Origin of the sequence: Saccharothrix sp. ALI-22-I, assembly GCF_001984175.1 — a bacterium.
In the GTDB taxonomy this organism is placed as follows: Bacteria; Actinomycetota; Actinomycetes; order Mycobacteriales; family Pseudonocardiaceae; genus Actinosynnema.
Window position 1 is genome coordinate 1 of the sequence record NZ_MTQP01000049.1, and the last position, 57671, is coordinate 57671.

Consider the following 57671-nt stretch of genomic DNA (forward strand, 5'->3'; position numbering starts at 1 on the left):
TCACGGCTCGGCATGGTCGGCAAGGCGGGCGAGGTCCTGTACTCCGCTGCCAAGGGCGGCCTCATCATGCTCGCCAAGGGCGCGGCGATCGAATGGGCCTCGCGCGGCACCCGCGTCAACGTCGTCGCCCCCGGCCTGACCGTCACCCCGGTCATCGAGGCGTCGTTCCAGCGCAGTGCCGACCCCGAGGCCTACCGCCGCGAACGCGAGAGCCAGATCCCGCTCCAGCGCCTCGCCACCCCGGAAGAGATCGCCGACGCGGTCCTGTTCCTCGCGTCGTCGGAGTCGACCTACATCACCGGAGCGGTCCTACCCGTCGACGGCGGATACACCGCGTTCTGAGCATGGCCTCACGCCTGCCGGGGATGAACCTCCGCCTTGCCGCTGAGCCCCGTCTGGAAGTGGGCGGCCAGCTCTTCGCGGAACTCCTCGATGGAGCCCTCCAGCGCGACCGCGGCCAGCCTCTCGTGCTCGACGGCCAGATCGCGCGGGTCGCTGTAGGTCTGGTGATCGACGCTGAGGTAGAGACGCAGCTTGGTCTCCCAGCCGTTCCACAGGTTCTGCAGAGCGCCGCTGCCGGAGAGGTCGTAGAAGAGCCGGTGGAAGCCGAGGTGCGCGTCGACACTGGCAGGGATGTCGTTCTTCGCCAAGGCCTGGTGGAGGTCCTCGGCGGTCTGCAGCAACCTCGACCGCTCGGAACCGCGCAGCGCCTCGGCCGAGAGCTCGGCGGCGTACGGCTCGACGAGCAGGCGGATCGCGTCGATCTCGGCGACGTCCTGAGCGCTCACCTCCGCGACGAACGCCCCGCGGTAGGGGATCTTGACGATGAGCCCCTCTTCCTCCAGCTTGGTCAGCGCTTCGCGCAGCGGGGACCGGCTGATGCCGAGATCCGCGGCGATGTGCGCCTCACGCAGCTGCCCGCCAGGAGGCACGGTGCCGTCGAGAATGGCGGCACGCAGCACGCGGTAGACGCCGTCCGGCGTCGTCGTCCGGTCTTCGAGCCACTTGAACTTGCGGTCCATCCCCCGCCGCCTCCCTCGGTCGTTTGTCGACTATACCGGCGCCCTGTTGAGCTGGCCGTCGCCGGCCACCGCCGGACATGGGAATGAGGCCGCCAAGGGGACGGCCTCATTCCCATGACCACCTGACGGCCGCGAAGTGCTCACCGTCCCCCTCAGGGGCGCGGCAGACCGAACAGGACGGGCAGGTCGGCGATGTCGGTGATCCGCTCGTAGCCCAGCCAGTGCTCGTCGTGCTCGAAGCCGCGGTCCATGTACACCTTGTTCCTGATGCCCAGGTTGGTGGCAGAGCGGAGGTCGTACTTCGGGCTCGCCGAGACCCACACGATCTCGTCGGGCGTCACGCCGAGCTTGTCCAGCGCGTACTCGAACGCCTGCAGCCGCGGCTTGTAGACGCCCATCTGCTCCGAGGTGATCACGACCTCGAACGGGGCCTGGAGGTTCTCCACGAGGCTCGGCGCGTGCACGTCGTCGGTGTTCGTCACGATCACCAGCGGGTACTCCTCGGCCAGCCGGCGCAGGGCCGCGGTGACACCGGGGTACGGGGTGAACGTGGGGATCTCCTCGTACACCGCCTGAGCGTCGCCGTCGCGGTACTCCAGGCCGAACCAGCGCATGGTCCGTTCCAGCGAGCGGGCCACGATCTGGTGGAACGGCTTCCAGTCACCCGTGGTTTCGTCGAACCGGAACTGGTTGCCCGTCCGCAGGAACTCGTCGGCGATCTCGGCGGGAAGCCGGTCACCCAGGACCCGGCGGATCACCTCGTTGATGCGGAAGTGGATCAGCGTCCCGTTCATGTCGAACGTGACGAACTTCGGCTTGTTCTCGAACACCACGGCTTCCTCCAGCCACTCGGTTGTCGCTTGTCGATTGTCGACTATCTGCGGGTGCCTGTCAACTGCGGGCCACTCCGGCCGCCTCGGCTGCCGGGGTCAACGCGATCGCCGTGGCGTTCCGCGAACCCCCTCATATGCGCTGGCCAACGACGCTGGTGGCGGTGTTCGCCATCCAGCCAGCGCAGCTCGGGTGCGAGTGAAGGCATGGTCGACATCACCGTGAGGGCCCTCGCGGAGCGCCGCGCGGCTCGCCGAGTGGGGCGGCGAGCACTGCGCCGGGTCGGCAAAGAGTGGTTTGTTTCAAGTTGAAACTGGAACTAAAGGTGATAGAGTCCCAGTCGCAGCAGCGAGCAACTCCGACGGAACAAGGCTGAGGTGTGCCTGCAGATGACTTCGACACTGAGCCGAGCAATCGCCAACTACCCCAACCGGTTCGACCCAGGGGTGCTGAGCGAGCTCCCTGAACGCCTCCAGGAGACCATCCGACGCCGCAACAAAGTGCTGGGTCCTGGTTACACACTCATCTACAAGGAGCCGGTCGAGTTCGTCTCCGGTCACGGGGCCCACCTGATCGACCGCGACGGCAACGACTACCTCGACGCCTACAACAACGTTCCGTGCGTCGGGCACGCGCACCCTCATGTGGCCGAGGCCGTCACCCGCCAGATGGCGGCGGTCAACACCAACACGCGCTACGTCCAGGACTCGCTGGTCGACTACGCGGAACGGCTCCTCGCCACCTTCCCCGAAGAGCTGTCGAAGCTGAGCCTCGCGTGCAGCGGGTCGGAGGCCAACGACCTCGCGATGCGGGTGGCGAGGTTCCACACGGGCGGTGAGGGAATCATCGTGACTCGCTGGGCCTACCACGGCCTCACCCGTGAGGTGGCGAGCTTCTCGCCGACTCTGGGCGCCGGATCACCGCTGGGACCGAACGTCCGGCTCATCGATCCTCCTGACCCGCGCCTCGTCGCGCCCGGATCCACGCTCGCCGAGCACATGCGCGCCCAGGTGCGCGGCGCGATCGGCGACCTGGAGCGCCACGGCTACCGGCTCGCGGCGCTGATCACCGACTGCGCCTACTCCAGCGACGGGATCTTCACGGACCCGGTCGGCTACCTGAAGGCCATGGTGGAGGAGGTGCACGCGGCCGGCGGTGTCTACATCGCCGACGAGGTGCAGTCGGGGTTCGCCCGGCTCGGGGATTCGATGTGGGGCTTCAGCCGCCACGGTGCGCTGCCGGACATCGTCACCATGGGCAAGCCGATGGGCAACGGGTTGCCGATCTCCGGTGTGGCTTTCCGCCCCGAGGTCTCCGACGAGTTCGGACAGAACGTCCGCTACTTCAACACCTTCGGCGGCAGCTCGATCCCGGTGGCCGCCGCCACCGCGGTGCTGGACGTCTTCGAGACCGAGAACGTGCAGCAGCGCGTGCTCGAGAACGGCAACGCTCTGCGCGCAGGACTCCAGGAGATCACGAAGGATTCCCCTTACGTCGCCGAGGTGCGCGGCAGCGGTCTCTACGTCGGCGTGGAGCTCGTCAAGGACCGGGAGACGCTCGAGCCTGACCGCGCACTCGCCGAAGACGTCATCAACGACCTGCGCGATCGCCGAGTCCTCATCAGCGGCACCGGCGAAGCGGCGAACGTTCTGAAGATCCGACCACCGCTGGCCTTCACCTCCGCTGATGTGACCCGATTCCTGGAGACCTTCGCCGAGATCGCGAAGAACCGTCTGCAGCACGCCGGCTGAAGGAACTGACCATGAACACCTCACCGGCGATCAGCCTCGCTCAACGCCTCTTCGAGGAGAGCGGCCTGGCGTCGTCTCACGAACCCGTCGACGTCATGCTGGTGAGCGCCCTCCTTGAGAGGCATTACCACGTCGGCGGACGCCTCGGGCGACTGGCGACGGAGAAGGATGACACGTTCAGGCTCAGGACCGACTCGAACGACTACCTCGTGAAGGTCTCATCCCCTGACGAGGCAGAGGTGGTTGTCGCTCTGCAGACCGCCGTGATGCGTTTCCTCCAAGGCGTCGCCCCTGAATTGCCGGTCCAGCGGGTGAAGCTGACCATCGGCGGAGACGACCGCGTGGTCGTCAAGTCGAACGACGGCAGGACTCGAGTCCTGCGGGTGTTCGACTTCGTCGAAGGTCCGGTCCTGGCACGAACGAATCCAGACGCGGAACAGCTCGCCAAGGTGGGCGAGATGCTGGGACGCGTCGACGTGGCGCTGAAAGCGTTTGAGCACCCTGCGGACCGACGGGGGTTGGTGTGGGACCTTCGGCATTTCCATCAGCTGACCGGACTTGTCGATCACACGTCGAACACCGAGCACCGTCAGTTGGCTCAGGAGGTCTTCCGGCTTTTCGGCGGAGCCATCGTCCCGAGGCTGAGTGATCTCGAAACGCAAGTGATCCACGGTGACTACAGCCCCTACAACGTGGTCGTGGATCCGCAGAGCGACGAATTCGTCACCGGCGTCATCGACTTCGGTGACACCATGCGCAGTGCCGTGATCTTCGACCCTGCCGTCTCCCTCGCGAACCTGCTCGGCCGGGCGCCGGATCACCCCTGGCTGGATGCCTGCGCCTTCGTCGCCGGCTACGAGCGGGCGCGGCCGATCAGGGACTGGGAACTTCCGCTGCTGCCGATTGCCGCACTGGCACGGCTCACGCTGCGCGCGCTGATCACGAACTGGCGTGCGGAGCGCGTAGCGGAACGCCGCGACTACCTCCTCAGCCACGCCAAGGACGACTGGATCAACGTCGAGCGGGCAATGGCCGTACCTCTGGACGACGTCATCGCGCAACTCCGGAAAGGGTGTCATGGCCACGGCTGAACCAGGTGAATCGATCACCGCAGGTTCCCAGGAGAACCTGGATCACGGCGTTCACGAACAACCCGACTGTCGTGCGCAAGCGGCGGCGGCGCTCCGCCCGACCTGGGCGTACTGACGTCGTACCCCTCTCCTGCCCATGCGAGCCCTACCCGCTGCGCCCATTGCCTCGACGACATCCTTGAAAGGGAGGATCCCTCATGCGAGAAATCGTCACCTTCGACGCCTACGGCACCTTGGTCGACTTCCGCCTCAATGGCCCCGCAGTGGAGCTGCTGAAGGACCGTATCGCCGAGGTCGGCGTCGACACCCAGGAGTTCCTCGACACCTTCAACGTCATGCGCTTCCAGGCGGTGCTGGAGGACTACCGCCCCTATGACGAGGTGCTGCGCTCCAGCATGGAGAAGTCCATGCGCCGGCACGGACTGCGCTACCAGGACTCCGACGGTGACGCCGTCGTCGCCCTCATCCCGACGTTCGGCCCTTTCCCGGAAGTGCCCGACGCGCTGCGCCGCCTGAAGAACCGCTACGAGATCGCCATCATCTCCAACACCCAGGACCACCTGATCAAGAAGAACATCGAACTGATCGGCGTCGAGTTCGACCACGTCATCACCGCCGAGCAGGCCCGCGCCTACAAGCCCTCCCGGGAGGCCTTCGAGTACGCGTTCAAGAAGATCGACGCCGCCCCGGCACAGGTCATCCATGTCGCCCAGGGCTGGGAGTACGACATCATCCCAGGTCACGACCTGGGTCTGAAGCGCCTGGTTTGGATCAACCGACGGGGGCTGCCGGGGTCCCCCGCCTACCAGTACGAAGAGCTCCCCGACATGACCAAGCTGCCCGAACTGCTGGGCTGCTGACCTGCCGAGGAGCGGGCACCCACCCAGTGCCCGCCCCTCCAGCGACTTCCAACCCTTCAGTACACGTGGGGTGTTCGGCCGGCCGCGACTGGACAAAACCCCGATGCCGTCGTCGTGGCGGACGGCTTCAGCTGCGCCACCCAGGCCGACCACCTCGCGGGCGGTCGAAGCGTCCGCGCCGTGCACTTGGCAGAGCTGCTCGACCCAGGAGGTAACCCATGATCGACGTTCCCAAGCAGTTGTTCATCGGCGGCACGTGGGTGGACGCCGCGGACGGCGCAATGATGCCCGTCGACAACCCGGCGACCGGCGAGATCGTCTGCCACGTCGCCGACGCGGGAGCCAAGGACGCGCAGCTCGCCGTGGACGCCGCGGTGGCGGTCCAGGAGGAATGGGCCGCCACCGCGCCGAGGGCGCGCAGCGAAATCCTCCGCCGTGCCTACGACATCATCATCTCGCGCACCGACGAACTCGCGCTGCTGATGACCACGGAGATGGGCAAGCCGCTGGCCGAGGCCAAGGGCGAGGTCGCGTACGCGGCGGAGTTCTTCCGCTGGTTCTCCGAGGAGGCCGTGCGGATCGAAGGCGGTTTCGGCACCCTGCCCGACGGCCGCAACCGGATGCTGCTGATGCGCCGTCCGGTCGGCCCGTGCCTGCTGATCACCCCGTGGAACTTCCCGCTGGCCATGGGCACCCGCAAGATCGGCCCAGCGGTCGCGGCCGGCTGCACGATGGTGCTCAAGCCCGCCCCGCAGACCCCGTTGTCCAGCCTCGTGCTCACCGAGATCCTGCGTGAGGCCGGACTCCCGGACGGCGTGCTGAACGTCGTCACGACGTCCAAGCCGGGCGAGGTCGTCGAACCGCTGCTGCGCGGCGGGCGCATCCGCAAGCTGTCCTTCACCGGGTCCACGGGTGTCGGCAAGCTGCTGCTTGAGCAGGCCGCCGAGCAGGTCGTGCGCACGTCGATGGAGCTGGGCGGCAACGCGCCGTTCATCGTGTTCGACGACGCCGACCTGGACAAGGCGGTCGACGGCGCGATGGTCGCCAAGATGCGCAACATGGGGGAGGCCTGCACCGCGGCCAACAGGTTCTTCGTGCACCGCGACGTGGCGGAGGAGTTCGGCGTGCGGCTCGCCGCGCGCATGAGCGCGCTCAACGTCGGTCCGGGCACGGAACCGGGGGTCGACGTCGGGCCGTTGATCGACCGGAACGGACGTCGCAAGGTCGAGCGCCTGGTCGAGGACGCGGTTCAGCGTGGTGCACGAGTCCTCGCGGGCGGCCGGACGCCGGACGGCCCCGGCAGCTTCTACCCGCCGACCGTGCTGAGCCGGGTGTCACCGGACAGCGACCTGATGGGCACGGAGATCTTCGGCCCGGTCGCGGCGATCCTGACGTTCGACGACGAGGACGAGGTCGTGCGCCAGGCCAACGACACAGAGTGGGGTCTCGTGGGCTACGTCTTCACGGAGTCGCTCGACCGGGCGCTGCGCGTCAGCGAACGGCTGGAGGCCGGCATGGTCGGCCTGAACACCGGCCTCGTCTCCAACCCCGCGGCCCCGTTCGGCGGCGTGAAGCAGTCCGGCCTGGGCCGGGAAGGCGGCCGCGTCGGCATCGACGAGTTCCTCGACTACAAGTACATCGCCGTGCCGGTCCGCTGACCACACCGGCACCGGCAGTTCCTGAGACCCCAGCGCTGGGCGGCGATCTCGCCACACCGACCATGTGCACGACGGTCACGGCACGCGGGCCCACGAGATCACTACGACGAGCACTGAAACCGCCCGACGCGCCTTCACGCGGCGCCTGAGGTACCCGGTCCAGGGCTGGCCTCTGGGGCTGCTGGTCGTGATCGCTGGAGCGGTACGCGTGCCGTCTCGCTCACCTGGCGAGTGCGGTACCAGCTGAAATCGGTGACGCCGTACGAGGTTTCTCGTACGGCGTCACCGTCATCGGCCTCAGGTGGTGACGCCGCTGAGTTCGTTCGGCTTCTGGGACAACGACGCCGTCGCGGTGATCTTGCCCTCGGCGAGGTCGATCCGGTGCAGCTGCTGCTTGTCGGGGTCCGTCACGTAGGCGGTGCCGCCCTGACGAAGTTGGCCGGCCTGGGCTGCTACCACTCCAGGGGTTCCTGCCAGCTGTCCGTGACCGGGATGGTGCGGGTGACCTCGGCTTTGACGGGTCGATCACGTGGATCTTGCCGTCGGTGCCGAGCACCAGCGCTTCACCCTGCGGACCGCGGGCGAGCGAGCGGAAGGTGTAGCTGGCGCCGATGTCGACGAGCTTGAGGGTGCCGGTGGTGGTGTCGATCAGCGAGATCTGCGTGGGGCGTTCGAGTTCGGCATCGGCGTCCTGCTTGTAGTCGCCGAGGACGATCGGGGAGTGGTCGCTGCCGGCCTGGTTGCCGATGCGGCCGTACTCCGTGGGGCTCTTCACCTTGGTGATGGCTCCGTTGCGGTAGATCAGCACGCCGTTCTGGCAGCCGATGACGACGACCTCGTCCTTGGCGGTCGCCTCGCCGTGGACGCCGGGGCAGTCCTCGTTGCGGTTCTTCTCCAGTACCTGGATGCCGACGCGCTTGTCCTTGTTGCCCAGGGTGGAGACCAGTTCGCCGTTGGCCAGCTCGATCGCCACACCGTGGTGCGGTTCGGGAGCCTTGTAGGTCTCGACCTTGCGCTCCGCACTGGCCAATGTGGACTTGTCGAGGATGCGGACCTCGCCGGTTCCGTCGGTGAACAGCACGGTGCGCCCCGGCGTGCCGGACGACGTGGCCAGGTTCGGCGACCGCGCCGCAGCGGTGTGTGCCGCTCGAAAAGTCATCGTCGCTGGTAGAGCCACGCTGCCGGCCAGTTGGGGGCAAGTCCGGGTGATCGTGTCCCTCGTCGTCTACCGCGCACTACGCACCGACGCCATCAGCCCTCGACCAACCTCCCCTTGACAGAGGAGCGATTCACAGTCCCCCTTCGAGGCAGCAGACCACGCGGGGCCGGACATCGTCGGGCTGTTCACCGAGCGCGCCTCCGAGTACCACGCCACGGTGGTCCGTGTTCGGGCGGCCGGTGTCTCGGCCGCCGTCGGGCGCGCGCTGGCCCGCACCGGGGCGCGGTCCGTGGTCGTGCCGCCCAGACTTCCCGAGGACCTCGTCCCCGACGGGCACTGGTCCCGGCTGGAGGACGTCCCGCCGCTGACGGTCGGCGGGCTCGACGGGGCGGACGCCGTGGTCACCACCGCCGCACCACCGCCGTCACCGGGGCCGTGGCCCTCGACCACGGCCCCGGCGCAGGGTTCTGCCCCAGCGCTGTACTGCTGAATGGCTGTCTCGTCCAGCGGCGTCAGGAGACGGTGAACATCTGATGGTCGGCGCCGTCGAGCGGGCGTTGCTCCAACTGGTCGCCCTGGGCGTTGCCCGCGGTGAGGTAGAGACCGCTGTGGCGGTTGAGGAGCCGGATACGGCCGTTGCCCGCGTCCTCCGCCAGCCATTCGTCGTTGGTGTTCGCGCTGGCTTCGTAGGGGTACTGGATGACCTTCGCGCCCGCGTCACGGGACGCGTACCGGGTGACGACGTCCTTGCCACTGGCCTGGTTGACGATCCGCGTGTATCCGTCGCCGAGGGGCACGAACGCGAAGCGCTGGTTGGTGCCGCCGGTGCTGGGCCAGCGGATGATCGCGGCGTCGTTCGCGAGGCTTGCGCTCTTCACGTCGAGTACGTGGCTGCTGCCGGCGATGGTCACGGTGCGGTTCCCGGTCGGGACGACCGGGACCCTGGTCAGCCTGACCGCATGGCCGCCGTTGGCGACCGCCGGGATGCTCAGCGTGTCACCGGCCTGGATGACCTTGCTGGTGCGGGTCAGGCCGTCGGAGCCGTCGGTGGTGATCTCCGCGTGCCAGGTACCGGAGCCGAGGAACGTGGTCGGGTAGCCGATGGTGGTGGCGCCGCCGCGCCTGAGCGCGCCGACGAACCACCGGTCGCCGTTGCGGCGCGCGATGACCCCTCCGGTGAGTGGGTCGCCCGAGACGTACTTCGTCTCGTCCCACACGGTCGGCAGCATGCGCAGCCACCGTTGTGCCTCGGGCCGGGCCTGGTAGTCCGGGATGCGGCTGCCGGGCAGCATGATGCCGCTGTCCAGGAGTACGCCGAGGGCGAGTTCGGCGGCGTCGCTGTTCGGGTTGCCCTGCTGGAAGCTCATCGGCGAGTAGTCGGCAGGGCCCAGTGCGCCGCGGGTGAACGGGAGCGCGGCCACGTGCCCGATGTTGCGGCCGCTGGGGTATTCCTCGCCCCGGACGGCCTCGTTGGTCAGCACGTGCGGCCAGGTGCGGTGGACGCCGACGGACAGGCGCGAGCCGTGCAGGTCGACCATCAGCTTGTAGCGGGCGGTGTCGGCCAGGGCCGCGTCGTACCACTGCTGACGGGCCCGGGTCTCGGAACCCATGAAGTCCATCTTGACGCCGACGACTCCCCACCCGGTGATCTTGGTGAACTCGGCGTCCCGCTCCGCGGCGGTGTCCAGGTCCTGCCAGTGGTACCAGAGCATGATCCGCACGCCGCGATCCCGGGCGTAGGTCACGAGCTCGGGAATGATCGCCTGGTTGGCCTTCCACCCGTCGTCCACGAGAAGGTAGGGCCAGCCCTGCGAGGAGGCGTAGTCGGCCCACTGCTTGAGCTTGGTCAGGTCGCGCTGGGTGTCGAACATGCCGTCCAGCCACGGCCACGCGGCGACACCCGGCTCGATCCACGAGGTGTCGGAGACCTTCGACGCGGGCGCGACGTCGTCGACCAGCGTGGACTCCACGATCGTCGCCGTGCTGCCGATGGTGGCCGTGCGCCACGCCGTGGTGAACGCGCCGGATCGCGCGATCTGCGCGTCGGCCAGCGCGACGGTGAACCGGCCGGTGCCCTGGGTGTGGGTGAACCGGCCACCCGAGTAGTCGCCGTCCACACCGGACTCGGCGAGCAGCACCCGCGCGCCGTTGGTCTGCTGGGCGAGCATGCCCATGTCGTAGGAGCCCGTCGGGACGTCGGCGACCGGAGAGGTGACGTAGCCCCTCTCGTGATCGGGACTGAACTCCTGCCGGGACAGCTGGGCGTCGGTCGGCAGTTCGAACGAGGTCGCCTCGCGCAGCACCGTCGCACCCGACGGCAGCTCGTAGCGCAGCGCCATGCCGTCTGCGGACGTGCGGACGTGCACGGTCATCCGCGCGGAGCCCTTCGCGAACACCAGTCTCGTCTCGGTCGCGGACCGCGTCCGGACGCGGGACTTCCCCGCTTCGACCTCGTAGTTGTACGAGACGGGCGCGTCCGTGCGGCTGACGAACTCCAGTCCGGTGGTGAAGTCGGCCTGGCTGGTCACCAGCCCGATCGGAGCGGGTGTCAGGGCTTGGCGGCAGTTCCAGGTCGCGCCGAGCGAGAGGGCGCCGTTCGTGTCCAGCGCCACGGTGGCGCGCACGCCGTCACAGCCGGTCTGGGCAACACCGGGCTGGACCGAGGTCCAGCTCCCCGGCGTGGCGGCTATTGCGGGCACCGCAGTGACCGAGCCCATGCCGGCGAGGACGGCGGCGGCCGTGCCGGCGACTCGAATCCCGCTTCGTTGGAGGAGTTTCATGCGGCCTTCCAGGTGGTTGCAGGTGGCCCGCCGCGAATCGCTCACGCCGGGAGTCGGAGGGAGATCGCCTTTACCATCCATCACTGTCAAGGAATAAGCCCCTATAGCCCGGAGATCCGACACGTAGAGCGAGGAAACGGTGCCCTCGAACAACGTCCGTCACTGTGCGGACAGGTCCTTCGTGCTGCGGGAGCGGTGACGTTGTCCTCTGTGGGCGGGTGACATCGGCATGGAGGATGGATTGTGTGCCGGCACCGGAATGCCCGAGTCCGTCGGTCGGTTCACCGGAGGCCGAACGGAGAGTGCGCGATGATGCGCACCCCACCCGGCAGCCCGCTCGAACTGCCTCCCGGCGCAACGGCGACGCGCTGGGTCGAGCGCCTGACCGCGGTGGACGCCGAAGTGCTCGCCGAATACGACCACCCGCACTTCGGTCGCCGGCCCGCCATCACCACCCGCCGCCACTGCGCAACCGGAACGTCACCGATATCCGGGTGCCGCACGACGTCACCGACGTACTTTCCGGCGCAGCGGTCCCCTCCGGACGGCTGTTGCACCTGGGCGCGTGGGATGTACGAATCCTCGCCAGCGGCGACGCGGCGCGGCGGCGCAGGGACCGCCGCGCCGGGTGGTCAGCCCACGTTGGCGTGGTACGAGTGCACGTCCAACTGCCCGTTGCCGGAAAGACCTCGGTGACGATGGCCTTCACGCCGTCCGGTCCGCCGTCACACCGGGATGATCCGCCACTGCTCCTCCGGTGCGGACACGTACTCCCGCTGGTCCACGTTCGCGCCGTCGGCGGTCGAGCCGTCGCTGACGTTCAGGCTGCGTCCGCTCAACCGGTTGGTGAGGACGTGGTAGCCGTCGCCGACCGGGGTGACGGCCCAGTGCTGCTGCGGCGCGTTGGCGTCGGACCAGATGGCGACGTTTCCGCCGTCCACGCGGGACAGGCCGGCCACCTCCAGCAGCTTGCCGCTGCCCACACCCTTGATCTTGTAGTAGCCGTCGCCGGTCTTGGTGAAGGTCCACTTCTGGTTCGCCTGGTTGAGCCACGGCCACTGCAGGACGTCGGTGCCGTTGGCGGTGCCCGAGCCTTGCACGTCGGCGACCTTGCCGCTGTGCCGGGCGACCAGCCGGTAGACCGTGCCGTCACCCGGCAGCGTGGTGGACACCAGTGCCGGCTTGACCGACCGGCCGCCGATCCTCACGCCGCCGATGTTGGCGTAGCCGCCGGTGGCCGCGTTGACCTGGATCCGCACGAAGCCCACGTTCCGGTTGGGCCACTCCACCAGCTTGTACTTACCGTTGCCGGCCCAGGTGCCGGTGGCGACCTGGGTGAAGGTGACCCCGTCGGTGCTGGTGAGGATGGTGTATGAGGTGATGTCGCCGTCGGTGGAGTTGCTGCGGTTCCACTGCTTGGGCAGGTACTCCAGGGTGGAGACGTTGCTCCACACCCCGCCCAGGTCGATGGTGATCGACTGCGGCAGCGACAGGCCCCAAGTCGACCAGCAGGTTTCGTAGCGGACGTCGCTGAGTCCGTCGATGGCGTGGAGCGGGCCCTCGCCGGTGCGGAAGGCGGTGGCGTACGCGTTGACCGGTGTGACGGGGTGTTCGGCGCGCAGTGGCTGGGTGGGCAGCGGCGGCCGGGAGGTGTTGGGGCTCCATGCCGCGCCGACCTCGGCGAGCCGGTTGACGACGTTGGTGTCCAGCAGGCCGTTGCGGTTGGGCGGGCAGTTGAGGATGAACGAGGTGTACTTCGGTTCCAGGTCGGCCAGGTGCGAGAGGATCGCGTCCCTGCTCATGAGGCCCTCGGTCGGGGTGGAGGGGTGCCAGAACCAGCCGTTGCTGATGGTCTGTCCCTGCATGCCGGCGTAGGTGTTGCCCGCCGGCGCCGTGATGCCCAGCGGCTCCTCGAAGAAGATCGCGTCGCTGAGGAAGGGTTCCGTCAGCCCGCCGATGTCGATCATGACGCAGTCCGGCTGAAGCTCCTTCACCAGTGAACGGATCCTCTGGTAGGAGACGGCCTGCTGCCCCATCTGCCACGCGTAACCATCAGTCATGAACATGTCGATGGTGCCGTAGTTGGTCAGCAGCTCGCGGATCTGACCGAGCATGAAGGTCATGTCGCCGGGCTGGATGGCATCGGTGATCTCCAGCCCGGTCACCTTGTGCCGGCTCTCCCACGCCTCGACGCCGAAGGTGCGGTCCCAGATCGAGTAGTAGAACCCGACCTTCAGCCCCTTCGCCCGGAAGGCGTCGCAGTAGGCCTGCACCACGTCCTGCTTGTAGGAGCTGTTCGCGACGTTCTGGGTGCCATATGCGCTCGGCCACAGGGCGAAGCCGTCATGGTGCTTGGTGGTCAGGATGCCGTAACTCATCTTCGCGGCAGCCGCCGCGTCGGCCCACTGCCCGCAGTTGACACTCGGGGGAGCGAAGAGGGTGGGGCTCTGGTTGGGTTCGGCCCACTCCTGGTTGGTGAACGTGCCCAGGCTGAAGTGGTTGAACATCCCGAACCTCAACTGGACCAGCTTGTCGAGGTTCGCCTGGAGGGAATCGGCGTATGCCGCGCGTGCGCCGACGGGCAGCGTCGCGAGCACGGCGGCGGCCCCGGCGAACGCCAGGAAGCTACGTCGTGATGGCTGACCAGAGGACATGCAGGTCTCCTGACAGGGCTGTCGCACGGTGTTTCGTTCGTGCGGTGGTGATGGTGGTGGTGTCCTGCGCCGCGCCGCCGGTCCGGAGTGTTGCGGTGGGATCAGAGGGTGCCTACCCGACCCGAACCGCCTCATACCGCCTCCATGCGATAGATCGGATGAATGATCCAACATCGGGGCCCCATGCGGCAAAGTGCGTGAATAATGCGTGACAAGACGGTGTCGACGCAAGCACTGATCCGATGATTGGGATCCGGGCCGGTGGCCAAGCCGCCGGGATCGGCCCGTCCGGAGAGTGGACGACCCCGGTGTCGGCTCAGTGGTCCCGACTGGTGATCGGCCGAGCGAGGGCGCGGAGGTCCCGGGCCGAAGCCTGCCGACCCCTGTGGGTGTCCCGGTGTTGATCAGGTCGCCCGCTTCCGGCATGACGAAGTGGCTGAGGTGTCGGACGAGGAGCGCTCCGAGACGTCGTTGACGGCTACGTTGCCGGCGATGCACTCGGCGGCGTCACGCGGGTCGGCGATGCGGTGGGTGCGTTTGCCGATAACCACACCGAGTCCGGCTTCCCTGCTGTCCGCCCGGTCGTCGATCCGTCAGACCTCGGAGATCTGCCGGGCTCGTGCTCGTCAAGGTCGTAGGAGTGATCGCGTGCGGCGTCCCACCGTGAGGTCCTGGGAACACTCTGTGATCGGTAGGTAGACATCCGATCTATGTCGGCAACGATACGGCCGAAAAGCTTGTCTGTTACGCCAACCGTGCGTATACATACCGGCCATAGATCCGATGTTTGAGAGGAGGCGAGCAGTGAGACTGCTTCGAGTCGGAGCGACAGGGCGGGAGACGCCCGCTGTCCTGGACGCGTCCGGGGTGCTCCTGGACCTCCGCGGGGTGGTCAACGACATCGACGCCACCTTCTTCGCGGAGAACGGGCCGGCCGCAGTGCGGGAGGCGGTCGAGACCGGCCGTCTCCCGGAACTGGACCCCGGACTGCGGATCGGACCGCCCGTCGCACGGCCCGGCAAGGTCGTCTGCGTCGGGCTCAACTACTCCGACCACGCCGAGGAGACCGGGGCGCAACGGCCCGATGAGCCGGTGGTCTTCCTGAAGGCGCCGTACACGGTCGTCGGACCGCACGACGAGGTGCTGGTGCCCCGCGGCAGCGTCAAGACCGACTGGGAAGTCGAGTTGGCGGTCGTGATCGGTCGCACCGGCCGGTACCTGGCCGACCACGCGGCGGCGGTGGACTGCGTCGCCGGGTACGCCATCTCCAACGACGTCTCCGAGCGCGAGTTCCAGTTGGAGCGCGGTGGCCAGTGGGACAAGGGCAAGTCCTGCGAGACGTTCAACCCGCTGGGGCCGTGGCTGGTCACCGCGGACGAGATCCCCGATCCGCAACGGCTCGGGCTGCGCCTGTGGGTCAACGGGGAGCTCCGCCAGAACGGCAGCACCGCGAACATGATCTTCCCGGTCGCCGAGGTGGTGCGCTACCTGTCGCAGTTCATGGTGCTCGAACCCGGTGACGTGATCAACACGGGCACACCCGCCGGCGTCGCCCTCGGCCTGCCGGACCCCAAGCCGTACCTGCGTGCGGGGGACGTGGTGGAGGTCGAGATCGACGGACTGGGCAGGCAACGACAGGAAGTGGGAAGCGCATGAGAGCGCGCATCACCGGGTTGGCGACCTTCGACATCAGATTCCCGACGTCGCTGGAACTGAGCGGGTCGGACGCGATGAACCCGGACCCGGACTACTCGGCCGCCTACGTCGTCCTCACCACGGACGCGCCCGACGGCCTGGCCGGCCACGGCTTCGCGTTCACCATCGGCCGGGGCAACGAAGTGCAGACGACGGCCATCCGCGCGCTGGAGCCCTACGTCGTCGGCCGCGACCTGGAGTCCACTCTGGACGACCTCGGTGGCGTGTGGAAGGACATGGTGCACGACTCCCAGTTGCGCTGGCTGGGCCCGGAGAAGGGCGTCATGCACATGGCGATCTCCGCGGTGGTCAACGCGCTGTGGGACCTCAAGGCCAAGCGCGCGGGAAAGCCGGTCTGGGAACTGCTCGCCGACCTGTCGCCGGAGCAGATCGTCGACCTCGTCGACTTCCGCTACCTGAGCGACGCGCTGACGCCCGGTGAGGCGCTGGAGATCCTGCGCCGCGCGGAACCCGGTCGTGCCGAGCGCAAGGCCCGGCTGCTGGCCGAGGGCTACCCGGCGTACACCACCTCACCCGGCTGGCTCGGCTACGACGACGAGAAGCTGCGCGCGCTGTGCCGTGAAGCGGTGGACGACGGGTTCACCCAGATCAAGCTGAAGGTCGGCGCGGACCTCGACCAGGACATCCGCCGGCTGCGCATCGCCCGGGACGAGGTGGGCCCGCACATCCGCATCGCGATCGACGCGAACCAGCGTTGGGACGTCGGGGACGCCATCGCGTGGGTGCGCGAACTCGCGCCGTTCGACCTGTGGTGGGTGGAGGAGCCGACCAGCCCGGACGACGTCGTCGGGCACGCCACGATCGCGCGTGCGATCGCCCCGGTTCGCGTGGCAACCGGTGAGCACGTGCAGAACCGCGTGATGTTCAAGCAGCTCCTGCAGACCAGGGCGCTGTCCTACCTCCAACTCGACGCGGCCCGGGTGGCGGGCGTGAACGAGAACATCGCGATCCTGCTGCTGGCGGCGAAGTTCGGCGTGCCCGTGTGCCCGCACGCCGGCGGTGTCGGGCTGTGCGAGTTGGTGCAGCACTTGTCGATGTTCGACTTCGTGGCCGTGTCCGGCTCGCTGGACGACCGGGTGATCGAGTACGTCGACCACCTGCACGAGCACTTCGTCGACCCGGTTCGCCTCGAACGGGGCCGTTACGTCGCGCCGACCAGCGCGGGCTTCAGCGCGACCATGCGGCCGGAAACCCTTGTCCGGTACTCCTTCCCGTCCGGCCCGGTGTGGTCGTCGATCGACCGGCTGAGCGCGTCGTGAGCGAGCTGACCGGACTGCGCGCGGTCGTCACGGGCGGTGGCGTGGGCATCGGGCTGGCGGTCGCCGGTCTGCTCGCCGAGCGGGGCGCGCGGGTCGCGTGCCTGGACCTGGACCCGTCCGGGGTGGGGGAGCCGTTGCTCGGCGTGACCGCCGACGTGACCGACGAGGACTCCGTGCGCGCCGCGGTGGACCGGGCGGTGGAGGTGTTCGGCGGGCTCGACGTCCTGGTGAACAACGCGGGCGTCGGCGCTCAGGGCACCGTGGAGGACAACAGCCTCGACGAGTGGCGCCGGGTGTTCGACGTGAACGTGCTCGGCATCGTGCGGGCGACCAGGGCCGCGTTGCCCCACCTGCGGGCGTCGCACTCGGCCGCGATCGTGAACACCTGCTCGATCGCGGCGACCGCCGGCCTGCCCCAGCGGGCGCTCTACAGCGCCAGCAAGGGCGCCGTGCAGTCGCTGACGCTCGCCATGGCCGCCGATCACATCCGCGACGGGATCCGGGTCAACTGCGTCAACCCCGGCACCGCGGACACCCCGTGGGTGCGCCGACTGCTCGACTCCGCCGACGACCCGGCGGCGGAACTCGCCGCGCTCCAGGCCCGGCAGCCCTTGGGCAGGTTGGTCACCGCGGCGGAAGTGGCCGCCGCGATCGCCTACCTCGTGAGCCCTTCGGCCGCGTCGACCACCGGCACCGTGTTGGCCGTCGACGGCGGCATGCACGGCCTGCGCCTCCGGCCGCGCACCACCTGATCCCCGCACCGCATCCCCCGCAGTCGAATAGAGGACCGAAGATGACCAGCAAGTTCCGGTCGCGCGCCACACTGGCAGTCGTGGCGGCGTCGTTCACCCTGACGATGTCCGCGTGCAGCATGGAAGACCCCGCACCGGCGGGCACCGCCGGTAGCTCCGGCACCGGCGGCGTCGGTGTCGACCTGCCCCGTGCCGACTCCGACTTCTGGAACGCCTACGCCGGGTACATGCCCGCCAAGGCGCAGGAGAACGGTGTCGAGCTGACCGGGACGACGAACTCGCAGAACGACGTCCAGAAGCTCATCTCCAACATCGACAGCCTGGTCACCCAGGGCGCCAAGTCGATCGTGATGGCCCCGCAGGACACCGGCGCCATCGGCCCGAAGCTCGACGAACTCGCCGCCAAGAAGATCCCCGTGGTCACCGTCGACACGCGCCCCGACAGCGGCAACGTCTACATGGTGGTGCGCGCCGACAACCGCGCCTACGGCACCAAGGCGTGCGAGTTCCTCGGCGAGAAGCTGGGTGGCACGGGCAAGGTCATCGAGTTCCAGGGCTCGTTGTCCTCGATCAACGGCCGCGACCGGTCCGAGGCGTTCAAGGAGTGCATGACCACGAAGTTCCCCAAGATCACGGTGTTCGAGGAGCCCACCGAGTGGGACGGTGGCAAGGCGCAGGCCGCTTTGGAGACCCGCCTGTCCACCGACCCGGACATCAAGGGCGTCTACATGCAGGCCGGCGGCGTGTTCCTCGACCCGACGCTGCAGGTGCTCAAGCAGCGTGGCCTGCTGGTCCCGGCGAGCGACCCCAAGCACATCTTCATCGTCTCCAACGACGGCATCCCGCAGGAGCTCGACGCGATCCGCAAGGGTGAGATCGACGCGACGGTCTCCCAGCCCGCGGACACCTACGCCGGGATCGGCCTCTACTGGGCCAAGCAGGCCATGGCGGGAGTGACGCCGAAGGAGGGCGCGACCGACCACGGCAGCAACGTCATCAAGCTGCCCAACGGCTACGAGGACCAGCTGCCCGCTCCGCTGGTGACGGCGGCCAACGTGGACGACGCCGCGCTGTGGGGGAACAACAAGTCGTGACCGGGCACGTGGCAAAGGGGTCCACTGTGGACCAGAAGGGTGGGGTTCCGGCCGTCGAGGCGGCCGGGATCGCCAAGCGGTTCGGGCCGACCGTCGCGCTGGCCGACGGCAACATCACGGTGCTCGAAGGTGAGACCCACGCACTGGTCGGCCGCAACGGGGCCGGGAAGTCGACCCTGGTCGGCGTGCTGACCGGCCTGTTGCGGCCGGAGGCGGGCACCGTGCGGTTCGGCGGCGAGCCCGCACCCCCGCTGGACGACCGGGCCGCGTGGCGGAGCCGGGTGGCGTGCGTGTACCAGCACCCTTCGGTGGTCAAGGACCTGTCGGTGGCGGAGAACCTCTTCCTGCACCGCCAGCCGCGCGGGCGACTCGGCCTGATCTCGCCGAGACGCATGCGGGCCCAGGCCGCCGAGCTGCTGGAATCGTGGTCGGTGCCGGTGGACGTGGACCTCCCGGCAGCGGAGCTGACCGTCGAGCAGCGCCAGTTGGTGGAGATCGCGGGCGCGTTGTCGCTCGGCGCGCGGTTCGTGATCCTGGACGAGCCGACCGCACAGTTGGAGGCACGCGCGATCAGCCGGTTGTTCGACCGGTTGCGGGCGTTGCAGGCCTCCGGGGTGACGTTCCTGTTCATCTCCCACCACCTGCCCGAGATCTACGAGATCTGCGAGCGGGTGACCGTGTTCCGCGACGCCCGCCACATCGTCACGGACACCGTCGACAACCTGGACCGGGACAAGCTCGTCGCGGCGATGATCGGCGAGGCCCGCGGCCTGGTCCAGGTGGGCGCCGATCGGGCCCTGGTCGCCGACGACGCCGAGCCGGTGCTCGAACTGTCCGCCGTCACGGTGCCGGGCAGCGTGCGGGAGGTGGACCTGACAGTGCGCCGCGGCGAGATCGTCGGCGTGGCCGGGTCCGCCGCCAGCGGCAAGCGCCAGCTCGCCGAAGCCCTCGCCGGGCTTCGCGGACGCACCGGGACCGTGCGGGTGGCCGGACGGGAGATCAAATCCGGTTCGGTGCGCGCCGCGCTGGACGACGGGATCGGCTACCTCCCGGGCGACCGCAACATCGACGGCTTCGTCGGCGGACTGTCGGTGGCGGAGAACGCGACGATGTCCATCGCGGGCGAGCTGGGGCCCGCGGGGTTCGTGGTGCCGGGCAAGCGTGACGCGGAGGCGCGGCGGATGATCGCCGAACTCGACGTGCACACCGCGGGCCCGCACCAACCCGTGGGCGAACTGTCGGGCGGCAACGCCCAGAAGGTCGTGATGGCCCGTGCGCTGGCCAGCGACCCGGAAGTGCTGGTGCTGGTGCAGCCGACGGCGGGCGTGGACGTGCGGTCCAAGGAGTCCCTGCTCGGCGCGGTGGACGCGCAGACCCGCGAGCGGCGCGGCGCTCTGCTGGTCTCGGACGAACTGGAAGATCTCCGGGTCTGCGACCGCGTGGTCGTGATGGTGGCGGGCCGGATCGTGGCCGAGCACCGTCGTGGCTGGGACGAGGGGCGGCTCGTGGCGGAAATCGAGGGAATCGGTGAGGACAATGTCTAGTTCCACTGTCGAGCGTCCCACGGCCCAGGGGCCGGACCGGACGCCCGGCGGGCCGACGCGGCGCACCCGGTTGCGCCTGGCCCGACTGCGAGACCTGGCGCTGATCCCCCCGATCATCGCGCTGCTGGTCTACGGCTACACCCTCAAGCCGGACCTGTTCCTGACCAAGGCGTACCTGGTCGACACCGTGCTGAAGTACCAGGCCGAACTGGCGTTGGTGGTACTGGCCGAGGCCCTGGTGCTGATCGTCGGCAAGTTCGACCTGTCGCTGGAGTCGATCGTCGGCATCGCACCGGCCATCGCCGTGTTCATGGCCGTGGGCAACACCGACGCGTTCGGCGCGCCGTGGCCCACGTGGACCGTGCTACCCGTGGCGCTCGTCTTCGGCGGCCTGGTTGGGGCGTTCAACGGTCTGCTGATCGTGAAGTTCAAGCTCTCGGCGTTCATCGTGACGCTGGCGATGCTGATCGCCCTGAGGGGGCTGCAACTCGCGCTCGTCGGCGGCGCCACCATCTCCAACCTCGCCAACCGGATTCCGGTCGTCGACTACCTGGGCAGCCTGCGCGTGGCGACCCTGCCCCTGTCGATCTGGATCGTGGTGCTGTGCTTCGCCGTCGGCATCGTCGTGCTCGGCTACACACGCGTCGGCCGCTCGCTGTACGCGGTCGGCGGCAACCCCGCCGCGGCACGCGCCGCCGGCATCCGGGTGGAGCGGGTCGTCTGGGTGACGCTGATCGTGGCAGGTGTCCTCGCCTCGTTCGCCGGCCTCATGCTGTCGGCCCGGCTCGGGTCGGTGGCGGCCAACCAGGGCAGCGGCATGATCTTCACCGTCTTCGCGGCGGCCGTCATCGGCGGCATCAGCCTCGACGGCGGCAAGGGCTCGCTGTTCGGTGCACTGACCGGTGTTGCGCTGCTCGGCCTGATCCAGAACGTGCTCACCCTCGCCCAGGTCAAGGCCGACCAGATCCAGGCGGTCAACGGCCTGGTCATCCTCGTCGCGCTCGTCCTGGCCCGCCTGACCAGCGGAAAGGCACAGGATTAGCGCCATGGAGCGGATCGCGCTGCACACCCGGCTCAAGCCGGGCCGGGAACAGGACTACGAGCGCGCACACGCGGTGATCCCGGTGGAACTCGACGCCGCGCTGCGGGAGGCGGGCGTGCGGTCTTGGCGGATCTGGCGGGACGGCCTCGACCTGTTCCACGTGGTGGAGGTGGACGACTACCGCCGGATGCGGCGGATGCTGGCCGACCACCCGGCCAACGTGCCGTGGCAGGCCCGGATGGCCGAGCTGCTGGACGTGCCGGACGACTACTCGGGTGACGACAGCGGCCTGCACAAGGTGTGGGAGCTGCCGTGAGGACCGCGCGCCTCGGGTCGTCGGGCGTGCCGGTGACCGCGCTGGGCTTCGGCGGGGCCGGCATCGGCAACCTGTACCGGGCGGTCGACGACGTGACCGCCGCAGCCGCCGTGGACGCCGCGTGGGAGGCCGGTGTCCGCTACTTCGACACCGCGCCGCACTACGGACTGGGGCTGTCCGAACGACGGCTGGGCCGTGCGCTCGCCGAACGGCCCCGCGGCGACTACGTGGTGTCGACCAAGGTGGGCAGAGCGCTGGTGCCCAACCCCGGCGGGGCGGCGCACACCGACGACCAGGGTTTCGACGTGCCCGCGGACTCGTTGCGGCGCTGGGACTTCAGCGCGGACGGCGTCCTGCGGTCGTTGGAGTCGAGCCTGGACCGCCTGGGCGTCGACCGGGTCGACATCGTGTTGCTGCACGACCCGGACGACCACTGGGAGCAGGCGGTCGGCTCGGCCTACCCGGCGCTGCACGACCTGCGGGACCAGGGGGTCGTCGGCGCCATCGGCGTGGGGATGAACCAGTGCCGGATGCCCGCGCGGTTCGTCGCCGAGACCGACATCGACGTGGTCATGCTCGCCGGGCGGTACACGCTGCTCGACTCCTCCGCTGACGCGGAACTGCTGCCGCGGTGCCTGGCCAGGGGAGTGGCGGTCGTGGCGGCGGGGGTGTTCAACTCCGGCGTGCTGGCCACCGACGCACCCGGCACGACTTACGACTACGCGCCGATCGCCCCGGAGCTGCACGCCAGGGCGGTGCGGATCGCCGAGGTCTGCGCCGCGCACGACGTGCTCCTACCGCAAGCGGCGATGGCGTACGTCGCGCGGCACCCCGCGGTGACGAGCGTCGTGGTCGGCGCACACGACGCCGGGCAGATCCGGCGCAACGCCGCGCTGTTCGACACCCCGGTGCCGGACGAGCTGTGGGTGGCGCTGCACGCGGAAGGGCTGATCGACCTGCCGTGAAGGCGTGTCCGCGGCAACGCCAGGGCGCATCTTCGGCTCCGCGACGCACACCACGGCCGAGCGTTATCGCCGGGATTGCTACGAGTGGGTTCGTCCAGGGGTAAGTCGTCCGATCTATCGCCAGGGAGCGATATGAGGAGGCTCAGGTCCCACCGCCCCGCCGAGGCATCGCCAACGCCGACCACTCCACACGCCGCCACAACCGGCCATCGGTCAAGCAGGGGTCATCCGGCTCGACATTCACCGACGACAGCGGTTGGGCAGCCTCCTCAACGAGTACCACCACACCGCCTGGCCTGGCTGGATGACGTTATCGGCAGCACGACGACATCGCGGGTGTCCGGCGGGTCCAGTTTCAGAAACCGCTGGACGAGGTGGCTCGTGAGGTTCACCGGCGGTGCTCCATCGTCTTGCGTCCCGGGACGACGACATGCGGAACGGCTAGCTCTGGTCGGTGGGGTGGTGTGCGCGTAGCGAGCCGGCGTGGGCTTTCGCCGACGGGTCGTGCTTGGTCTTGATCAGGCTGGCGACGGTCACGATCACCAGCACGACGAGGATCACGCCCAGGCTGACCGGGGTGGGGATCTCCGGCACGCTCTGGTCGATGTCCACGTGCGCCCAGTGCAGGATCAGCTTGACGCCGAGAACGCGCCGAACACGAGTGCGCCCGCCACCACTGTGCCCGCCGCGTCCGCTGTCGTCCGCACCAGACCGAACAGCACACCGGTCAGCCGTCCCGGATCGCTGTCGCCCAGCGCGGTGTGCACGTCACCGGCCCAGAGCACGACAACCACCGCGCACAGCACCGCGGTTCCCAGCGCGATCACGGCGGCCTTGCCAACTCTCGCGTGCACCTGTCGGACGACGGCCCGCGCCTGTTCCCGTGAAGGGAAGTCTTACCCGTCGGTGTGGTGATCCAGGAGCATTCAGGCTCGGCGGTGCCGATGCCAAAGTTGACTCTGAGTAGCGGATCGGTTGTCTTGCTCCCGACGATTCCAGGGTTGGGTGTTCGATCGAAATATTAGCGCAAACATCGGATGAACCGGGTCGTGGTCGCTGTTGCGTGCGGGTAGCGGTCGGCTCTTCCAGGGCTTTCCTGTCGCGTGATCGAACCAGGGGGCAAAGTCAGCCGATGAATGAGTTGCGCAGAGCGGCGCGATGCTCTCTAATGTGAACGATCTCACATGGGGGCTTCCACTTCGACCACTGCCCGATATGACTCCCTGTAGTCGAACTATTCCCTGCCGTGTCGTGCGCGCGTACCGGCGCACGCCTTCGCTTTGAGGAGCACTGATGCGCACGCGTTCAAGGCCGAACGTAAGGCGGGGGATGGTGGCCGCCGTGGGGCTTGCCGTGGGGCTTGCCGTGCCCTTGCCGGCGGCCGCAGCTCCGGCGACGGAGCTGTACGCCGCCCCGGCCGGGTCCGGAAAGGCATGTGCGCAGGCGGCTCCGTGCAGTCTGGCCGGCGTCCGCGACAAGGTGCGCGGCCTGGTCGGCTCGATGACCACCGACATCAACGTGCGCCTGCGCGGCGGCACCTACCGGCTGGCGGAGCCGTTCACCCTCGGCCCGGCGGACTCGGGTGCCAACGGCCACCAGGTCGTGTACTCGGCCTACGGGACCGAACGGCCCGTGTTCAGCGGCGCACGCCAGGTGAGCGGTTTCAGCCTTTACGACGGCTCTCGCAACATCTACCGGGCCGCCGTACCGCCCGGCACGACCAGCCGCCAGCTGTTCGTCAACGGACAGCGGGCCCAGCGCGCCCGTGGGCCGCTCAACCCGGGCGGGTTCACCCTCAAGGACTCCAGTTTCCTCACCGGGGAAACGTCGTACCGATCCTTCACCAACGCCTCCGCGGTCGAGGTGGTCTACAACCGCGACTGGAAGCACATGCGGTGCCCGCTGGCGGGCATCACCGAAGCCGCCGGCGGTGGTTCCAGCCTCGACGTGGCACCGGGCTGTTTCGCCAACAACAACACCTCGGTGCCGAACCTGGGCTTTCCGTTCAACGGCGCCGGGCTTCCGAAGTTCGAGGGCGTCAGCTGGGTGGAGAACGCCTACCAGCTGCTCACCGAGCCCGGTGAGTTCTACCTCGACACCACCACGAACCACCTGTACTACATGCCGCGACCCGGCGAGGACCTCGCCACCGCTCAGGTGGACCTGCCGGTCCTGGACAAGGTCGTCGACCTCAGTGGAACGCCGGGGCACCTGGCGCCCGTCAACGACACGGACCCGCGCGCGACGTACTCGCCATCGTGGCGAACCTCCGGCGGGCGTCCACACGGCGACTTCGACAACGACGTGCACTACACCATGGTCAACGGTGACTCGATGACGTTCACCTTCACCGGCACGGGCCTGGACGTGCTCACCGAGGTCAACACCGATGCCGGCGCCATCGACGTGTACGTCGACGGCACCAAGATCAAAACCGTGTCGGCGAACGGACCGGTCCGGCTGGCGCAGCAGCCTGTGGTGTCGGTGACCGATCTGTCTCCTGGCCGGCACACCGTCAAGCTGGTCAAGGCCGGCGGCGACTACCTGGTGGTGGACGGGTTCGTGGTGATCCCCGACCGGATCGCCCCGGTGCACGACATCACCTTCCGCGGGGTCACTTTCGCGCACACCACCTGGAACCTGCCCTCCACCGTCGGCTACCTCGACAACCAGGCCGGCGTGCTGTGGGACGCCGCCACGCGCCGCCCGATCCGCATCCCGGCGGCGGTGCAGGTGCATCGTGGGCGCGGCATCGTCTTCACCGACGTCGAGATCGCCCACACCGGAGGCACGGGCATCGACCTGGCCGACGGCACCCGTGAGTCGACGATCACCAGGAGCTGGATTCACGACACGTCCGGTGGCGGTGTGTCCCTCGGTGAGGTCGACGACTACTACGTCACCGACCCGGCCCGCATGACCAGCGGCGACACCATCTCGCAGAACGTCATCGAGTACGTCGGTCAGGACTACCAGGACGCGGTGGGCATCTGGACCGGCTACACGCGGGGCGCCACGCTCGCGAACAACGAGATCGCGCACACCCCGTACTCCGGTATCTCGATGGGCTGGGGCTGGGGCTGGGCCGCGAGCTGCGAGCTGCAGGCGAAGCAGAGCAACTTCCCGGTCGGCTCCTGCCGGCGGGGTACCAACTACGCCGGTGACAACAAGATCGCGGAGAACTACGTCTACGACGTCATGGGCGTGCTGCACGACGGCGGGCACATCTACACCAACGGCGGTCAGGGTGGTCACGACGACACACTGACCTCGGAGTTCCGGGGCAACGTGCTGAGCGGCGGCACCCGCACCAACAACATGATCTACCAGGACGAGGGCAGTTCGAAGTGGAACACCCACCGCAACGTCATCCACTTCGCCAACGGCTCGTGGACCGGCATGTGGACGCCCACCATCCACGACATCAGCATGCACGACAACTTCCACGCACCGGCGGGTAGCTACAACAGGGGCACCAACGTCGTCCTGACCAACAACACGGAGGTCAGGAACGGCGACTGGCCGCCGGTGGCCCGGGAGATCATCAAGGCCGCCGGTCTGCCCAGCGAACTGCGCGCGAACCGGAGCCGCCTCGACGACTTCGACCTGTCCATCGAGTACCGCGGGTCGTGGATCGCCCCGGGGTTCCGAGGCCTCGGCGACTTCCACGAGACCGTGCACGCCGCGCACAACAACGGCGACTCGGCCACCATGACGTTCACGGGCGCCAGCGTCCGCGTGATCGGGGAGAAGAACTCCGACCAGGGCGACATCGAGGTGTTCGTCGACGACGTGTCCAAGGGTGTGATCAGCACGTCGGCGCCCAGCAGGCAGGTCCAGCAGACGCTGTACACCGCCGACGACCTCGACCCCGCCACCCCGCACACCGTCCGGGTGGTCAAGCGCAGCGGCCAGTACGCCACCCTCGACGGGTTCCTCGTCTGCGCCACGCTCTGCGAGGACGAGAAGTTCACCGCGACCGCGGTCACCCCGGCCACGGTGGCCGGCGGTGGCACTCAGGTGATCACCCTGTCCGGCACCTCGCTCTACCGGAGCGACACCGTCCGGGTCACCCCGCGCGGCGGCGCACCGATCTCCGCGACGGTCAAGAGCGTCTCGGCCGACCGCACGGTCCTGACGGCCGAGGTGAACCTCGCCTCCGCCCGGCCCGGCCCGGCGACCGTCGAGGTCAGGTCCCACTTCGCGAACGTGCAGCCCGTGGTGCTGGCCAAGGCGCTCACCATCACCCGGCCGGTCCTGCAGGCCGTCCAGGCGCCGGCCATCACCGGGCAGCCCGCCGTCGGACAGACCCTCAGTGCCTCCACCGGTGACTGGCAACCCGCCGCGACGTCACACGCCTACCAGTGGGCGGCCGACGGTGTCGCGATCAAGGGCGCTACCCGCCGGACGTACCAGCTGCCGGCCGCCGCACTGGGCAAGCGGATCACCGTCACGGTCGTCGCCATCGAGGCCGGTCGCGCCGACGGCGTGGCGGAGAGCAAGGCGGTCACCGCCGTACGTGGGTGACCGCGGTTCGCTCAGGTCCACTGCAGACGGTCGGAGAGTCCCGCGGCGGCGAAGGCGGCCTCGAGGTCGTCGCGGCCCTCGGTGAAGTGGGCCCAGCCTTCGTAGTGGACCGGAACCACCCGGCGAGCGCCGAGGATCTTCGTGGCCTCGGCGGCCTGGGCACTGTCCAGTACGAGCGGCTCGCCGTCGAAGAGACCGGCGAAGCGCGGCGCACCTGCGAAAAGCACGGCGGTGTCGATCGGGCCGAATCGCTCGGCGATCCGCTCGACGGCGGCGAGCGAGGCGTTGTCACCGCTGACGTAGACCGTCGGCAGGCCGTCACCGGTCAGGACGAAACCGACGACCTGGCCGGTGAACGGCTCGATGTCCTCGCGGTTGCCGGGGCCGTGGACGGCCGGCACGCCGGTCACGGTGACCGTGCCGCCGTCAGGACGGTTCAGCTGGACGGACTCCCAGTCGGCCAGCCCCTTGGTCCTGTCCCCGAGGCGCTGTTCGGCACCGGGAGTGGTGAGCGTGAGCGGGACGTCGGCGAGCAGGGCACGCCCGGCGTTGTCCAGGTTGTCGGCGTGCTCGTCGTGGGAAAGCAGCACCACGTCGACACGGCCCAGGTCGGCGGGTGCGACTCGGGAGGGTGCGGTCTTGGTCAGGACCGCGCCACCGCCGGCCGGGTAGTCGCCGGGTGCGTCGAAGGTCGGATCGGTCAGGAACCGCAGGCCGCCGTACTCGAAGAGGGCGGTCGGTCCGCCGAAGACGTGAACGGGGAACTGGTCGGTGGCCAGGGGGGCGGAAGTCACGAGAAAGGTTCCTCACGGTTTGGGTATGCGCTATCCGTGAGAGGCACGGTAGTGATTCTCACGGATCGAGGCAAGTCGTACCATGAGGTCTGTGGACGAGAGCGTCGCGACAGAAGCCGCCTGGCAGCCCGTGCCGGGCGAGGAGCAGTACCCGTCGCTCGCCCTGGCCAACAGCGCCATCGCGCTGCCGGGCAGGCGCGTTCTGGACCTCCTCGACACTCCTGTGCAGACGAACCGCTGGCTGACCGAACACGGCCTTGCGCCGGTCGACATCGGCATGCGGGAAATGTGCGCCACGCAGCTGCGTTCGCTGCGCGAACAGATCAGGGCCTTGTTCGACGCCCGCGTCGCCGGGCTGCCTGCTCTTCCCGCCGCCCTGTCCGCCGTGAACGACGCGCTGACCAGGGTTCCCACGGCACCGCTGCTGCACTGGGATGAGAAGAACGGCCCCTACCGGGCGACGCCCCACCCCACCACCGAGATCGTCGACCACGCCCTCGCGACCCTCGCCGCCAACGCGGCCGACCTGCTCACGGGGCCCGACGCGGAACGGCTCACCGCCTGTCAGTCCAGCCCGTGCAACCGCTATCTTCTCCGCCACGGCCGCCGCCAGTGGTGCTCCACCCGCTGCGGCGACCGCGCACGAGCCGCACGCGCCTACGCCCGCCGCACCCAGCCCCAGACGGACTGACGCCTGGCGGGGTTCGCCCTTCTCAACACCCGTACTCGTGGCGGCGGCGCAGCATCGCGGCCAGCATGGCGGGGAGCATCAGCACGTGCCCGGCGGCCATCAGCGCCATCCCCGGCAGCACGCCGGTCCAGTGGAACGGCAGCAGGACCAGGAACGGCAGGTACATCGCGACGGACATCTCGGCGATGCTCGCCCAGCCGTGGTGGCGGATCTTCATCCACAGCGCCATTGCCAGAGACATGTTGGTGGCCATCACCAGCACCTGCGCGGTCATGTTGCCGGACAGGCCCGGCCAGGCGAACGACCAGATCGGCCCCAGGGTGACCATCCCCACCACCATGGCGACGACCATCTCCAGGAAGTGCAGAGTGAAGCGCACTACCGGACGCGCCCGCCGTGGCGATTTGGTGGTCTGCTCTGCACTCATGAGCGCTCCTTCGAGGTGAGGTGTCGTTGCTGTGTGACAGATCCTCTGTCACACAGCAGAGCGCCGTCAGGTGCCGAAGGTCATGTCCGGGGTCATGACTCCCGCAGTCAGAACAGGCGGAGCTCCCTGGCCCGCAGCGCCGCCTGGGTGCGGTCGCGCACCTGGAGCTTGGACAGCACGCTCGTGACGAGGTTCTTGCCCGTGCCCTCGGCCAGGAACAGCTTCCCGGCGATCTCGCGGTTGCTGTGCCCTTCGGAAAGCAGCCGTACGACGTCGAGCTCGCGTTCCGACAAGGGAACGGCTGGCGGCGGGGTCTCCTCGTGCGGCCACCGGGCCACCCTGGCCACGAGCTTCGCCCCGACCGACGGCTGCAACGCAGACTCGCCACGCCGGGCCGCGACCTGTGGGGTTCCAGAAGTCGGCCATGCCATCTGACCTGCGCTTCAGGCTGCCGCAGGTTCGTACTCGTTGATCAGGCCGCCGAGGACTGGTCGGCGACGTATCGACGTGTAGCCCGGCTCTGCGATCGGGTGATCGGGTCGTGGTGGGGTGAGTTGCCGGGCTCGGTGTGGTCTGCGGTGGTTGTAGTGGGCCGCGTAGTGGTCCAGCACCGTCCGCAGGTGGTGTTCGTTGAGGATGAGCAGTAGGTCGGTGACTTCGCGTCGGACGGTCCCGACGAACCGCTCGGCGTAGGCGTTGGCTCGCGGACACTGCGGTGGGGGTCTTCACGACCTGGATGCCTTCGCCGGAGAAGGCCGCGTCGAACGAGGCGGTGAACTGGCCGGCCCGGTCGCGGATGAGGAACCGGAAGTCGTCCGCCCGGTCGCCCAGGTCCATGAGTAGGTTGCGGGCCTGTTGGGTGGTCCACGCTCCGTCGGGGTTGGTGGTGCTGCCGAGGATGTGGACGTAGCGTGTGGCCACCTCGAGGACGAAGAAGACATAGACTCGTTTGAGGGTGACGGCGCAGTCGACGTGGAAGAAATCGCAGGCCAACAGGCTCGCGGCTTGGGCGCTGAGGAACCCCGCCAGGACATGTCGGTGTCACGCTTGGGCGCGGGCGGTATTCGCAGGCGCTTGAGTACGCGACGCACGGTCGAGGCGGCTACCCGGTGGCCGAGTGTGAGTAGCTCGCCCTGGATCCGGGGGTAGCCCCAGCCGGCGTTCTCCCGGGCCATCCGCTCGATCAACGCCACCACGGCATCGTCGACCGGCGGTCGTCCGATCCGGTTCGGGTGGGTCCACTTCTTCGCGACCAGGCGCCGGTGCCATCGCAGGACGGTGGTCGGTGTCACCAGCCGGTGCTCGCGCAGCAGTCGGGGGAGTCGGCGCGTCAACGCGGCGAGCACAGCACGATCGGTCCATTCGAACCGTGGACGAGGATTGGTCCGGCGCAGCACGGCGACCTCGTGCCGCAGCACCAGCAACTCCACATCCTTGGCCGCGGAGGACCGCCCGAGGAGCACCATCCGGCTGCCGAGTCGAACGAAGATCAAGTACAGCAGTCGTAACGCCACACCACACGATCATGCCCTGGAGGCTCAGGGCGCACGATCGCCGCAGCTCAGCTCCCCAGTGCGCAGTTCTGGCACCCCACAGGCGTGCTGGTCGTGGACGAGACCGGTTTCCTGAAGAAGGGCGACAAGTCGGCGGGGGTGGGTCGGCAGTACTCGGGGACGGCGGGACGGATCGAGAACTCGCAGATCGGGGTGTTCCTGTGTCCTCGACCAGGCTCATACCACAAGCATGACAGCCCAAGATCGAAATCTACGGTTAATTTCTCTGCGAGTCCTAACTACGCGGCCTTGGGTCAAGGCCCATGGACAGGTTCTTGCGGGGCTGGGGTGCGTTCTTTCGGTATGGGCACTCCGCTGTCCGTTTCAACGAGATCAGTGACTACGCGTTGGAGAGGTCGGCGTTGATCATTCGCGCCAGCTTCCTACCCTACTCGCGGGATCCGGACACCGCTGAGGACGACCTGGATGCCTGCGTCGGCGAGGACGGTGTCGAACGGGGCGGAATACTTCCCGTCGCGGTCGCGGATCAGGAATCGTGCGACGCGGCCCGCGTCTTCGAGGTCCATGACGAGGTTCTTCGCGGCCTGGACTACCCAAGAGGCGGTCGGGTGCGCGGTGGCGCCCAGGACGCGGATCCGGCGGCTGGCGTGCTCGATGACCGCGAGTACGTACATGCGAGCGCCGGTCAGGGTGAAGGTCTCGAAGAAGTCGCAGGCCAGCAAAGCGTCAGCCTGCGAGTGGAGGAAGCCCGACCAGGTGGTGGAGGTGCTCGGCCGCGGGGTCGATTTCGGCGTCCTTGAGGATCTGCCACACCGTGGACGCGGCGACCTTGATCCCGAGTATGAGTAGTTCGCCGTGGATGCGGCGGTAGCCCCAGGTCGGGTTCTCCCGCGCCAGGCGTAACACCAGGAGCCGGATCGAGCGGACGGTTCGCGGGCTGCAGGGACGCTTGGGGCGGGATCTGGTCGCGTGGCGGCGCGTGGTGAGGTCCCGGTGCCGGCGCAGGACCGTCTCCGGGCATACCAGCAGCCGGAACCGACGAAGCGCCTTGACCGGCAGTCGGTGCAGGAGTGCTGCGAGAAATGCCCGGTCGCTGACGGGCAGCAGGCGCAGTAGGGCGAACGCGTTGGTCACGCCCAGGTAGGCCAGTCGGAGCAGCACGGCTGATCATCATGCCGTGCCGGCCGACGTCACCGCGGACCGCAACCGCACCCGCGAGCGCTTCAATCCGTTTGCTCTGCACGCCCTCAACCTGCGTGGACAGAGTTGTCGGCAGGCACAGGGACGACCCGGAGGACGTCGACCGGTGGTGCTGGTCGCACGCGGACTCCGCGTTCACCTTGGACGAGGCGCCGCTGTTCCGGATCCGGCTCGGTAGGCGTGGTCCCGGGCGCTGGGTGCTGCTGGTGGTGCTCAGCCACGTGATCTGCGACGACTGGTCGCTCGGCATCCTGTGGCGCGAGCTGGCGGAGCTCTACGCCGGCCGGTTCGGGAGCAAGCCCGAACTCGGGGCGCCGAGCGCCGACTACCTCGACTTCGCGCGCCGGGAGCACCAGCAGCTCAACGGTGAGCGCAGGGCGTCGCTCGAACAGTTCTGGCGGACCGAGTTGGGCGGCGTACCGCTGCGCCGGCGTTGCCCCTTGACCGGCCGAGGCCGAACGAGCTGTCCGGACGTGGTGGCGCGCAATGAGCTGTACTTCGTGCTGGTGCCGTCGGATGATCGGATCGACGTGGTCGTGGAGTATTCGACGGATCTCTTCGACGACGCCACTGTCGCGCACTGGGTGGACGAGTTCGTCGGGACGTTGGCGGAGTTGACGGGGAATCCGCGAACGCCCTTGCCGAACCCGCGCTGAGTGGCGGCCTCGTGAGGCGGCGGGCGCCGCCTCACGAGGCCGTCGTCTTGTGTGTGGACGAGAAATCGGGGAATTGTCACCGCCCGATCCGGCCCCCCGGGGCGTCGGCGAATTCCGTGGTTTCAGCGGCCCAGGTGGACGTCGGCGTCCCGGCGGATCGTGGTGCCGTAGGACAGCCGCCCGCCCGGCTCGGCGTGGCTCGTCCGGGTGCGGCCGGCCGTGGTGCGGCGCAGGACGGTCAGGCTGTTCTGCACCAGCTTGTGCGGTTCCAGCAGGTTCATGAACTCGAACTCGCCCGGCCTGGCCTGCTGGACCTTGGCGATGTAGTCGAGTATCGCCTCGCCTTCCGGGTAGGTCATCAGGTAGTGCATGACCACCAGGCCGCCGTCCGGGTTGACCAGGTCCCAGAACTCGTCGAAGAAGTACAGGCACTCCCAGGCGTCCACCCACGCGAGGTCGATCGGCAGCACCTCGGCGGGCAGCAGGTCGCGGCACTCGTGCAGGTCCGCGTTGACCACCGTGACGCGGTCGGCCAGGCCGAGGTCGGCCAGGGTGTCGCGCACGCGGCCGGCCGAGGAGTCGGGGATGGACAGGTTGTCCACGGCCACCAGGGTCGTGCGGTACGGCTCCCGGTAGAAGCCGGGGTTCAGCAGCGCCGGGTCGCGGTGCAGCCAATCCTGGTCCAGTTGGGCACCGTGGGCGCGGGTCTTCGCGGCGAGGGCGGCCGACTCCGCCTCCGCCCGCCGCTCCACGTCCGCGAGCGCGGCGGCCAGAAACGGCGTCGTGTAACCCATGCCGACCTCCAGCACCCGCTGCGGCCGGGTGAACCGCACGAGGTCGGCCAACAGGGGGGCGACCGCCTCGGTGCCCATCTCCGGCACGCGCAGTCCTTCCACGGCCGCGCGGAACTCCGGCGAGTCGATCACGGTCATTGTGCGGACACCCTCCGTTGAGGTCGCGGTCGCGGCCGGGTGGATCTGCGCGCGGTGCGCTGAGGGCCTGCGTGGACCACCGCCGGTCCGCGCCCGGCAGCACCGTCAAGTGATCCGGAAGTCGTGTTCACTACCGCTCCGGTAACCGGATCGCCAGAGTCTGAATGACCTCTCTAATGCCGTCAACTTCGTTCTTCCGTGATCGGGTGGAATGCTACGGCTCCACGAGCTGCGCACATAGCAACCGGTCCGAACGGTCGGCAATGCGGAGTCCCGAAGAGCCTGTTCAATTGATCCACGCCGGCGCAGGTCACCCGATTGGAGCATTGGCCGCGTTGCGCAACTCCGGCTAGCTTGCAAGTGATTGGTGAAATCGCCGGTCGATGGCGTTTCGGAACCACCGGAATCGTGACGGCAATCCGAGGGAGCCTGATCGATATCTCCGGGTGAATTACGCGAGTGTATTTTCGCACTGGGGGGTGGCGATTTGTCGCGCGTGCGCAGTGTGCCCGATCTCGTCGAGGAATGGGTGCGTCGGACTCCCGACGTGCCCGCCGTGCGCGACCCGCGCACGGGGCGGACCGTCAGCTACGGCGCGCTGTGGGAACGGGCCGGGCGGGTGGCCGCCGACCTCGCGGGACGGGGCGTCGTGCCCGGCGACCTGGTCGCGCTGGCGATGGACCGCTCGGTGGACCTCGTGGTGGCCATGCTGGGGACGCTGCGCGCAGGCGCCGCCTACGTGCCGGTGGACCCGCAGGCGCCCGAAGCGCGGGTGGCGACCGTCCTCGCCGAGTCCGGCGCGCGGGTCGTCCTCGGACCCGGTGACTCCGACGGTGCGGACGGGGCGCCGCCGTCTCCCGTGCTCGGCGGCGACGATCCGTGCTACGTCATCTACACCTCCGGCTCCACGGGGGTGCCCAAGGGTGTGGTCGTGCCGCACCGGGCCGTGGTCCGGCTGGTGAGCCGCGCCCACTACTGCGTGGTGCGGCCCGGCGACCGGTGCGCCAACGGCGCGAACCCGGCGTTCGACGCCACGACGTTCGAGATCTGGGGCGCGCTGGCGGCCGGTGGCACAGTGGTGGTCTTCCCGTCCGTGGTGGAGTTGACCACCCACGACTGGGTGGCGCTGGTGCGGTCGGAAGAGATCGACACGATGTTCCTCACCACCTCGCTGTTCCACGCGGTCGTGCGCGAGCGGCCCGACGCCTTCTCCTCGCTGGCCAACCTCGTGGTCGGCGGTGAGCAGCTCGAACTGGGCGCGGTGCGGCGCGTGCTGGGGTCCGGCGCGCCACCGCGCCGACTGGTCAACGGCTACGGGCCCACCGAGACCACCACGTTCGCCGCCTACTTCGAGTGCACGCCCGACAGCGTCGCCGGGGTGGAACGCGTCCCCATCGGGTTTCCCTTGCAGGACACCACGTTGCACGTGCTGGACGACGAACTGCGCGACGTACCTCCCACCGAGGTCGGCGAACTGTGCGTCGGCGGGCCTGGCCGGGCGCTGGGCTACCTCGGGATGCCCGAGCTGACCGCGCAGCGGTTCGTCGTCGCCGACGACGGCACCCCCGTCTACCGGACCGGCGACCTGGCCCGACTGCTGCCCGGCGGGGTGGTGGAGGTGCTCGGCCGGCGGGACCGGCAGGTGAAGCTGCGCGGGTTCCGCATCGAGCTGGAGGAGATCGAGCAGGCCGCGACCGCCACCGGACTGTGCGACGCGGCCGTGGTGGAGAAGGTCGGCGACGGCCCGGAAGCCTGGCTCGTCGGGTTCGCGTTGCCTGCCGTCGGTGCGGGTGACGTCGCCGCGAGGCTGGGCGCCGAACTGGCCGAACGGCTGCCCCGCTACATGCTGCCCGCCCGCTGGATCACCGTCACCGAAGTCCCCTACGGCCCCACCGGCAAGCTCGACCGAGCCCGCCTGCTGGCCCTGCTCGACGCGCCCGTGCCCGCCGTGGACGAAGGGTCCCTCGGCCCCGCGGGCGACGCACTGCGCGACATCTGGCGCGACGTCCTGGCCACCCCGCATGTCGGTGTGCGCGACAACTTCCTCGCACTGGGCGGCAACTCGCTGATGGCCGTGCAGGTGGCCACCCGCGTCCGGCACCGACTGGGCGTAGCGGTCGACCCGGCGGACGTGCTGCTGGCCGACTCGCTGGCCGACCTCGTCCGGACCGTGTCGTGAGCGCCACGACGACCCTGGCGCCGCTGTCGTCCGCCCAGGAGGCCCTGTGGCTGGTCGACCAGGCCGCACCCGGCTCGCCGGCCTACAACGTCCCGCTGCTGACCCGCTGGCGCGAGCCGGTGGACATCGACGCGCTGTCGGCCGCGCTGACCCGCGTCGTCGAGCGCCACGAGGTGCTGCGCACCGCCTACCGGCTGGACGGCGACCGGCCCGTGCAGCTCGTCCTGCCGCCCGCGCCGGTCGCGGTCCGGGTGTTCGACGCTTCCGACGCTTCCGACGTGGACGCCGGGGTGGCCGCCGAGGCGCGGGCGCCGTTCGACCTCGCCGGCGGGCCGGTGTTGCGGTGCGCGGTGTGGCGGGGTGTGCCGGGCGGCGACCTCGTGTTGATCACCGTGCACCACATCGCCATCGACGGCTGGTCGCTCGTCGCGTTCTACGGCGAGCTGGCCGAGGCGTACCGCGGCGGGCACAACCTGCCCGCGATCGCCGTGCAGTACGGCGACTTCGCCCGTTGGGAGCGGGACACATCGGACCCGGGGCGGGCCGCCGAGCGGGCCGCCGAGCTGGTCGGCTGCGCCGATCCGGTGCTGCTCGACGGCGTCCGGCCGGTGCCCGCCCGTCCGGACGGCACGCGTCCCGGCACGCAGGTGGCGTTCCCGGTGTCGGCGGAGCTGTGGGCGGGTGTGCACGACGTCGCGCGCGTGCTGCGGGTGACGCCGTTCGTGGTGCTGCACGCGGCGTTGCAGGTGGTCGTGGCACGGCGGTCGGGCCGGACGGACTTCCTGCTCGGCGCGGTCACCGCGAACCGGCCCCGTCCCGATGTCGAAGGGCTCGTCGGGTACTTCGTCAACACGGTGCCGCTGCGCTGCCACCTGAGTCCGGAGTGGACGTTCCGGCGGTTGGCGGTGGCGTTCCGGGCCGAGGCGTACCGCTCGCTGAGCCACCAGTCGATCCCGTTGCGGCAGCTGGTGTCCGAGGTCGCGGCGGCGCGCACGGGCGGGCACACGCGGCTGGTGGAGATCTGCCTGGCGGTGCAGAACACACCCGCGCCGCGCGCCGACGTGCCGTGGGGGCACCCGGTGGTGCTGCCCACCGGCACGGCCAAGTTCGACCTGCTCGTGGTGGTGGAGGAGACGCCGGACGGCGTGCGCGCCACCATCGAGCACGACACCGACCGCTACCCGGACGAGGTGCGCGACGGCGTGGTGGCGGACTTCCTGGCCACGCTCACCACCGTGACCGCCGACCCGGACGTGCCGCTGGCCGCGCTCGCCACCGGTGACGCCGTCCCGGTGACCGCACCCGTCGCACCGACGGCGACGGCCACCGCAGTGCCGTCGACCGCAGTGCCGTCGACCGCAGTGGCGTCGACGGCCGGCGAGGTGTCGGCGGGCGACCTGCGCCGAGCCGCGGCGCTGTTCACCGAGGCGCTGGCCGACCTGGGGCGCGGGGACGTGCCGGCGGCCCCGGACGCGCACTTCTTCTCCCTCGGCGGGCACTCGCTGCTCGCCGTCACGATGCTCAACCGCGCCGCGCGCCGCCTCGGGGTCGTGCTGCGGCCGGCGGAGTTCCTCGCCGACCCGACCGTTGCCGGGCTCGGGCGGATGCTCGCCGCCGCACCCGCGGCCGGGCGGGCGCCGACCGCCGATGACGGCCGGCTACCCGCCACCTCGGCGCAGCAGCGGTTCTGGTTCCTCGACCGGGTGGCCGCCCTGCGGGTGTCCTACCTGGTCCCGACGGTGCTGGAGCTGACCGGAGAGGTGGACGTGCCCGCGTTGCGCGACGCGGTGGACCGGGTGCTGGCCCACCACCCGGCGCTGCGGTCCCGGTTCGTCCTCGACCGCAAGCAGCGCCGCGTCTTCTACCGCACCGACGGCGCCCCGGCCACGACGGAGCTGGTCGACGCCGCCGACTGGTCGGCGGCGGAGGTCCGCGACCACGTGGCCGAGGTGTGCTGGGCGCCGTTCGACCTCGCCGCCGATCCACCCGCACGGGCCCGGCTGATCACCGCGCGCGGCCGGGTGCTGTTCGTCCTCGTGCTGCACCACATCGCCGCCGACGGCTGGTCGCGGCAACTCCTGCTGGAGCAGATCGGGCTGGTCCACCGCACCGGCGCGCTGCCCGAGCCGGGGCACGCCGTGCCGCCGACCGCCGAGGAGGTGCAGGCGCAGACCCGAGACCTGCTCGACCACCTCAGGGGCGCCCCGGTGGACGTGGTCCTCCCGCACACCGCGCCGCGACCGGAAATCCAGTCGACCCTGGCGCACCGCGTGAGCACGACCCTCGACGACGAGCTGTCCGCACGGCTGCGCGCCGCCGCCGACGGGGACACCCCGTTCACCGTCACGGCCGCGCTGCTGGCCGTCGCGCTGGGGCGCCGCAGCGGGCAGCGCGACTTCCTGTTCGCCTTCCCGTGGGCGGGCCGGGACGCCCCCGACAGCGCCGACGCGGTGGCGATGCTGGTCAACACGCTGGTGCTGCGAGTGGACCTGCGTGCCGTGCGGACGTGGCGGGACGTGCTGGCGGCCGTGCGGAACAGCGCGGCGGTGTCCTACCGCGACGCGGCGGCGTCCTTCGACGTGCTCGCCGCGCACCTGCACCCCGACCGCGACCTGGGCCGGCCGCCGCTGACCCCGGTGTACCTGGCGGCGCAGGACGGCCCCGACCCGGTGCCGGACCTGCCCTGCGACGTGCGGCACCTGCCGCTGGACCCGCTGCACGTCAAGTACGAGGTCGAACTCACCGTCACCGGTCGCGACCGGCTGACGTGGGAGCTGAGCCACCTGGCGGACCTGGTCAACCACGAGGCCGCCGCCGGCCTGCTCGCCGACCTGACCGCCGCCGCGGGCGACCTGGCCGCCGATCCCGATGCGGCCCCGTGGGCGTAGTCGCGTCCGAACCGAACGCACCGACACGAATCTGGGGGAACGACCCGATGTCAGACCAGTTGCTGGGGCAGGTCCGCGCCATCTGGGCCGACGTGCTGGACCGCGACGTCGACGAGGTGCCGGTGGACACCAACTTCCTGGAGGCAGGCGGCAACTCGCTGCTCCTGGTGATGCTGTGGGAGGAGCTGACCGGCGCCACGGGCGCCACGATCAAGCTGTCGGACCTGTTCCGGCACGCCACCGTCCGCGCCCAGGTCGCGCTGCTGTCAGGCGCGGCCGAACCGCAGACCGTGCCGGGCGCGCAGAACCGCGGTCGGCTGCTCGGCCGCGCGTCGGCCGGCGCCGAATAGGGGGCGGGTCGTGTCCGCCGATCTCGACATCGCCGTCGTCGGAGTGGGGTGCCGCTTCCCGGACGCCGTCACCCCCGAGCAGTACTGGGCCAACATCGACCGCGGCCTGGTCTCCATGCGAGAGCTGACCGACGCGCAGCTCCGCGAGGCCGGGGTGCCCGACGAGCGGATCGCGCGGTCGGACTACGTGCGCATCGGCACGTCGCTGCCGGGCGTGGCCGACTTCGCCGCCGAGTTCTTCGGCTACACCCCGCGCGAGGCGCGCGGCATGGACCCGCAGCAGCGGCTGTTCCTGGAGAACGCCTGGGAGGCGCTGGAGTCCGCGGGCCACCCGCCGCGCCCGGACGGGCCCGTGGTGGGCGTGTTCGCGGGCAGCGCGGCCGGGACCTACTCCACGGCGCTGCTCGCGGCGGCCGTGCGCCGGGTGGGGTTGGCCGACGCCGTGGACGACCTGGACCTCACGCTGGGCGGCGAACCGGACTTCCTCACCTCCCGCACCGCCTACAAGCTCGGGTTGCGCGGACCGGCGGTGAGTGTGCAGACCGCGTGCTCCTCGGCCCTGTACGCGGTGCACTACGCGTCGCTGAGCCTGCTGTCCGGCGAGTGCGACATCGCGCTGGCCGGCGGCGCGACCGTGTTGGAACCGGTGCGCGGCTACCGCTACCGCCCCGACGGCGGGCAGTCCGACGACGGCTACTGCCGCTCGTTCGACGCCCGCTCCACCGGCACCACCTACAGCTCCGGCGTCGGGGTCGTGGCGCTGCGGCGGCTGTCCGACGCGCTCGCCGACGGCGACCCGGTGCTGGCGGTGCTCAAGGGCACGGCCGTGGGCAACGACGGCAACGCCAAGGCGGGCTTCGCCGCGCCCTCCCCGGACGGGGTGGCCGCCGTGGTGTCGGCCGCGCTGCGGGTGTCCGGCGTGCCCGCCGACGCGCTGCGCTACGTCGAGGCGCACGGCACCGCGACGCCGCTGGGCGACCACGTGGAGCTGTCCGCGCTGACCGAGGCGTTGCGCCGCACCACGGAGAAGATGGGCTTCTGCGGGCTGGGCTCGGTCAAGGCCAACATCGGCCACACCGGTCCGGCGTCCAGCATCGCCGGGTTCATCAAGGCCGTGCACATCGCGCGGACCGGTCAACTGCCGCCGCACCCGACCTACGAGCGCCCGCGCGACGCCGCGCTGCTGGAGAGCAGCCCGTTCTTCATCACGACGACCGGCCGGACGTGCACCGACGCCGACCGGCACGTGCTCGTCGACTCCATCGGCATGGGCGGGGCCAACGCCGCCGCCGTGCTGGGTCCGCCGCCGCAACCGGTGCGACCCTCGGCGCCGTCGTCGGACCGGGTGCGGCTGGTGCTGTCCGCGCGGACCCGCGTCGAGCTGGACCGGCTGTCGAAGGCGCTGGCCGACACCGTGGATCGGGGTGCGCACCTCGGCGACGTCGCCCACACGCTGCGCGTCGGGCGGCACTCGTTCGCCGAACGCCGCGTCGTGGACGCGCCCGCCGACAAGCTGGCCGCCGCGCTGCGCCTGCCCCGACCGCCGTTCGCCCGCACCGCTCGTGCCGCCGAACGCGGCGCGCTGGTCGTGGCACCGGACGGCGTGGAGCCGCCCAAGGCACTGCTGGCGGCGCTGCCCGCCGACACCGAGGTGGTGAGCACCGACGACGGGGCGGGGGAGCGGTACCGGGTCGTGGTCGACGCCGACGCCGACGCCGACGCCGCGCTGGCCGTCGCCTGGCTGCACGGCGTGCCGGTGGACTGGGCGGCCGTGGACGGTGGGCGCGGGCGGCGCGTGGCGCTGCCGACCTACCCGTTCGACCGCAAGCGCCACTGGGCGTTGGACGACCTGGCGCTCGATGAGTCCGCCCCCGCGCCGCCCGCCGGTTCCGCCGACTCGGTGGAGGAGCAGGTGCTCGCGGTGTGGCGGGAGCTGTTCGGTGACGACAGCTTGGGCCCGGACGCGGAGTTCGGTGACTGCGGCGGCACCTCGCTGCTGTCGGTGCAGCTGGTGCTGGAGTTGCAGGACCGCTTCGACGTGCTGGTCAACGTGCACCGGGCGGGCGGCACGCGCGCCACGCCGCACCGCGTCGCGGCGCTCGTGCGCGGCCTGCTCACCAGCGCCGACGACCAGCCGCGCGTGGACCGGATGGACGAAGACGACAACGGCCTGGTCGACGCCGACCTGCAACTGCCGCTGGGGCCGGTGAACCCGGTCGCCACGCGCGGCCGGGACGTGCTGCTCACCGGCGCCACCGGCTACCTGGGCGCGTTCCTGCTGCACGAGTTGCAGCAGCGCACCACCGGCCGCGTCTACTGCCTGGTCCGCGCCGACGACGAGGCCGCCGCGATGGCCCGGCTGCGGGCGGGCGCGCGGCGGTTCCTGCTGCCCGAGCCCGACGCCGACCGCGTCGTCGCCGTGCCGGGCGACCTGAAGGACATCGAACGGGTCGGCGCGGACTTCCGCGGCGGCGAACTGGGCGCACGCGTCGGCCACGTGCTGCACTGCGCGGCCCGGGTGGTGTTCACCGAGCCCTACCGGACGTTGCGCGAGGACAACGTGCTGCCGATGGTGTCGCTGCTGACCTGGGCACGCGCCCATGGCATCCGCGACTTCAGCCACGTCTCCACGGCCGCCGCCACCGCGCCCGCACCGGGTGCCGACCGCATCCTGGAGATCCGCGAGCAGCCGCTGGACCCCCGCCTCGGCGGGTACGGCGTCACCAAGTGGGTCGCCGAACGGCTGCTGGACCGCGCCGACCTCGACGGGATGCGGGTCCGGGTGTTCCGGCCCGGCCTGATCATGTCCTCCTCGCAGACCGGCGCGGGCAACAACCGCGACCTGATCTACTTCGTGCTCGCGGCGGGCGTCGCGGTCGGCGCGCACCCCGTGGACGACCGGTCGCACGACTTCGCCCCGGTGGACGTCGTGGCACGGGCCATCGTCGAACTGGGCATGTCACGCGGTTCCGTGGGCCGCGCCTACCACCTGGTGGGCGAGACGCTGCTCGGGCTGCGCGAGATGTTCGGCCTGCTCGCCGAGGCCGGGCTGCCCACCACCCCGCTGCCACTGGACCGCTGGCAGCAGCTGGTCCGCGAGCGCGCCAAGGCCACCGGCAACCCGCTGCTGTCCACCGCCGCACTGCTGGAGCTGGAGGGCAACGAGCCCGGCGCGCCGCCCGTGCAGGCGGCGGGCTGGCTGCCGTGGCTGCGCCGCACCGGCATGGACCCGGCGCTCACCGGTCCGACGCTGCGCGCGGGTCTGACCTACCTAGCGCGGACCGACGAGCTGTTCGGCGCGCTGCTGCCCGAACTGGCCGCCGACACCGCCGTACTCGTGGGGGAGGGACGATGACGAACACCGATCCGGTGGCCGTGCTGGGCGCGGGCGTGATGGGCACGGGCATCGCCACGCTCGCGCTGGGCCACGGACTGCCCGTGGTGCTGGTCGATGTGGACGACGCCGTGCTGGAACGCGCCCTCGCGCAGGTCGCACGGCAGCTCAAACTGGGCAGGCTCATGGGCGGGCTGCCGCGGGAGAGCGCCGACGGCAGGCTGATCACCACCACCGACCTCTCCGCCATCGTCGGCGCACGCGCCGTGGTGGAGTCCGTGACGGAGAAACCCGGGCTGAAGAAGGAGGTGCTCGCCGCCGCCACGGCCGTGATCCGCCCCGGCACACCGGTGGTCACCAACACCTCCGCCATCCCGGTCGACGAGCTGGCCGAGGCCGCGGCACGCCCGGACGAGTTCCTGGGCGCGCACTTCATGAACCCGCCGTACCTGATCAAGACCATCGAGGTGGTGCGGGGTCCCCGCACTTCGGACGTGGCGCTGGCCGCCGTGCTGGAACTGCTCGGGGAAGTGGGGCAGCAACCGGTGGTCGTCGGCGACGGGCCGGGGTTCGTCGTCAACCGCATCCTCCAGCGGGTGATCAACGAGGCCGCGCGGATCGTGCAGGAGGGCATCGCCACGCCCGAGGCGGTGGACGCGTTGTTCACCGGCTGCCTGGGCCACCGCACCGGTCCGCTCGGCACCGCCGACCTCATCGGCCTGGACAACGTCGTGGACTCGCTGCACGTCCTGCTCGACCGCACCGGGGACGAGGGCTACCGCCCGTGCGACCTGCTGGTGACGAAGGTGAAGGCCGGCGAGCACGGCCGCAAGACCGGCAAGGGCTTCTACGACCACGGAGGTGTGCTGTGACGACGACTGCCGAAACCCGCGACGCCGATGACGTGCGGCGCAACCTGCTCGAATTCCTCAAGCAGCGCGCCAAGGCCGAGGTGGAGCCGGACTTCGACCTGTTCGCGGGCGGCCTGGTGTCCTCGCTGTTCGCGCTGGAACTGGTGGTGCACTTGGAGAACGCGTTCGGCGTCACCGTCGGCGGCGAGGACCTGAAGATCGACAACTTCCGGACCGTGGACGCGATGACGGCGCTGGTCGTGCGCTCGGGTGGAGCACGGGGATGACCGACCCGGCGGCGATGACCGACCCGGCGGCGTTGGCCGCGGACCTCGTCGGCGACCGCGCGGGCGGCTGGGACCTCGCGGGCCGCCTGCCCGACGACGTGGTCCGCGCGTTCGCGGCGGCGGGCGTGCTGTGCCCGCAGGTGCCCGCGCGGTTCGGCGGCCTCGGACTGTCTAGTGTGGACACCGGAGAGCTGACGGCGCACGTGGGCGCGCTCTGCTCGTCCACGCGCAGCCTGATGACCTCGCAGGGCATGGTCGCCTGGGCGGTGTCCCGGCTCGGCTCGCCCGAGCAGCACGCCGAGCACCTGCCCCGGCTCGCGGGCGGCACGACGGCGGCGGTCGCGTTCAGCGAGGCCGGCGCGGGCAGCGACCTGTCCGGCATGGCCGCGCGCATCGAGGTCGACGGTGACAAGGTCGTGGTCAGCGGCGCGAAGGTGTGGGTCACCGGAGCCGCGTACGCCGACGTGGTGCTGGTCTTCGGCCGCTACGGCGACGGCGCGGCGGCCGTGCTCGTGCCCACCTCCGCCGCGGGCGTCACGGTCACCCGCGTGCCCGACCCGCTGGGCTGCCGCGCGGCCGGGCACGCCGACGTACTGCTCGACGAGGTCCGGCTGCCCGCCGACCACGTGCTGGGCGGCGCCGGGCTGCCGGTCGAGTGGCTGGTCACGCCCGTGCTGACCTACGGGCGGCTGTCGGTGGCGTGGGGGTGCGTGGGCATCCTGCGGGCGTGCCTGGCCGCCACCGCGACCCACTCCCGCACTCGGCGCCAGGGTGGCAGGCCGCTCGCGGAGCACCAGCTCGTGGCCGAGCACCTGGCGGAGCTGCACGTCGCCGAGCAGGCCGCGACCCGGCTGTGCGAGCACGCCTCGCGCTGCTGGGACGAGAGCACCCCGGAACTGGTGTCCGCCGCCGTGCTGGCCAAGCATCACGGGGCGGTCGCCGCGGCGCGCGGCGCGTCACGGGCGGTGCAGGTGATGGCGTCGGCGGGCGCACGCGACGGCCACCCGGTCGCCCGTGCCCACCGCGACGCGAAGCTGATGGAACTCATCGAGGGCAGCAACGAGATCAGCACGTTGCTGTTGGCCGAACGGGCATTGGCGGTGTGGGCATGAGCGTGGGCGTCGGGGCGATCCACTGCGTGCTGCCCGACCAGGTGGTGGACGTGGCCGGACTGCCGGAGGTCGGGCTGCTGGAGCCGGAGGCGGTGGAGTTCGTCAAGACCTGCGGCATCGACACCGTGGGCGTGTTCGACGAGGTGTCCGCGGGGGACCTCGCCGTGCGGGCGTGCCGGGAACTGCTCGTCGAACACCCCGTCGACCCGGACGTGCTGCTGATGGTCGGACCGCGCGCACCGGACGTGCTCCTGGGCTCCGACGTCGGCCGCGTGCAGGCCGAGAGCGGGCTGGCGAAGGCGTTCGCGTTCACCGTGGACGGCCTGGGGTGCACCGGGTCCAGCGCCGCGTGGTCACTGGCCGCCGACCTGCTCGCCGCCCGCCCCGACCGCGAGGCCGTGCTGATCACGCACGCCAGCAGGCCGACCGGCGCGGACCGGGTGCGGTTCCCGGTGACCGTCATCGGCGACGGCGCCTACGCCATGACGTTGGTGCGCGGCGGACGGCCCGAACTGGTGGCGCACCGGCAGGAGACCGACGGGACGTTCCACGACCTGTTCGGCGTCGACTACAAGTCCGCGCCCTGGTACGAGTGGCGCGAGGAGTGCGCCTCCCCGGACCGCTACCGGTTCGAACTGGCCCTGCACAGCCGGATGCGGCTGAGCCGCATGGTCGACGAGGTGCTGGCCGAGGCCGGGCTCGGCAAGGGCGACGTGCGCACGGCGCTCATGCAGAACGTCACCTCCTCCGCCTACGACTTCTACCGATCGCTGCTGGGAATCGACATCGACCCTGTGTGCGGCGGGCACCTGAGCCGCTACGGGCACCTGGGAGCCATGGACGTAGTGCTCAACCTGGACCGGCTGCTGCGCACCGGCGGGTTGGCCGAGGGAGATCACGTGCTGGTGCTCAACAACAGCCCCGTCGCCGCGTGGGCGGTGACGTTGTGGCGGATCTGACCGAGGGGGACGCGGTGCGCGCCGAGACGGTGAAGTGCCTCGTGTGGGACCTGGACCAGACGCTGTGGAAGGGCGTCCTGCTGGAAGACGGCGAGGTGGTGGTGTCCGAGGAAGTCCGGGAGGTCGTGCTCGAACTCGACCGGCGCGGCATCCTCCAGTCGGTGGCCAGCCGCAATGACCACGACCACGCCTGGCCGCTGCTGGAGGAACTGGGACTGGCCGAGTACTTCGTGCTGCCGCGCATCGGCTGGGGCGCCAAGTCCGAGGCCGTGCGCTCCATCGCCGACGAGCTGGGTTTCAAGCACACCACCATCGCGTTCATCGACGACCAGCCGGTCGAGCGCGCCGAGGTGGCCCACCACCTTCCCGACGTGCGCTGCTACCCGGCCGAGGAGGCCGTGACGCTGCTCGACCGCCCGGAGTTCACCCCGGCGGCGGTCACCGCCGACTCCCGCAACCGCCGCGCCATGTACCAGGCGGGCGTGCGGCGGGAGGCCGAGCGGGAGAGCTTCGCCGGGGCCGACGACGAGTTCCTGCGGTCGCTGGAGCAGCGCATGGCCGTGGTGCGAGCGACGGAGGCCGACCTGGCGCGCGTGGAGGAGCTGACCTTGCGCACCAGCCAGATGAACGCGACGGGCGTGCACTACCCGGCCGAGGAGCTGCTGGAACTGCTCTCCGACCCCGGCCACGAGGTGCTGGTCGTGACCCTGGACGACCGGTTCGGCTCGCACGGCGCCGTCGGCCTCGTGCTGCTGGCCCGCCGGGACGCGCTGTGGCACCTCAAACTGCTGGCCACGTCGTGCCGCGTGGTGCCGTTCGGGGTGGGCGCGATCCTGCTGCGCTGGCTCACCGACCGGGCGCACGCCGCCGGGGCGCACCTCGTCGCCGACTTCCGGCGCACCGACCGCAACCGGATGATGGAGATCGCCTACCGGTTCGCCGGGTTCACCGACGAGGCGTGCCCGTGCCTGGCCGACCTGCCGGCGGGCGAGGTCGAGCACCTGCACCTGGTGCCCGCGCCGCAACAGGCGCCCACCACGATGACGGTTACCGCACCCGTGCCGTTCGCCACGGACGCGGTGCCCACCGGGTGGGTGTCCGCATGAGCGCCCGCACGCTGCCTCAGTGGTTCGCCGACACCGTGCGCCACCACCCCGACGCGACCGCCCTGGAACTGGCCGACCGCGCGCTGACCTACCGCGAGCTGGACCGCTGCGCCGCGGCGCTGGCCGCCCGCATCCGCGCGGCGCACGGCGACCGGCTCGACCGGGTGGCGCTGCTGGCCAACCGCAGCCTGGTGGCGTTCGCTGGGTACCTGGCCGTGCAGCGGCTCGGCGCGGCCGTCGTGCCGCTCAACGTCGACCACCCCGTGCGGCGCAACCGGCTCATCGCCGACACCTCGCCGTTCGACGTGCTGCTGGCCGACCCGTCCGGCGGCCCGCAACTGGACACCGGACTCGGCGACACGCCCGCCACCGTGCTGCGGCTGACCGACGACGAGGTCTTCGACGCCTCCCCGGCCGACCTGCCGCCGAGCCCTGCCGGGCCCGACGACGTGGCCTACGTGCTGTTCACCTCCGGCTCCACGGGGCGGCCCAAGGGCGTCCCGATCCGGCACCGCAACGTCGACCCGTACCTGGCGCGCAACATCGCCCGCTTCGCCGTCGGGCCGGGCTGCCGCATGTCCCACACGTTCGACCTGACCTTCGACCCGTCGGTGTTCGACCTGTTCGTCACGTGGGGCGCGGGCGCCACCCTGGTGTGCCCCGACCGCACCGAGCTGCTCAACCCCGTCACCTACCTGGTGGAACGCGGTATCACGCACTGGTTCTCGGTGCCGTCGGTGGTCACCGTCGGCGGCCAGCTCGGCACGCTGCCCACCGGTCTCGCGACCTCCGTGCGGCACAGCGTGTTCATCGGCGAGCAGCTCACGCTCAAGACCGCCGCCGCGTGGCGGGAGGTCGCACCGGGCACCGTCATCGACAACGTCTACGGCCCCACCGAGCTGACCATCGCCTGCACCGAGTACCGCCTGCCCGCCGACCCGGCGGCGTGGCCCGCCACGTCCAACGACACCGTCCCCATCGGACCGGTGTACGAGTTCCTCGACCACGTCGTGGTGGACGAGGCCGGCCGGCCCGCGCCCGACGGCGAGCTGTGCGTGCGCGGCTCCCAGCGGTTCGACGGCTACGTCGACCCCGCCGACGACACCGGCCGCTTCCTGCGCGCGGACGGCGACCGGTACGTGCCCGTGCAAGGACCGGTGGAGCCGGGCGACTACTACCGCACGGGCGACCGCGTGCGCACCGAGCACGGCGAGCTGGTGCACCTGGGGCGGATGGACCACCAGGTCAAGGTGCGCGGCTACCGCATGGAGCTGGGCGAGATCGAGACGGCGCTGCGGCGGCACCCCGGAATCGACGACGCCGTGGTGCTCGCCGTGCGCGTGGACGAAGACCTGCGGCTGATCGCCTGCCACACCGGCACGCCGACGCCGTCGCGCGAACTGGTGCGCTGGCTGCGTTCCCGGCTGCCGGTGCACATGGTGCCCCGGCACTGGCACCACGTGCCGAAGATGCCGTTGAACGCCAACGGCAAGACCGACCGGACGGCGCTGCGGGACCTCGCACTGGACGCGCTCCGGCTCGAACCGACCGTGGGAGCGTGACGCGCATGTCGCTCAAGGAGCTGATCCCGCCGGCCGGGCCGATCCGCACGCTGTGCGTCAGCCACGTGTCCAAGACCGCCGCCAACGGAATCCTCATGTCGGTCGCGGTGCTGTACTTCACCCGCACCGTCGACATCGCCACCGACCAGGTGGGGCTGGCGCTGAGCGTCGGCGCGATCGTCGGCCTGTTCGCCGCCGTGCCCGCTGGGCGCCTCGCCGACGCGCGCGGGCCGCGCGACGTGACCATCGGCCTGCTGCTCCTGCTGGGGCTGTTCGTGTGCGGCTACCCGCTCGTCGGCGACTTCGTGGGACTGCTCGTGATCAGCGGGCTGGTGCTCGCGGTCGAGGCGGCCACCGACGCCACCGGCAACGCGCTGATCGCCGGACTGGTGGAACCGGCCGAACGGGTCAAAGCCTCGTCCTACCTGCGGGCGGCGGCGAACCTCAGCGTCGTGGCGGGCGCGGCGGCCGGTGCCGTCGGGCTCTACCTGGACACCCCCGGCGTGTACGTCGGGTTGCTGTTCGCGGCGGGCGCGCTGTTCGCGCTGTCGGGGCTGGCCTACCTGCGCGTGCCCCGTGTCCCACCCGCGCCGCACGCGCCCGAGCAGCCCATCTGGCCGGTGCTGCGCGACGCCCCGTACGCGGTCGTGTCGCTGCTCAACACCGTGCTGATCACCCACTCCGGCATCCTGCTGGTGGCGCTGCCCATCTGGATCTCCGAGCGCACCACCGCGCCGACGTGGCTGTTCCCGATGATCGTGGTGCTCAACGCGGCCACGGTCGTGCTGCTCCAGGTGCACATCGGCAAGAACGCCTCCGACGTGCCCGGCGGCGCGCGGGCGCTGCGCGTGGCAGGCCTGCTGCTCGCGGCGTGCTGCGCGGTGTTCGCGCTGGCCGAGGGCCTGCCCACGTGGCTCGCCGTGGTGCTGCTGCTGACCGGCGCGTTCGTGCACGTGCTGGGGGAGATGCTCCATGCCGCGGGCGCGTGGGCGCTGGGCTTCGGCTTGGCGCCCGAGCACGCCCAGGGCCAGTACCAGGGCCTGTTCGCGATGTCCTCCCAGCTCGGGCAGGTCATCACCCCCGTGCTGGCCGCCGTGCTGCTCAGCCGCTACGGCGGCGCGGGCTGGATCGTGTTCGCCGTGCTGTTCGCGGCGGCCGGTCTCCTCTCGCCGGGCATCGCCCGCTGGGCGGCGCGCACCCGGCACGACGCACCGGTCGACACCTCCCCGACGACGGGATGACGGACATGGACTTCAGCCTGTTCTACTTCGCCGACGAGGGCGGAGCGGACCACGACCGCTACGAACTGCTGCTGGAGGGCGCTCGGTTCGCCGACACCCACGGGTTCACCGCCGTGTGGACGCCGGAGCGGCACTTCCACCCGTTCGGCGGGCTCTACCCGAACCCGGCGGTGACCGGCGCGGCCGTGGCCGCGGTGACCTCCCGCGTGCACGTCCGCGCAGGCAGCGTCGTGGCGCCGCTGCACGACCCGCTGCGCATCGCCGAGGAGTGGTCGGTGGTGGACAACATCTCCGGCGGCCGCGTCGGCCTGTCGTTCGCCTCCGGCTGGCACGCGACGGACTTCGCACTGGCCCGCGACAACTACGCCGACCGGCGCGCCATCACCGTGCGGCGCATCGACGAGGTGCGGCGGTTGTGGCGCGGCGAGGCGCTCGACACCGTGGACGGGGTCGGCGCGCCGTGCTCGCTGAAGGTCTACCCGCCGCCCGTGCAGCCCGAGGTGCCGATGTGGCTGACCAGCGCGGGCGGCGTGGAGACCTTCCGGGCCGCCGGGCGTGCGAACGTCGGCGTGCTCACCCACCTGCTCGGCCAGGACCAAGCGCAGCTCGTCGGCAAGATCGCCGCCTACCGCGAGGAGGTCACCGGCTGGGACGGCCACGTCGTGCTGATGGTCCACGCGTTCGTCGGTCCCGACGACGACGAGGTGCGCGAGACCGTGCGCCCGCCGCTGAGCCGCTACCTGCGCAGCTCGCTGGGCCTGCTGCTGGGCTCCCAGGTCGACGGCGCGCGGCGCATCGACCCGACCAAGCTCGACGACGACGCGATCGACGCCATCGTCGGCCACTCCTTCGGCCGCTACTACGACGACGGCGGCCTGCTGGGCACCGTCGACAAGCTGACCGGCACCGTGACGTCGTTCGCCGCGTTGGGCGTGGACGAGCTGGCGTGCCTGGTCGACTTCGGCCTGCCCACCGACACTGTCCTGAAAGGACTGTCCGAACTGGACCGACTGCGCGAGCTGACCCGCTCCGCCGTCCGGCCGAAGGGCGCGTGACGGACGTGGTCGGCATCATCGACTTCGACTTCGCCCTGCCCGGTGGGCGGATGACCGTGCGGCACATGCACGAGCTGTCCGGGCGGCCCGAGGCAGACATCCTCGCCTGGACGCACAGCCGGCAGATCCCGGTGTTCGACGAGCACGAGGAGGCGTGGGAACTCGTCGCCGACGTGGCCCGCAAGATCCTCGACCGGGCCGGGATCGCGCCCCACGAGGTGGGGCAGGTCGTCATGGCGGGCTCCGGCGACTGGGACAGCCCCGCGTGGTCGCCCGCCGCCAAGGTCGCCGACGAGCTGGGCATCACCTCCGCGCACTGCTTCGAGGTGGTCAACTTCTGCACCGCGTCCTCCACGGCCGTGCAGATCGCCGCCGACGCGGTGACGGCGGGCCGGGTGCGCTACGCGCTGGTGCTGTTCGGCGAGCGCTCCAGCCGCACCGTGGACTACGCCGACCCCGAGTCGGTGTCGCTGTTCAACACCGGCGACTGCGCGGCGGCCGTGCTCATCGGCACCGAGGACGTGCGCTACGACCTGCTGAGCTGCCGTATGCGCACCGACCCGAGCTGGTGCGACTTCTACATGGGCGAATACGAGGACGGCCGGGTGGTCACCCGGCGGCGCGGACGCCAGCTCACCCTGGCCAAGACCTACCTAGACAACTACCTGGCCCTGGCCGCCGGCACGCTCGACGCGCTCGGCCTGACCGCCGACGACGTGGCCTACCTGCTGATCAACCAGATGGACCGGCGGATGCACGAGCGCCTGCTCAAGCAGCTCGGCCTGACCGAGGGGCGCAGCGTCTTCAACTACGAGCGCTACGGCCACATGGGGTGCGCCGACCCGTTCCTCGCACTGGCCGAGCTGGAGGCCACCGACGCCGTGCGCCCCGGCGACACGGTGCTTCTCGCGACCAGCGGAACCGGCTTCAGCTGGGGCATCACCGCCCTGCGGCGACGGTAGGGGGAGCCATGCCGACACTACTGCACCACCTGATCGACGACGCCGCCGTGCGGTGGCCCGACCGAACCGCCGTGTCTACCACCACCGAGTCGGTGACCTTCCGCGAACTGGCCGACGCGAGTCTGCGCGGCGCGGCGTGGCTGTCCGCGCGGGGCGTGCGGCGTGGTGACCGCGTGGTGGTCGTGGGCCCCTCCTCGGTGCTCGTCCCGGCGCTGCTCTACGCCACGTCGCGGATCGGCGCGGTGTTCTGCGTGCTGCACGAGCAGACCTCGGGGCGCCCGCTGGAGCACGTGCTGGGTGAGACCGAACCCGCACTGGTGGTGGGGGAGACCGACGAGGTGGCGGCCCTCGGCGTGCCCTCCGCCGCCGCGCGGGAAGAGCTGTTCGCGGCGGCGGAGCCGGTCGGGGTGGTGGCGGACGGACCGCTCCCGGTCGACCCGCTGTGCCTGATCTACACGTCCGGCACGACCAGTGCCTCACCCGCCGCCGTGGTCAGCACGCACGCCCAGGCGGTGTTCGCGGTGCTGGCGATCCACGACGCGCTGGCCTACCGGCCTGACGACGTCGTCTACTGCCCGTTGCCGCTGTCGTTCGACTACGGCATGTACCAGCTGTTCCTGGGCGCGGTGAGCGGCGCGCGCGTGCACCTGGGTATGCCCGCCGAGGTCGGCCCGTCGTTGCTGCGCAACCTGCACGAGTCGGGGGCGACCGTGCTGGCGTCCGTCCCGGCGGTGTCGGACACCCTGCTGCGGCTGCTGCGCCGCAAGGACGCCCGGCCGCCGTCGCTGCGGCTGCTCACCAACACCGGCGCGGCCATGCCACCGGACCTGGTGGACAACCTGCGTGCGGCGATCCCGACCCTGGCCGTGCAGCTGATGTTCGGGCTCACCGAGTGCAAGCGGGCCACGATCATGCCGCCCGACGGCGACCGCGGACGCCCTGGCTCGTGCGGCCTGCCGCTGGCGGGCACGGAGGTGTTCGCCGCCGACGCCACCGGCAAGCGCCTGCCCGCCCGGGAGATCGGCGAACTGGTCGTGCGCGGCCCGAACGTGATGGCGGGCTACTGGCGCCGGCCGGACCTGACCGAACGCCGGTTCCCCCGTGCCGAGGGCCTGTTCCCGTGCCTGCGGACCGGCGACCACGGCTGGGTTGACGAGGACGGCTACGTGTACTTCGTTGGCCGGGTCGACGACATCTACAAGGAACGCGGCTTCCGGGTCAGCGCCACCGAGGTGGAGGCCGCCGCCCGGCGCGTGCCCGGCGTGGAGCGCGCGGCCGTGATCCCGCCGCTGGACGGCCTGCCCGCGCTGCTGGTCGTGGTGGGGGAGTCCACACCGGACGAGGTGCTGCGCCGGATGCGGGCGGAGATCGAGGAGTTCAAGATCCCCCGGCGGTGCGTGATCGTCGAGTCGCTCCCGCTGACCCGCAACGGCAAGGTGGACCGCAAGGCGTTGCGCGCGGTGGTGTCCGGTGCCTGACACCGCCACGGACATCACCGCGAACGCCGCTGTCGACGCGGTCCTGCGCGCCGGCATCGAGACACCCGCTTACGTCTACGACCTGACCGAGGTCCGGGCGAACACAGACCGGCTGCGCGCCGCCCTGCCGGAGCGCACCGGTCTGTACTACTCGCTCAAGGCCAACCCTCACCCGGCGGTGCTGGGTGCGCTGCGCGCGGCCGACGTGGCCGCCGAGGTGTGCTCGCCCGGCGAGCTGGAGGCGGCCCTAGAGGCCGGCTGGCCCGCCGACGGCATCCTCTACACCGGCCCCGGCAAGCGGGACGACGACGTGGCCGCCGCGCTGCGCGCCGGGGTGCGGGAGTTCTGCGTGGACTCGCCGACCGGTCTCGACCAGCTCGAACGGCTCGCCGACGCCGCCGGGGCGCGGGTGCGCTGCCTGGTGCGGATCAACGACGACCAGCCGGTGGCCGGCGGGGCGCTGGCCATGACGGGCGTGGCGTCGCAGTTCGGCGCGGACGCCTCCTGGGTGCGGGCGCAACCGGCGTCGTTCGGCGACCGGCCGCACGTCGCCGTGATCGGGCTGCACTTCTACATGGGCAGCAACGTCGACGGCGTGGACGCCCTGCTGGCCCAGTTCGCCCGCGAGCTGGACACCGCGAAGACGCTCACCGACATCCTCGCCCCGCACATCACCGGCGTGCGGGTGCTCGACCTGGGCGGCGGGTTCGCGGCGCCGTTCGCCCGGGACGGCGCCCCCGTGGACCTGGCGGCGCTGCGGGACGGTCTCGCGGCTCTGCTCGACGAGCGCGTCCCCGGCTGGCCGGGCGGCGTGCCGAGGGTCGTCTTCGAATCCGGCCGCCACCTCGTGGCCACGGCGGGCGTTCTGATCACCCGTGTCCTGGACGTGAAGCGCTCGCACGGCAAGGACATCGCCGTGCTGGAGTCGGGCATCAACCACCTGGGCGGCATGTCCGGTCTGCGTCGCCTGCCGCCGCTGAACCCGATGCTGCACGGCCCGTCGTCGGGCGCGCCTCCGGTGCCGACCGTCGTCACCGGACCCCTGTGCACGCCGCTGGACACCTGGTCACGAGCCGCCGAGCTGCCTCCGCTGGCCCCCGGTGACGTGCTGGTGGTTCCGAACGTCGGCGCCTACGGCCTGTACGCGAGCCTCGTCGCGTTCCTGGGCCACCCGGCGCCGGTGGAGGTGGCGGTCGAGGACGGCGCCATCACCCACGTCTCCCGCATACACCTGACCCGAAAGGACTGACGCCGTGGACGCCCGCTTCACCGAGCTGCTGGCCTCGTTGCTACCGCTGCTGGGCAGCACCCCGCTGACCGAGGAGACCCGCCTGCGCGACGCCGGGCTGGACTCGATGCAGGCGGTGGAAGTGCTGTTCGGCATCGAAGAGGTGTTCGGCGTCTCGCTGCCCGACGAGGAGCTGAACGACCAGACGTTCGCCACCGCCGGCTCCCTGTGGCAGGTGGTGGACTCGGCCCTCGCTCGGCCCTGACCACACGGTTCGACGGAAGCTCCCCCGGCCGAGCAGGACCAGCCAGCCGATGAGTCGGACGGAGATCAGGTACAGCAGTCGTGACGCCACGCCGCACGATCAGGCACTGAGCTATTCCGGGTAACGGGTCGTGGCGCTGTGATCGTCATCCCCTACAGCAAGGCGGCCTTCGTTCCTCCTGCTGTGCCGCTCGAAAGTCATCCTTGCTGGTCAATCGGCATGTCTGTACTCGTTGATGAGGCCGCCGAGGATGCGGGTGCGGTGCAGTCTGTGGGTGTCGAGGTTGTGCACGGCGGTGGGGCGCTGCTGGACGTTGGGTGGTAGTTGGTCGCGGGCCTGGTGAGGCCGGTGCCGGTTGTAGTGGTCTTCGTAGGTCTTGAGGACCTGGCGTGCATGGCCTTCGCTGGTGATCAGGATGTGGTCGAGGACTTCGCGTCGGAGGGTGCCGATGACCCGTTCGCAGTGGGCGTTCATCCGCGGTGCCTGTGGCGCGCTCTTGATCACGTGGAGATCGTCGGAGTGGAAGACGGCGTCGAACGCCTGGCTGTACTTGCCGCCGCGGTCGCGGAGCAGGAAGCGCAAGGACTCCATCCGGTGTCCGAGGTCGGCGGTGAGGTTTCTGGCCTGCTGTGTCGTCCACTCCCGGGTCGGGTGGGCGGTGACGCCGGTGACGTGCGGGCGTCGGGTGCCGTGTTCAAGAAACGCCAGTGCGTAGAGGCGTGTGCCGAGCACGGTGTCGAGGTGGAGGAAGTCCGCCGCGATGATGCTCTCGGCCTGGGCGTTGAGGAACTGTCGCCAGGTGGGTCCGGTGCGGCGTGGTGCCGGGTCGATGCCCGCTTCGTGCAGGATCCGCCAGACCGTCGAGGCGGCGATGCGGTGGCCGAGACCGGCCAGTTCGCCCTGAATTCGCCGATGGCCCCACCGCGGGTTCTCCCTGGCAAGCCGCAGCACGAGCGACTTGATCGCCGCTCGTGTCGGTGGACGTCCGGTGCGTCGACGGGCGGTGTGGTCCCACTTGCGGGCCACGAGCCTGCGGTGCCAGGCGAGCAGGGTGCCCGGCGTGACCGGGAAGACCTCTGGCCAACGGCGACGGTCCACCAGTCCGGACAGGGCGACGAACCAGAACCGGTCCGCGGGCTCGTAGCGGACCGGACCCGCCGGTTGCCGACGAAGGACCGCGTTCTCGTGCCGCAGCACGAGCAGTTCGGCGTCCTTCGCCGCCTCGCTGCGCAGCAGCACCAACGGAACGGACAGCAGCCTCCGGGTCGCCTGGTACAGCATGGACACGATCACCCGGACATGCTCTCAACACGGTGACACCCCGCGCTCTACCAGCGACGATGACTTTTCGAGCGGCACAGGTTGAACACGGCCTGGGCTTCCGGCGTGAGGTATCCGCCGAGCATGGCCAAGGCAGGCAGGACGGCTTTCAACCGGGCCTCGTAGATGTCATCCTCCGACCACAGCGCAGCGGCCAGCGCCAGCCGTCGTGGGTCGGCGATGTGGACCTCGATCGGAACACCGGCACACCATGCGGAGAGCAGCCACCGCTGGACCACGTCCGCGGCCAGGTGGCTCGCCTTCTGCGGCAGGGCTTGACTGCGGCGCCGATGAAGCCCACGACAGGGGCGGCCAGTACGACGTCGGGTTGAAAGCCGTCGGTTTCGGGTTCCCGGACCGAGGTGGCCGCGAAGCTGCGTGTCACCTTGAGGAGCCGACGAAGCTGCTCACCCTCGCCCGCCAACAGGGTGGAGCGAAGGGCGTCCAACAACGACGGGGGTCGCTCGGCGCGCCCTGACAGGATGCACCCCTCGACGGACCCGGACTCGCCCGCGGCCGAGGTTGTCGAATGCGCGGTGGTGTTCGTGAGGGTTCTGCCTGACTTGTTCGGCGCGTGATCTGTGATGCCCGCGGCCCGTTTGCCCGAGGCCAGCGGCTCATGGTGATGCGCAACACACGCGCGGCGCCCGCGACGGCATGATGTGCACTCCGGCGACCGAGCCCTTGCGCACCATCACCATCACCACCACCGGCCACCGGCCACCAGCCGCTGGTCGGCTGGGAGCCCGGCCCCTCGACTTCGCCTGGTTCGGGATCTCCTCCACCGGTGGTATTGAGGATCGAGGCGACCTTCTGTCCGCCATCGCGGGCTGCACCTTCCGCATGTTGGAACCCGACGAAATCCGCGCCGCGATGGCGTTCCCGGACGGCTACCGCCTGTAGTACAACCGTCGCGAGCGCATCAGACAGCTGGGCAACGCCGTCACCCCCGCCAGCGGCCGAGTGGCTGGTCGGCCGCGTCGCCGAATCCCCGGGCTAGCCGCCGCTGGAGTACGACGAGCCCGTCCTCGCCGCCTGATCTCTCGTCCCCGTCACTGTCGGCCGGCGCGTTGCGGCGTCGGTCGACCGACCCAAGGACACCTCCGGACCATTGGAAGAAGGACCACATGACCGCCACTGACCCTCTTCTACAGACACCACCACGCCGTGCTCTCCGCCACGGCGTTGATGGCCGATCACATCCGACTGAGGCAGGTTGTGCCACACGAAGTCCGGCACCTGCGCAGAAGCCAACGGGGTGTCATCCCGCGCCCAAAGCCACAGCCCAACAGCACCTGACGAAGTACTACCAGGACGGCGTTGGGGACGAATGGCGACGCGCGGGGCAAGGAGATCGAGCCGGTTGAACCACCTGTCTGCCATGCGGCGCTCCGCGGATGGCTGAGCACCCGGTCAGCCGATGACTTCGGCCGCGGTGAACCACGTTGTCGGGTTGGCGATGTCTCGGATCTCCAGTGAGCGGGCCATTTGTTCGAGGTCGGCATCCGCGTAGCGGGAACGGTGGGTCGCCCGGACGACGATCGCCACCCCGAACGCGCCGCAGTCGACGACAAGGCCGCCGTCCAGAGAGGTGGTGTGGCCCGTTATGTCGGTGTCCCATCCGGGACGTGCGGGGGTGAGGTTGGTGGAGGACAGGTCGACCAACACGGCCTCGCCGTGACCGGTGGAGGACTCGCTCGCCTTGTCGTCGCACAGGTGCAGGTAGGCGTGCCAGCCGTCATTCGCGCCGCGCCAAGGGTCGCTGAGTCCGTCGTAGGCACCGCAGACGGCGAGCCCGCCGGGGACGTAGCTGAACCGGATCGGATACCGGAGCTGCCGCCGCGCGCCGACCTCGACCCGACCTGCCAGGTCCACCAGCGCATCGCGCTCGGTCCACTCGTACCCTCGCACCACGAGCCACGTGTCGGCGCCGTACTCCACGATGACCGCGGGTGTCGTGTACGTCCAGCCCGAGCGCGGGTGGGGGTCGGGGAAGTCGTCCAGGTGGAACGCGGTTCGCGGGCCGACGGTGAACGCCCGCCGGCCGAGGACGGCGGTGCGGTCGAACGTGCCGGGCGGGTAGAGCTTCACGTTTGCGCCGAGGTATCGCCAACGGTCGTCGTAGTACACCGACTCCGACTGCACGCCACCGAAGATTCCTGTGTCGGCGACGAACGCGTCGCCCGGCAGGCTGGTGATCGTGAAGGTCATCTGGGGGTTCTCGACGGACACCGGACCGGGCGGCCGTTGCGGCGGCAC

Annotated in this window: 50 protein-coding genes and 3 pseudogenes (1 of these 53 running past the window's edge); 35 read left to right on the plus strand and 18 right to left on the minus strand. The window is 70.4% G+C overall.

All coding sequences use genetic code 11. The features are described 5' to 3' along the window. Nucleotides 1–342, plus strand: a 342-nt coding sequence (locus tag ALI22I_RS09685) for an SDR family NAD(P)-dependent oxidoreductase (protein ID WP_143532099.1), incomplete at its 5' end; no start/stop codon positions are given. 8 nt (nucleotides 343–350) lie between these two features. Here the strand turns inward: ALI22I_RS09685 and ALI22I_RS09690 are convergent. Both ALI22I_RS09690 and ALI22I_RS09695 read right to left on the minus strand, forming a co-directional pair. After that, the gene (locus ALI22I_RS09690) at nucleotides 351–1022 is read right to left on the minus strand and encodes a GntR family transcriptional regulator (protein WP_077005133.1); all 672 of its coding nucleotides are present in this window, start codon (nucleotides 1020–1022) and stop codon (nucleotides 351–353) included. 152 nt (nucleotides 1023–1174) lie between these two features. Then, nucleotides 1175–1855, minus strand: a complete 681-nt coding sequence (locus tag ALI22I_RS09695) for a haloacid dehalogenase type II (RefSeq protein ID WP_077005134.1) — start codon at nucleotides 1853–1855, stop codon at nucleotides 1175–1177. A gap of 387 nt (nucleotides 1856–2242) precedes the next feature. Here ALI22I_RS09695 and ALI22I_RS09700 point away from each other — a divergent pair, with 387 nt between their 5' ends. The 4 genes from ALI22I_RS09700 (at nucleotide 2243) to ALI22I_RS09715 (ending at nucleotide 7213) form a co-directional block, all read left to right on the plus strand. Beyond that, entirely contained in the window at nucleotides 2243–3604 is a 1362-nt protein-coding gene (locus ALI22I_RS09700; RefSeq protein WP_077005135.1) for an aspartate aminotransferase family protein, read from the plus strand. Between the two features lie 11 nt (nucleotides 3605–3615). After that, nucleotides 3616–4695: a phosphotransferase gene (locus tag ALI22I_RS09705; protein WP_238598247.1), complete on the plus strand. Its 1080-nt coding sequence runs from the start codon at nucleotides 3616–3618 to the stop codon at nucleotides 4693–4695. Between the two features lie 197 nt (nucleotides 4696–4892). Continuing rightward, nucleotides 4893–5555: a haloacid dehalogenase type II gene (locus tag ALI22I_RS09710; protein ID WP_077005136.1), complete on the plus strand. Its 663-nt coding sequence runs from the start codon at nucleotides 4893–4895 to the stop codon at nucleotides 5553–5555. A gap of 218 nt (nucleotides 5556–5773) precedes the next feature. Then, on the plus strand, nucleotides 5774–7213 hold the full coding sequence (locus ALI22I_RS09715; RefSeq protein WP_077005137.1) for an NAD-dependent succinate-semialdehyde dehydrogenase: 1440 nt from the start codon (nucleotides 5774–5776) through the stop codon (nucleotides 7211–7213). 297 nt (nucleotides 7214–7510) lie between these two features. Here the strand turns inward: ALI22I_RS09715 and aztD are convergent. After that, nucleotides 7511–8334: pseudogene (gene aztD / locus ALI22I_RS09720) on the minus strand (zinc metallochaperone AztD); the annotation flags it as partial. Nucleotides 8335–8589: 255 nt separating this feature from the next. On the opposite strand from aztD, the gene ALI22I_RS09725 reads away from it, so the two are divergent. After that, nucleotides 8590–8862 (plus strand): hypothetical protein, encoded by a 273-nt coding sequence (locus ALI22I_RS09725; protein ID WP_077005139.1) that lies wholly within the window; start codon nucleotides 8590–8592, stop codon nucleotides 8860–8862. Nucleotides 8863–8884: 22 nt separating this feature from the next. Here the strand turns inward: ALI22I_RS09725 and ALI22I_RS09730 are convergent, their stop codons facing one another. The 3 genes from ALI22I_RS09730 to ALI22I_RS55080 form a co-directional block, all read right to left on the minus strand. After that, a complete protein-coding gene (locus tag ALI22I_RS09730) occupies nucleotides 8885–11197 on the minus strand; it encodes a glycoside hydrolase family 97 catalytic domain-containing protein (RefSeq protein ID WP_202970906.1) in 2313 nt (770 codons plus the stop codon). A gap of 680 nt (nucleotides 11198–11877) precedes the next feature. Beyond that, nucleotides 11878–13806 (minus strand): RICIN domain-containing protein, encoded by a 1929-nt coding sequence (locus ALI22I_RS09740; RefSeq protein ID WP_077005141.1) that lies wholly within the window; start codon nucleotides 13804–13806, stop codon nucleotides 11878–11880. A 404-nt stretch (nucleotides 13807–14210) separates the two neighbouring features. After that, on the minus strand, nucleotides 14211–14396 hold the full coding sequence (locus ALI22I_RS55080; RefSeq protein ID WP_083751600.1) for a fumarylacetoacetate hydrolase family protein: 186 nt from the start codon (nucleotides 14394–14396) through the stop codon (nucleotides 14211–14213). 214 nt (nucleotides 14397–14610) lie between these two features. Between ALI22I_RS55080 and ALI22I_RS09750 the strand changes: the two genes are divergently transcribed. The 8 genes from ALI22I_RS09750 to ALI22I_RS09785 are packed head-to-tail and all read left to right on the plus strand — an operon-like array spanning nucleotide 14611 to nucleotide 22494. Next, a complete protein-coding gene (locus ALI22I_RS09750) occupies nucleotides 14611–15462 on the plus strand; it encodes a fumarylacetoacetate hydrolase family protein (RefSeq protein WP_077005142.1) in 852 nt (283 codons plus the stop codon). Next, nucleotides 15459–16781: an L-fuconate dehydratase gene (locus tag ALI22I_RS09755; protein WP_077005143.1), complete on the plus strand. Its 1323-nt coding sequence runs from the start codon at nucleotides 15459–15461 to the stop codon at nucleotides 16779–16781. Before ALI22I_RS09750 ends, ALI22I_RS09755 begins: the two co-directional genes overlap by 4 nt. Beyond that, on the plus strand, nucleotides 16778–17533 hold the full coding sequence (locus ALI22I_RS09760) for an SDR family NAD(P)-dependent oxidoreductase (RefSeq protein WP_077005144.1): 756 nt from the start codon (nucleotides 16778–16780) through the stop codon (nucleotides 17531–17533). Before ALI22I_RS09755 ends, ALI22I_RS09760 begins: the two co-directional genes overlap by 4 nt. A 41-nt stretch (nucleotides 17534–17574) precedes the next feature. Beyond that, nucleotides 17575–18627 carry a sugar ABC transporter substrate-binding protein gene (locus ALI22I_RS09765; protein ID WP_077005145.1) on the plus strand — a complete coding sequence of 351 codons (1053 nt, stop codon included), beginning with the start codon at nucleotides 17575–17577 and terminating at the stop codon, nucleotides 18625–18627. A gap of 26 nt (nucleotides 18628–18653) precedes the next feature. Further along, entirely contained in the window at nucleotides 18654–20171 is a 1518-nt protein-coding gene (locus tag ALI22I_RS09770; protein WP_077005146.1) for a sugar ABC transporter ATP-binding protein, read from the plus strand. After that, on the plus strand, nucleotides 20164–21213 hold the full coding sequence (locus tag ALI22I_RS09775; RefSeq protein WP_077005147.1) for an ABC transporter permease: 1050 nt from the start codon (nucleotides 20164–20166) through the stop codon (nucleotides 21211–21213). The genes ALI22I_RS09770 and ALI22I_RS09775 overlap by 8 nt, the downstream gene beginning before the upstream one ends. Before the next feature lie 4 nt (nucleotides 21214–21217). Then, the gene (locus ALI22I_RS09780) at nucleotides 21218–21529 is read left to right on the plus strand and encodes an L-rhamnose mutarotase (protein ID WP_077005148.1); all 312 of its coding nucleotides are present in this window, start codon (nucleotides 21218–21220) and stop codon (nucleotides 21527–21529) included. Further along, the gene (locus ALI22I_RS09785) at nucleotides 21526–22494 is read left to right on the plus strand and encodes an aldo/keto reductase (protein ID WP_077005149.1); all 969 of its coding nucleotides are present in this window, start codon (nucleotides 21526–21528) and stop codon (nucleotides 22492–22494) included. The genes ALI22I_RS09780 and ALI22I_RS09785 overlap by 4 nt, the downstream gene beginning before the upstream one ends. Nucleotides 22495–22935: 441 nt before the next feature. On the opposite strand, the gene ALI22I_RS09790 is transcribed toward ALI22I_RS09785, so the two are convergent. After that, nucleotides 22936–23106, minus strand: coding sequence for a hypothetical protein (locus ALI22I_RS09790; protein WP_443216914.1), 171 nt, complete (start codon nucleotides 23104–23106; stop codon nucleotides 22936–22938). A 17-nt stretch (nucleotides 23107–23123) separates the two neighbouring features. Further along, on the minus strand, nucleotides 23124–23348 hold the full coding sequence (locus tag ALI22I_RS09795) for a hypothetical protein (protein ID WP_143532100.1): 225 nt from the start codon (nucleotides 23346–23348) through the stop codon (nucleotides 23124–23126). A 487-nt stretch (nucleotides 23349–23835) separates the two neighbouring features. On the opposite strand from ALI22I_RS09795, the gene ALI22I_RS09800 reads away from it, so the two are divergent. Beyond that, the gene (locus tag ALI22I_RS09800) at nucleotides 23836–27021 is read left to right on the plus strand and encodes a right-handed parallel beta-helix repeat-containing protein (protein WP_179118172.1); all 3186 of its coding nucleotides are present in this window, start codon (nucleotides 23836–23838) and stop codon (nucleotides 27019–27021) included. 11 nt (nucleotides 27022–27032) lie between these two features. Here the strand turns inward: ALI22I_RS09800 and ALI22I_RS09805 are convergent, their stop codons facing one another. Continuing rightward, nucleotides 27033–27815: an MBL fold metallo-hydrolase gene (locus tag ALI22I_RS09805; protein WP_077005152.1), complete on the minus strand. Its 783-nt coding sequence runs from the start codon at nucleotides 27813–27815 to the stop codon at nucleotides 27033–27035. 91 nt (nucleotides 27816–27906) lie between these two features. On the opposite strand from ALI22I_RS09805, the gene ALI22I_RS09810 reads away from it, so the two are divergent. Further along, nucleotides 27907–28506, plus strand: a complete 600-nt coding sequence (locus tag ALI22I_RS09810) for a CGNR zinc finger domain-containing protein (RefSeq protein ID WP_238598248.1) — start codon at nucleotides 27907–27909, stop codon at nucleotides 28504–28506. Between the two features lie 22 nt (nucleotides 28507–28528). Here the strand turns inward: ALI22I_RS09810 and ALI22I_RS09815 are convergent, their stop codons facing one another. The 3 genes and pseudogenes from ALI22I_RS09815 to ALI22I_RS53395 all read right to left on the minus strand — a co-directional run. Continuing rightward, nucleotides 28529–28933 carry a hypothetical protein gene (locus ALI22I_RS09815; protein ID WP_077005154.1) on the minus strand — a complete coding sequence of 135 codons (405 nt, stop codon included), beginning with the start codon at nucleotides 28931–28933 and terminating at the stop codon, nucleotides 28529–28531. A 107-nt stretch (nucleotides 28934–29040) separates the two neighbouring features. Continuing rightward, a complete protein-coding gene (locus ALI22I_RS09820; protein ID WP_443216915.1) occupies nucleotides 29041–29307 on the minus strand; it encodes a helix-turn-helix domain-containing protein in 267 nt (88 codons plus the stop codon). 69 nt (nucleotides 29308–29376) lie between these two features. Continuing rightward, nucleotides 29377–29589: pseudogene (locus ALI22I_RS53395) on the minus strand (integrase core domain-containing protein); the annotation flags it as partial. A 933-nt stretch (nucleotides 29590–30522) separates the two neighbouring features. Between ALI22I_RS53395 and ALI22I_RS09830 the strand changes: the two are divergent. Beyond that, a pseudogene (locus ALI22I_RS09830) lies at nucleotides 30523–30648 on the plus strand (transposase); the annotation flags it as partial. A gap of 221 nt (nucleotides 30649–30869) precedes the next feature. Here ALI22I_RS09830 and ALI22I_RS53400 read toward each other — a convergent pair. Together ALI22I_RS53400 and ALI22I_RS53405 are read right to left on the minus strand one after the other, a co-directional pair. Next, nucleotides 30870–31169: a hypothetical protein gene (locus ALI22I_RS53400; protein WP_238598249.1), complete on the minus strand. Its 300-nt coding sequence runs from the start codon at nucleotides 31167–31169 to the stop codon at nucleotides 30870–30872. A 4-nt stretch (nucleotides 31170–31173) separates the two neighbouring features. After that, nucleotides 31174–31608, minus strand: a complete 435-nt coding sequence (locus ALI22I_RS53405; RefSeq protein ID WP_238598250.1) for a hypothetical protein — start codon at nucleotides 31606–31608, stop codon at nucleotides 31174–31176. Between the two features lie 95 nt (nucleotides 31609–31703). Between ALI22I_RS53405 and ALI22I_RS09840 the strand changes: the two genes are divergently transcribed. Further along, nucleotides 31704–32303 carry a condensation domain-containing protein gene (locus ALI22I_RS09840; protein WP_077005155.1) on the plus strand — a complete coding sequence of 200 codons (600 nt, stop codon included), beginning with the start codon at nucleotides 31704–31706 and terminating at the stop codon, nucleotides 32301–32303. A gap of 122 nt (nucleotides 32304–32425) precedes the next feature. Here ALI22I_RS09840 and ALI22I_RS09845 read toward each other — a convergent pair whose 3' ends face one another. Next, nucleotides 32426–33235, minus strand: a complete 810-nt coding sequence (locus ALI22I_RS09845; RefSeq protein ID WP_077005156.1) for a class I SAM-dependent methyltransferase — start codon at nucleotides 33233–33235, stop codon at nucleotides 32426–32428. 496 nt (nucleotides 33236–33731) lie between these two features. Between ALI22I_RS09845 and ALI22I_RS09850 the strand changes: the two genes are divergently transcribed. From ALI22I_RS09850 to ALI22I_RS09925, 16 genes are read left to right on the plus strand one after another with little or no spacing between them, the layout of a single operon-like run. Further along, nucleotides 33732–35414 carry a non-ribosomal peptide synthetase gene (locus ALI22I_RS09850; protein ID WP_238598251.1) on the plus strand — a complete coding sequence of 561 codons (1683 nt, stop codon included), beginning with the start codon at nucleotides 33732–33734 and terminating at the stop codon, nucleotides 35412–35414. Continuing rightward, nucleotides 35411–38302: a condensation domain-containing protein gene (locus ALI22I_RS09855; RefSeq protein WP_077005157.1), complete on the plus strand. Its 2892-nt coding sequence runs from the start codon at nucleotides 35411–35413 to the stop codon at nucleotides 38300–38302. The genes ALI22I_RS09850 and ALI22I_RS09855 overlap by 4 nt, the downstream gene beginning before the upstream one ends. A gap of 47 nt (nucleotides 38303–38349) precedes the next feature. Next, nucleotides 38350–38652 carry an acyl carrier protein gene (locus ALI22I_RS09860; protein ID WP_143532103.1) on the plus strand — a complete coding sequence of 101 codons (303 nt, stop codon included), beginning with the start codon at nucleotides 38350–38352 and terminating at the stop codon, nucleotides 38650–38652. A 10-nt stretch (nucleotides 38653–38662) separates the two neighbouring features. Next, the gene (locus tag ALI22I_RS09865; RefSeq protein ID WP_077005159.1) at nucleotides 38663–42007 is read left to right on the plus strand and encodes a thioester reductase domain-containing protein; all 3345 of its coding nucleotides are present in this window, start codon (nucleotides 38663–38665) and stop codon (nucleotides 42005–42007) included. Then, the gene (locus tag ALI22I_RS09870) at nucleotides 42004–42858 is read left to right on the plus strand and encodes a 3-hydroxyacyl-CoA dehydrogenase family protein (protein WP_077005160.1); all 855 of its coding nucleotides are present in this window, start codon (nucleotides 42004–42006) and stop codon (nucleotides 42856–42858) included. The genes ALI22I_RS09865 and ALI22I_RS09870 overlap by 4 nt, the downstream gene beginning before the upstream one ends. Then, on the plus strand, nucleotides 42855–43124 hold the full coding sequence (locus tag ALI22I_RS09875) for an acyl carrier protein (protein ID WP_077005161.1): 270 nt from the start codon (nucleotides 42855–42857) through the stop codon (nucleotides 43122–43124). Before ALI22I_RS09870 ends, ALI22I_RS09875 begins: the two co-directional genes overlap by 4 nt. Next, nucleotides 43121–44236, plus strand: coding sequence for an acyl-CoA dehydrogenase family protein (locus ALI22I_RS09880; protein ID WP_077005162.1), 1116 nt, complete (start codon nucleotides 43121–43123; stop codon nucleotides 44234–44236). The genes ALI22I_RS09875 and ALI22I_RS09880 overlap by 4 nt, the downstream gene beginning before the upstream one ends. Then, nucleotides 44233–45195, plus strand: coding sequence for a 3-oxoacyl-[acyl-carrier-protein] synthase III C-terminal domain-containing protein (locus ALI22I_RS09885; protein WP_077005228.1), 963 nt, complete (start codon nucleotides 44233–44235; stop codon nucleotides 45193–45195). Before ALI22I_RS09880 ends, ALI22I_RS09885 begins: the two co-directional genes overlap by 4 nt. Beyond that, entirely contained in the window at nucleotides 45183–46301 is a 1119-nt protein-coding gene (locus ALI22I_RS09890; protein WP_077005163.1) for an HAD-IIIC family phosphatase, read from the plus strand. The genes ALI22I_RS09885 and ALI22I_RS09890 overlap by 13 nt, the downstream gene beginning before the upstream one ends. Next, the gene (locus tag ALI22I_RS09895; protein ID WP_077005229.1) at nucleotides 46298–47863 is read left to right on the plus strand and encodes an amino acid adenylation domain-containing protein; all 1566 of its coding nucleotides are present in this window, start codon (nucleotides 46298–46300) and stop codon (nucleotides 47861–47863) included. Before ALI22I_RS09890 ends, ALI22I_RS09895 begins: the two co-directional genes overlap by 4 nt. Nucleotides 47864–47868: 5 nt before the next feature. Next, a complete protein-coding gene (locus ALI22I_RS09900; RefSeq protein WP_077005230.1) occupies nucleotides 47869–49104 on the plus strand; it encodes an MFS transporter in 1236 nt (411 codons plus the stop codon). 5 nt (nucleotides 49105–49109) lie between these two features. Continuing rightward, complete coding sequence (locus ALI22I_RS09905) at nucleotides 49110–50159, plus strand: MupA/Atu3671 family FMN-dependent luciferase-like monooxygenase (RefSeq protein ID WP_077005231.1); 1050 nt, start codon at nucleotides 49110–49112, stop codon at nucleotides 50157–50159. Further along, nucleotides 50156–51121, plus strand: coding sequence for a 3-oxoacyl-ACP synthase III family protein (locus ALI22I_RS09910; protein WP_202970907.1), 966 nt, complete (start codon nucleotides 50156–50158; stop codon nucleotides 51119–51121). The genes ALI22I_RS09905 and ALI22I_RS09910 overlap by 4 nt, the downstream gene beginning before the upstream one ends. An 8-nt stretch (nucleotides 51122–51129) precedes the next feature. Next, the gene (locus ALI22I_RS09915; protein WP_077005164.1) at nucleotides 51130–52599 is read left to right on the plus strand and encodes a class I adenylate-forming enzyme family protein; all 1470 of its coding nucleotides are present in this window, start codon (nucleotides 51130–51132) and stop codon (nucleotides 52597–52599) included. Beyond that, the gene (locus ALI22I_RS09920; protein ID WP_238598252.1) at nucleotides 52592–53848 is read left to right on the plus strand and encodes an alanine racemase; all 1257 of its coding nucleotides are present in this window, start codon (nucleotides 52592–52594) and stop codon (nucleotides 53846–53848) included. The genes ALI22I_RS09915 and ALI22I_RS09920 overlap by 8 nt, the downstream gene beginning before the upstream one ends. 4 nt (nucleotides 53849–53852) lie before the next feature. Further along, the gene (locus tag ALI22I_RS09925; protein ID WP_077005165.1) at nucleotides 53853–54092 is read left to right on the plus strand and encodes an acyl carrier protein; all 240 of its coding nucleotides are present in this window, start codon (nucleotides 53853–53855) and stop codon (nucleotides 54090–54092) included. Between the two features lie 210 nt (nucleotides 54093–54302). On the opposite strand, the gene ALI22I_RS09930 is transcribed toward ALI22I_RS09925, so the two are convergent. Together ALI22I_RS09930 and ALI22I_RS09935 are read right to left on the minus strand one after the other, a co-directional pair. Further along, nucleotides 54303–55385, minus strand: coding sequence for an integrase core domain-containing protein (locus ALI22I_RS09930; RefSeq protein ID WP_077005166.1), 1083 nt, complete (start codon nucleotides 55383–55385; stop codon nucleotides 54303–54305). Between the two features lie 35 nt (nucleotides 55386–55420). Beyond that, the gene (locus tag ALI22I_RS09935) at nucleotides 55421–55651 is read right to left on the minus strand and encodes a hypothetical protein (protein ID WP_077005167.1); all 231 of its coding nucleotides are present in this window, start codon (nucleotides 55649–55651) and stop codon (nucleotides 55421–55423) included. A gap of 445 nt (nucleotides 55652–56096) precedes the next feature. Here ALI22I_RS09935 and ALI22I_RS09940 point away from each other — a divergent pair, with 445 nt between their 5' ends. Next, complete coding sequence (locus tag ALI22I_RS09940; protein ID WP_143532104.1) at nucleotides 56097–56315, plus strand: hypothetical protein; 219 nt, start codon at nucleotides 56097–56099, stop codon at nucleotides 56313–56315. Nucleotides 56316–56825: 510 nt separating this feature from the next. Here the strand turns inward: ALI22I_RS09940 and ALI22I_RS09945 are convergent. Next, nucleotides 56826–57671, minus strand: partial view of a protein kinase domain-containing protein gene (locus ALI22I_RS09945; RefSeq protein WP_077005169.1) — the end only. Its footprint extends 2460 nt past the window's final position; 846 of the gene's 3306 nt are visible here — the last part of the coding sequence; its start codon lies off the right edge, out of view; it ends in the stop codon at nucleotides 56826–56828.

Excerpts from the sequence above, each read along its gene's own strand:
- ALI22I_RS09690 (WP_077005133.1), bottom strand. The coding sequence starts at position 1,022 with ATGGACCGCAAGTTCAAGTGGCTCGAAGACCGGACGACGACGCCGGAC.
- ALI22I_RS09700 (WP_077005135.1), top strand. The coding sequence starts at position 2,243 with ATGACTTCGACACTGAGCCGAGCAATCGCCAACTACCCCAACCGGTTC.
- ALI22I_RS09705 (WP_238598247.1), top strand. The coding sequence starts at position 3,616 with ATGAACACCTCACCGGCGATCAGCCTCGCTCAACGCCTCTTCGAGGAG.
- ALI22I_RS09710 (WP_077005136.1), top strand. The coding sequence starts at position 4,893 with ATGCGAGAAATCGTCACCTTCGACGCCTACGGCACCTTGGTCGACTTC.
- ALI22I_RS09715 (WP_077005137.1), top strand. The coding sequence starts at position 5,774 with ATGATCGACGTTCCCAAGCAGTTGTTCATCGGCGGCACGTGGGTGGAC.
- ALI22I_RS09740 (WP_077005141.1), bottom strand. The coding sequence starts at position 13,806 with ATGTCCTCTGGTCAGCCATCACGACGTAGCTTCCTGGCGTTCGCCGGG.
- ALI22I_RS09755 (WP_077005143.1), top strand. The coding sequence starts at position 15,459 with ATGAGAGCGCGCATCACCGGGTTGGCGACCTTCGACATCAGATTCCCG.
- ALI22I_RS09765 (WP_077005145.1), top strand. The coding sequence starts at position 17,575 with ATGACCAGCAAGTTCCGGTCGCGCGCCACACTGGCAGTCGTGGCGGCG.
- ALI22I_RS09775 (WP_077005147.1), top strand. The coding sequence starts at position 20,164 with ATGTCTAGTTCCACTGTCGAGCGTCCCACGGCCCAGGGGCCGGACCGG.
- ALI22I_RS09780 (WP_077005148.1), top strand. The coding sequence starts at position 21,218 with ATGGAGCGGATCGCGCTGCACACCCGGCTCAAGCCGGGCCGGGAACAG.
- ALI22I_RS09815 (WP_077005154.1), bottom strand. The coding sequence starts at position 28,933 with ATGAGTGCAGAGCAGACCACCAAATCGCCACGGCGGGCGCGTCCGGTA.
- ALI22I_RS09845 (WP_077005156.1), bottom strand. The coding sequence starts at position 33,235 with ATGACCGTGATCGACTCGCCGGAGTTCCGCGCGGCCGTGGAAGGACTG.
- ALI22I_RS09860 (WP_143532103.1), top strand. The coding sequence starts at position 38,350 with ATGTCAGACCAGTTGCTGGGGCAGGTCCGCGCCATCTGGGCCGACGTG.
- ALI22I_RS09870 (WP_077005160.1), top strand. The coding sequence starts at position 42,004 with ATGACGAACACCGATCCGGTGGCCGTGCTGGGCGCGGGCGTGATGGGC.
- ALI22I_RS09880 (WP_077005162.1), top strand. The coding sequence starts at position 43,121 with ATGACCGACCCGGCGGCGATGACCGACCCGGCGGCGTTGGCCGCGGAC.
- ALI22I_RS09885 (WP_077005228.1), top strand. The coding sequence starts at position 44,233 with ATGAGCGTGGGCGTCGGGGCGATCCACTGCGTGCTGCCCGACCAGGTG.
- ALI22I_RS09895 (WP_077005229.1), top strand. The coding sequence starts at position 46,298 with ATGAGCGCCCGCACGCTGCCTCAGTGGTTCGCCGACACCGTGCGCCAC.
- ALI22I_RS09900 (WP_077005230.1), top strand. The coding sequence starts at position 47,869 with ATGTCGCTCAAGGAGCTGATCCCGCCGGCCGGGCCGATCCGCACGCTG.
- ALI22I_RS09905 (WP_077005231.1), top strand. The coding sequence starts at position 49,110 with ATGGACTTCAGCCTGTTCTACTTCGCCGACGAGGGCGGAGCGGACCAC.
- ALI22I_RS09915 (WP_077005164.1), top strand. The coding sequence starts at position 51,130 with ATGCCGACACTACTGCACCACCTGATCGACGACGCCGCCGTGCGGTGG.